Raw genomic sequence first — 57,671 nt, 5'->3', positions numbered from 1 at the left:
ACTAATCTTCTACCGTATGGGTTAAGAGCGTAATTATATAGAGTAAAGAACGAAATTATTACTATAGCATATATACCCATTGCCAGAAAACTTACTGGCCTATAGACCACTGATAAGGGCAAACTAAGTGCGCCTAAGGCTAATGGTATTAGAAATTCTCTAAATGGGAAACTAAAATTGTAAATTCTTCTACATGCTTTATAGGAAGTAAACAGCATTGAAAATGAATTAATTATTATCCCGATACTCATGAAGGCTGCTAATAAATACGGTGAGTAATAGGAGAAGAAGTAAATTAGAAAAGTTGAAATTCCTAAACCTAGCAATGAAAAAAGTAAATTGGAAGTAGTCAGCTTAAATAGGTGACCTTTGAATTCATCCTTAGATTCTACTGATAGAGTAGGATCGGCCATTGTTATACTTTGATAGAAAATGCTATATAAACCTCTTATGAAATTCGAAAAAGTAAGTATATAAAGAGAGAAAATAGCAGCTGTATACTCAGGTCTTAGTTTGTATAAAAGTCCATATCCGTCTATGTAAATAAGAATTAAAAATAGACTACCTACTATTGAGTAAAGTTTAATGGCATCACTAATTATAGATGGATTCTTATCTTCAGCCAACTTAGCCATTAGGCCAGTATATATCGTTTGTGACCAAATCTGGACATTACTAACTATAATGGCAGACTCAAAATATGCTACTACTAAATCTGATTTTACGATAGCTAGAGTAATCCATACCATTGATGCTTCTAGAATATATTGAATATAATTCGCTATATACACCACTGCTTTTCTAACAGCCGAAAAAGCTACCTTAAAGTCAATCTTGAGATTAGCTCTTATGAAGAATAAATTGAATAATATCTGAGCAAGATAGCCTATGCTATAAGCTAGGATTACTGCCAGAATCGAAAGATTAAATAGGAACATGAATACAATCCCAGAAACTAATCTCAGAACCTGAAAGATTAATGCGGAAACTCCAATTATCTTGGGTGTTCTTCCTTGAGCTATTGAATTCGTTACAGTCAGCAAGTAGGTTAAAATAATTAGCGATATTGCAGAATAGAAATAAATAGGAACATTGAGCTTAGTTAAAGAAATGTAGTATGGGACTAAAAGGGCAAAAACTAAACCTGAAATAATTCCTGCTATCAAGTTAATTATTACTATTCCACCAACATTCTTCCTTTCTGCAGAATATCTTGACGTTATTAATGAGAATAGATTTGCGGGTATTGTAAAATAGCCTATTGTGAAAACATACAAGGTTTGCCAAGTAGCAAAATATATAATACCATAGGGAGGATTCGACAGATACCTTGCAACTAATAACGTGAAGATAAATGAAATAGGCGCCCCTAAAGTCCTTGTTAGTAAGTTAATAATACCTATTCTTGTAACTCTCACACTCTCTTTTTTATCCACATTTTTACGTATTAAAAATAAAGTATTTATAGTCTATCGAGTCAAAAAGATTTGACGCGATCTTAAATCAAAAATCTCTTATTAACAAAGTTGTTAGCCTTCTAAAATATCATCTATTGCCCGCGCAATATCTCTTATAGATATTATTCCCCTTAAGTTTCCATAATGATCAATAACTGGTAAATGTCTAATATTATATGTTCTCATAAGGCTTAATGCCCCAGTTATCGGTGAATCTTCCTTGATAGTTATAAGGGAAGTAGTCATTATCTCTTCTGCTTTTGCATCTAAACTTCTACCTTTTCCAATGGCCCTAACTACATCGCGTTCCGTTATTATGCCAATAGGTTTCCCATTATCTACTACAATTACTGAGCCTACGTTATTATCTGTCATTATTCTAGTTACTTCTCTAAGCACAGTGTTTTTACTTACCGTTACTACATTACTTTTCATATATTCTCTTACAAATTCTTCTTTCATATTTACTATTGTTGATAAAAAAGATAATATAAGTTTAGGTTATGCTCTCACTAATGCCATTTGCGTGTAATGAAAAATAATATAAACTTCCCGCAAGAAAATAGCATATGAATTGGGAAGTAGTAAAATTAAGATTAAATATGGCGTTAGCAACTCTAGGAATTGTTTTATTAGGATTTGCATTAGCATTAGCAGTTGCTGATTATGCATTCGGAGCACAATTTGGTGTGGGATTAATGTTATCTATCTTAATGTTCATATTCTTCCTTAACATTATTCAGTGGCTATTTGGGCCATATATGATAAACTGGGCATACAGAACAATAGAAGTAACCCCTACTGATCCAGTTTACGGATGGTTATACAATACAGTAGCCGAAGTTGCAAAGTATAATGGATTTAGAGATGTTCCAAAAGTGTATATCGCTGATGTACCATTCCCTAATGCTTTCGCATATGGAAGTCCAATAGCCGGTAAAAGAATAGCCTTTACATTACCAATATTAAAATTACTAAATAGGGATGAAATAATGGCCGTAGCAGGGCATGAACTGGGACATCTAAAGCATAGAGATGTAGAATTGCTAATGGCTGTAGGTCTAATTCCAGCTTTAATTTATTACTTAGGTTGGTGGATATTCTGGGGAGGAATGTTCGGTGGTGGAGGAGGAAATGGCAGAGGAAATAATGGAGGATTACTTTTCTTAATAGGAATTGCAATGATGGCAGTAAGCTTCGTTTTCCAACTACTTGTATTAGCCCTAAATAGAATGAGAGAAGCCTATGCTGATGTTAATTCAGCCTTAACAGTACCAGGCGGGAAAGAAAACTTACAATTAGCCTTAGCTAAACTGACACTTTCGATGGATCCAAGCGCATTAGAGAAATTTAAGAAAAAGAGTACTACCAATCAAATGGCAAGTATGCTATTCTTCACAAACGCTATTGAAGAAGTTCCAACATGGGATGCTAGAGAGTTAGTGGAGATTTGGAAGACTACAAAGGTTCCATGGTATGCTGAAATATTTATGGATCATCCACATCCTGCAAAAAGAATTCAATTACTTGAAAAAGTTTCTAAATACTAATCACTCAAACTCGATAGTTGCAGGTGGTTTAGAAGTAACATCATAAAGTACCTCCTTTACGTTAGGTATTTTTTGTAATATTTCAGAACTAATTTTCTCTAGGACTTCTTTAGGTATTCTAGCGTAATCTGCAGTCATGAAGTCTTCCGTAATTACTGCCCTTATTGCAATGCTGTATTTCCCGTTACTCCTTTCATCCAAGGAACATAATATGTGGGTAATATCATATTTAACCAGAGTATCGACAGAGCTTTTCGCTGCATTAATATCACTACACTCAATTTTTGCTATATTGCCATAAGCCCTAACGTCACCCTTAACACCAGTTGCCCTTGCCTTATATAAAAATGCGTCAATACCGTCCAAATTTACAAAATTACCATCAGATTCAAAAGAAACCGCAAAGTATTGTGAATAATTAAAGGGATCTAAATATTTTTCAACTATATCATTAGCTTCTCTCACTACTTCTAACTTCTCCCTAGTCAGCTTTCCAATTGTCCTTACTAGGAGGCCAGGACCAGGAAACGGCTGCCTCTCTGAAATTTCCTTAGGTAATTTAAGATATCTAGCTAGTTCTCTGACCTCATTCTTATATAGGTCCGCCAACGGCTCAATTAATGTAAAGCCCCATTCTTTCTCTGTATCTATACCTATTTGAACTAAGACATTGTGTTGTGTCTTTATTCCGCCTTGTGTTTCTACCCAATCAGCTGCTATGGTTCCTTGCATTAAATACTTTGCATTGAACTTTCTCATTAATGATGAAATAGTAGAATAGAACAGTTCTCTAAATTTCTTTCTTTTAGCTTCAGCTTCTTCCATTCCCTCAATCTCAGAAATGAATGTCTCCCTCTCGTCCACTACGATAAGGTTAGGTAAGACATTACTTAAATAAGCTTTAATTTTCTCAGCTTCATTTTTCCTTAAAAATCCAGTATCTATTAAAACGGGAATTACTTTGTTACCCAACAAATTATAAGCGAGAACTGCAGCTGTAGTACTATCTACACCACCACTTACTGCAGCTAAAACTCTCTCATTACCAACCTTCTGTTTCAGCTGTGGTCCTATTTCCTCAACGAACGAAGCAGGATCAAACATTTAGTTAAGACTAAAAATTCATTGCTTATAAATTTCGGCTATTTCGTCAATATGTAAATATTTCCTTAAAAATTGCTCTACACGAATTGCCTGTTGTTGAATCTCGTCTACCATTGATTGTGAGTAAATATTAATATTAAACTCCTTCAGTAATTTTTTCATTCCTTCAGAAAATAAGCTTCCGTGTACACTTAAGCCAATAATACTATCCTTTCTTGCCCCATCCTCAACACTTACTTTTTCACCATTCCTTACGGTTATTTTAAGTAAGGGCTTTTCGTCTACGTACTTTACTACTCCCCTTCTAATTTCATAACCATCTATTTTGCCATATTCAGAAACACCAGAACTAATGGAAACTATCTTAGTCTTGCCATAATGTACGTTAACATCAAATACTCCTAAACCCTCATATTCTATAGGATATCCCGCCTCAATTCCGTAAGGATCTATAAGCTTTTTACCTAAAATTTGAAAACCACCGCAAATACCTAAAATTCCCCTAGTCTTTTGCCTTAGATATTCCACGAACCCATTCTCTACCAACCATTTTAACGATTCTAGAGTATTCCTACTACCCGGTAAAATTACCAGATCAGCCTTCGCAATTTCTTTAGGCTTTTTCACAAAGGATACATGAGCATTAGACTTAGCTAAGGCATAAAATTCATTAAAATTGCTCATATAAGGATAGGCTATTATGGCAACTTCAACATCACCTTCACCAAAATTGTAAATATTCATGGAGTCCTCTGGCATTATCGGGACTTCGCTGAGAAAAGGCAAATAACCTAAGTATTTCATCCCTGTTTTCTCTTCAAGCCATTTTATAGCATCATACAGAAACTTTTCATCTCCTCTGAATTTATTAATAATGAATCCTTTCAATTTCTCTCTGATAGATTGGGGAAGCATCATATAAGTGCCATAAGCAGACGCAAATGCACCTCCCCTATCAATATCTAATACTAAAATTGCTGGAATTCCCTTATCTTTCATTACTTTTATTGCTGTAATATCCTTATCAATAAAATTTGGTTCTCCTATGCCTCCAGCTGCTTCTATTACAACATCACTTGATAGGAATTGTGAGATTTTTTGCCATAATGTGTTGGTTGCTAAATTATAATACTCATTACCACTCATAATACCAAGTGAGTTTCCCATAAAGATTACTTCAAGGCCCTTACCCATTGGCTTGAGCAAAATTGGGTTCATATGCCTTTCTGGTCTTATTCCAGCCCCCCATGCCTGGTAAGCTTGTATGAAGGCTATTTCTCCACCATCACAAGTTGAAATGCTATTTAAAGACATATTCTGAATTTTAAGTGGTTTTGCATTTAGAATTCTAACTAGTCCAGTGGTTACAAATGACTTACCTGAATCACTCATGGTTGAGGCTACTATTATTGACACTTAATCATATCAACTTGGCCAATAAATAAATCCACATGCGATTAAAAGGAGTACTTGCACTATTCTCGTTTTTTACCGCAATACCAGTAAAGAGCAATGCGTCTTTAGAGGAAATTGCAGAATACTCCTACATATCGCCAATAATTATTGGCATATCATTGGCATTAATAGAGAGTGCAGTGTATGTTCTCTTATATAGAATTCTTGGAGCTCTTGCTGGGATAATATTGCTAGGTGTAGTAGAATTGCTTAGGGGATTTAATCATCTAGATGGTTTATTGGACTTAGGAGACGCATTGATGATAAAAGGAGATAGGAATAGGAAGATAAAGGCATTAAAGGACGTTGAAATAGGTTCTGGAGGAATAGGTTTACTTTTAGTGTACATATCAATTCAAATAGTGGCTTTATTAAAGCTAGGCTTCTCATTGTACACTATATTCTATCTGACATCATCTAACGTACTCTCGATGACAATAGGACTTTATATACTTTCAACCATTAGTCCAATTCCAGAAAGTAATCTTGGGAAAATCTTTCACAATAAATTGAAAGGAAAGTCTACGGTATTACTTTTTGAATTAATTCCGTTTATTTCATTATACAATATAATAGTTTTCCTAGTGTTCTACATGATAATGCATAAGATATGTGGATCGCTTGGAGGTTCCTCAGGTGATATAACTGGGGCTTCAATAACTCTTTCCTTTCCACTATTCCTATTAACCAATGAGATAACCAATTTAAATTACTCACTATTATCTATCCTGTGTTATTTGTTCTTGCACTTGCATTGATATGGGATCTAACAATTTCAGAACCACCTATTTACATACATCCTGTAGTTTGGACTGGAAAAATATCGGAAGCACTAATCAAACCCTACAAGGGTTATTCTTACGGAGTTCTCCTATGGATAATGTCGGTTTTACCCCCATTATTTATTTTCGTATACTTACCAGTAGAAGCACCAATTCCAATTTACCTTAAACTAATAATATTAGCGTTTTCGTTGAAAACGACATTTTCTATTAAAATGCTCTACGATATTGTAAAAAAGGGATCAAGGTTGGATGAGCAAGCTAGGTATTATGCACAACAGATTGTCAGAAGGGATTTAAGTAAAAGTGATAAAGGCCATATAGCTTCTGCATTAATCGAATCACTATTTGAGAGCACTGTTGACGGGATAGCTTCTCCAATTTTCTGGTTTCTTACCTTTGGAATTTTCGGAGCAATGTTACAAAGACTTGCAAATACAATGGACAGCATGGTAGGATATAAGACTCCGGAGCTTAGAAAAGAGGGTTGGTTCTCAGCGAAAATTGACACTATACTCAATTACATCCCAGCTAGGCTAACTGGAATGATAATGCTTACATCTGGTTTTATCTTAGGACTTAACGTGAAACAAGGATGGAAAACACTTAGGGAGGCAAAAATGGAAAGCATAAATGCTAAATACCCAATAGCTATTGCTGCAGGTTTACTAAATGTAAGTTTAGAAAAGGTTGGTCACTATAGAATAGGCAATGGAAATTTACCAGACGAAAAAGATGTTAAAAATGCGCTAAAATTATTTAAATTAAGTTTAGTCTTGTACTTTCTCCTCATCCTAACTATATATTATTACCTTTATGGCATTTCCCTCCTTAGCTACCCTTACGGCCTCATTGAACTCATCTAACGGGAATCTATGTGTTATCAGCTTAGTTACATCAATCTTCTTGTTAGCTATTATAGACAGTGCTTCCTTTGTGTCCTCCTCTACAGCAGCATTACTGGGAATTATTGAAATTTCGTTATTTAAGAGATCACTAATGTCATAATTAAGTATCGTCCCCTTATATGGTACTCCAAATAACAAAACTCTACCACCCTTTCTAGTAGCATTAAGACCAGAGATTATTGCAGAGGGAGATCCAGAGGCAATTATAGTAACATCAGCACCTCTTCCATCAGTTAATTTCTTAACTTCATCAGCTACATTAACTTTCTTCACATTAAGCGAATAATCAATACCTACCTTATATCCAAATTCGACTCTGAACTCACTTACATCTGATGCTATAACGACTCCCGCATTATTTACCTTAGCCATCATTGCGTGTAATAACCCCATAGGACCTGCTCCAACGATAAAAACTATATCATCCTTGTTAATCATTACTCTCCTTTGCGCTCTAATAACGGTAGCCAAGGGCTCTATAAATGCCCCTTCTTCAAAGCTTACATTGTCTGGTAGCTTTAATATTCCGCCTCGTACAACATTCCAGGCTGGAACTCTGAAGTACTCCGAAAATCCACCAGGATCTAAGTTGGTTTTTCTATAATATGGACACATGGTTGGACTTCCCTTTTTACAATAGTAGCATTCATAACATGGAACGTGATGGTGTGCAAAAACCCTATCTCCAGGCTTTAACAAATCAACCGTGGATTCTTGGATTATTCCAGCTGGTTCATGGCCTAATATTGGTTGCGATGCAGTGTAGTGTCCACAAATCTTCTCTATGTCAGTACCACACAATCCACAAGCCTTCATTTTAACTAATACATCACCTTGCTGTAATTTAGGTAATGGCAGCTCTCTTATTGCGACCTTTCCATTTTCCATAACTACGCTTTTCATATGTGAGAATCCCTCCACCATTTTAAAAAGGAATATATGGTAATACTTACGTTATATTAATTGTGGATTTAATTATTACTTTCGGTTTACTCACACTGGTTATTTTGCTAGAATTCGTTGTAGTACCAGCAATAGTGCTTAAAAGAGTAACAAAATTTTCCACCCTTTACGATTATCCTATATATATTGTAAACTCTAATGAAGTAAATGCGTACTCTCTGACCTCGGTTTGGGGAAAATTTATCGTTATAACTAGAGGATTGGTAAATGGAGAAGATGAGGAGCATGTTAGAGCAGCTATCATGCATGAAGTTGGACATTTAAAGTTAAATCATCACGTTAAAATGAGCCTTTATATTATTTCGATAATCATAGCCTTCACCTATATTCTTAATTTAAATTTATTTGTATTGATTCCTTTTGGATTTTTCGCCTTATTTATGCAAAGATATTTCCAGAGGAGATTTGAGTTGAGTGCGGATAAGTTTGCCTTGAGGTTTACCAATAGAAGATTATTAGAAGATTTAATAACTAAATATGATGTGAAAGAAACTACGTTTTTATCTACACATCCAAATATTCACGTAAGGCTTAAAAACATCGACCAATAGATTAATTTGTGTACGTTGGTAAACCCATCAAGCGAATTGAAGATCCTAAATTCTTAACTGGAGGCTCAACATACGTTGATGATATAGAACTTCCAGGAACGTTATTTGTGGTATTTCTTAGATCTGTTAAACCACATGCGAAAATAAAAATAAAGAAGAACCATAACGGCATATTTACCGGTGAGGATATAAATCCAGGTAGTGATTTTCCCATACCGGTTGAGGAGACTACTTACGTTGGCCAACCGCTAGCAATGGTGGTAGGAAGAGATAGATATGAGGCTTATGACTTATTAGAAAGTATAGAAATAGAGTATGAGGAATTACCTTACGTTATTGATCCACAAGAGGCTTTAAAGAATGATGTAAAAGTTTACAGTAAGAAGGAGTCTAATATTTACGAGTATAAGAAATGGGAAGCGGGAAACGTTGAACAAAGTCTTAAAGAAGCTGACCTAGTAATTAATGGAGAGTTATATAACCAAAGAGTAATAGCGAATCCCTTAGAAACTAGGGGTGTCTTAGCTTACTTTGATGGTAATAGGTTAAATGTATGGTCATCTACCCAATCGGCCCATTATCTAAGAAGAAACCTCATAAATTTTCTAGGAATTGATAACATAAGAGTGATTCAGCCTGATGTGGGAGGAGCGTTTGGGAGTAAAATTATAGCTCATCCGGAGGAATATGCCATATCTAAGCTAGCCTTAAAATTGAAGAGGCCACTAAAATGGATACCCACGCGCTCCGAGGAAATGCAGAGCGCTGGTCATGGAAGAGATAAGAGATTAAGGTTTAAGGTTGGAGTAAAGAGAGACGGTACGATACTAGGTCTAGAGGGTACTTTGATTGCTGATTTAGGTGCGCCTTATCCAGACGCAAACGATGACGAAATAGGTAATGTTCACAGTACAGTTAGAATGATGTTGGGACCTTATAGGATTCAAAACATAAGGATTGAACATTACGCAGTAAACACCAATAAGGCACCAACTCAGTCGTATAGGGGAGCTGGTAGGCCGGAAGCCACATATTTTATAGAGAGAATAATTAACATAATCTCGTTGGAACTAGGAAAGGATGAATTTGATATAAGGGAAAAGAATTTGATTCGAGAATTACCATACAAGAACGCCTTAGGTATAACCTATGATACCGGCGATTATGTGGGACTACTAAATAAAGCAAGAGAATATTATCAGAGGTTGAAAAATGAAGCTAATGTGGATGAATGCGTAGGTTCAAGCATGTATGTAGAGATAACAGCATTTGGTCCTTGGGAGACCGCTAGAGTTCTAGCTAAAAGTGATGGAAAAATTATGATAATAACTGGTAGCGGTCCACATGGACAAGGTGATGGGACTGCCTTTGCTCAAATAGTAGCTGATGTTTTAGAGGTACCAATAGAGAACATTGAGGTTAGATGGGGAGATACCGATATAATTTCAGATGGAATAGGAACTTGGGGAAGTAGAACATTAACAATTGGAGGCTCAGCGATATATAAGGCTGCCGAAGAATTAAGGAGAAGACTAATTGAGGTTAGCGCAAAAATGCTAAATGCAGATACGGAAGAAATAGAATATAAAAATGGCGTATTTTCTCATAAGAAGAGTAGTAAGAGTGTTACTATTAAGGAGGTAATACAGAACGCCTATTCAATGGGATACTCCTTAGATGTAACTTATGTCTATAACGTGGCTAAACCAGGTTACACTGTACCCTATGGGGTTCATATGGCATTAGTTAAGGTAGATAAGGAGACTGGAAGCGTAAGAGTGAAAAAATATGTCGCACTTGACGATGTGGGAAAAGTTATAAATCCATTACTTGCGGAAGGTCAGATAGTTGGCGGAGCGGTGCAAGGGATAGGGCAAGCAATATATGAAGGAGCAATATACGGCAAGGAGGGATACTTACTAAATTCAAACCTAACCGACTATGGGTTTCCGACTGCAGTAGAAGTCCCAAGGATTGAATGGCATTACATAGAAAAGGGATTCTCAAGTCACCCTACTAATTCTAAAGGGATAGGCGAGGCTGGAGCTATTGCATCAACTCCTGCAGTAATAAATGCGATAGAAAAGTGTACCGGAAAAAGAATAGTCAACATTCCTCCAAAACCAGAAGAGGTTATTTAATTCATGCAAAGACATGTTATGTCATCTAAGGATGCTAAGATTTTCATTAACAAGATAAAAGAGAAATATAATATTGACATTTCAAATGCAAAATTAGAGGTAGGCAAGGAGAAAAAGGAAACTTGGTACTATGTAAACGATATTTTAGCTTTCTTTGACGACATAATTCCCACACTTTGTGCAATAATGAAACTAAAGATCAGCCTCCCTTACGTAATTATAGATGAGGGAGCTGTAAGAGCGGTCAGTAAAGGAGCTGATCTTTTCGCCCCTGGTATAGTAGAATATGGTTGCGAATGCAAAGAGAATGATATTATTTTGGCTAAAACCAAGACAAATCTACCTGTTGCCGTACTAAGAGTTTTGATGCCAAAGGATAAGGCTCTGGTTGAAAAGAGGGGAAAATTCGCCATTAATCTCCATCATGTAGGAGATACAATATGGGAGATGTGTAATGGCTAACTTTTCTATCGTTATACCCACTTATAATGAAAGGGACAATGTCGTAAAACTAGTTGAGGAGATAAACAATATAGTACCGTATACCTCGAGAATCCTCATTGTAGACGATAATAGTCCAGATGGAACTGCATTAATACTGCAAGACTTAAACATCCATAATCTAACTGTGTTAGTAAGATATAATGAAAGGGGTCTAGGATCAGCACTAAGATATGGAATTAAAAAGGCAATAGAACTGGAATCGGACTTCATAGTTACAATGGATGCGGACTTTAGTCATGACCCAAAATATTTACCAGAAATGATGAAAATTGCCTTAAATGAAAATTGCGATCTAGTCATAGGTTCTAGATATGCAAAGGGGGGTGGGATAAAAAATTGGCCCTTTAGCAGGAGAATTATAAGTAGGGGAGCCAATTTTCTATTTAAGTTGGTATCACATTCGCCTATTAACGATAATACTTCAAATTATAGAATATACTCACGTAAAGCAGCGTTATTGGCGTTAGAATGTGATACCACAAATGGCTATGAATTTCAAATATGCTCCATATTCAAGATTATAAGAAATAATCTCACGTTTAAGGAGTATCCCATTATTTTCGTAGATAGGAAAACTGGAAAAAGTAAACTAAATTTTAGAGAAATTTTAAATTGGTTCCTTTATATAGTTAAGCTTTCCCTTTCTTCTTGAGTTTTTCTAACTCTCCTTTAATCGCTTCTATCTCCTTCTTAAGTAATGTTATCTCGTTTTCATGATTCTCCAAGGTTTTTAACAACTTCTCGCTGTCTGGATGTTCTACCTTATCTTCCTTAAGTCTTATATTACCATCTTGATCCATATCAACTAGTCCTAGTCTTTGTAGTTCTCTAGCGTAACCCTTGGCAGTCTTTGGAGATACTTTTATTTCTAGAGCGAGATCCTTTACGTTTATACTACCCTTGTTTTTTAGAATATTTACTATATCTTGAAGCCTAGGAGTAAGTTCCATATATAATAGCTAACCATAGAATCTCTTTTAAATATAAAGTCATATCAAATTAAGAGAGAATTGACACTACTACTAAAAGAGAATGATGTAATAAATTTACTGGATTACAAACAAATTTATGAGTCATTATTGAACGCATTTCTACTTTTTGATAATAAACTAGCAATAAATTTAGAAAGAAGTAGAATATCATTTCACGGAACTACTCTTACGTTTCAAGCTGCGGCTATGGAAAACTATATGGGATACAAAACTTTCATTTCAGGTAGCCATTTAACGTTCTTATATGATACCGCCGGTAATTTCCTAAGCATAATAGAGTCCGATAGGCTATCACAAGTTAGAACTGCTGTATTATCAATACTTGCAACAGATTATATATATGGAGACTTCTCCTCACTAGGAGTAATTGGTTTGGGAAAGTATGGTCTAGCAATTGTTGAGATTGCAAGTCAACTAAGGAAAGGAATTAAAATTAATATCTTTACCCCTTCCCAACAAAGAATGGAAAAAGCTTTAGCCATATTTAGGAGTGAAGGTATAGATGTTTCGCCTAAAGATTCTATTAAAAAGATTTGTGAAGAAAGTGAAGTTATAACAACGATAACTAAGGCTAAGGATCCATTTTTGAAATTAGAATACGTAAATCATAAGAGAATACACATTAATGCGATGGGTTCTAATATACCAGAAAAGATTGAGATTTTCCCAGAGGTAATAAAAGCGTCAAATTTGATTGTTGTTGAAGAATTAGAGCAGAGTTTAAAAGAATCTGGAGAGTTGGTCATTGCAAAGAAAATGGGAATGCTGGATATAAGTAAGATAACTCTCTTGTCGTCAATACTATCTAGAAGGATTAATGTAGTCAGAGAGGGAATAACAATCTTCAAATCTGTAGGTATAGGTCTTGAAGATTTAGCAGTAAGTAGACTTATCTATGAAAAAGCTTTAAGGAAGGGTTTAGGTACTGAAATAGAGGTAAAAGGAGTTTGGTATCGAGAATCGGAAAAGAAATAGAGATTTCACCAGTTGAATTAGGATCGCAAATAGCCAAAAGAGTTAAAATTAACATGGCCAGCGGAACGCCAGATCCTAGTAGAATACCCCTAAAGGAAATAGAAGAAGCGTATAACGAAGTTCTGAACGAACTAGGTTCGAAGGTATTATTTTACCCTGGAGCTGGAGGACAAGATGAACTTATAAGAGAAATAGAAGATAAATTCCTACCTCTTTTAAACTTGAGCAAAAGAAAAAGTGAAAGAATAGTTGTTACAAGCGGAGCACAACATGCAATGGAATTATTAGGCAAATACTTCCTAGAGAATGATGTCATAGCTGTTGAGAATCCAACCTTCATAGAAACTTTTAACGCGCTAAAATTGAGAAGTTCATCTGTAATTCCAATATCGTTAGATTCTTCCGGAATTAACGTTGATGAACTCGAAACCCTACTGAAAATTGTTAAAATCAAATTGTTATATGTTATTCCAAATTGTCATAACCCAGCTGGAGTTAACATGTCCGAATGTAAAAGAAAGACATTAGTAGAACTGGCGGAAAAATACGATTTCTACATTATAGAAGATGATCCATATAGGCCAATAGCTGGAGAAATTCCAAATCCAATAAAAAACTACGACAATACCGGTAGAGTAATATACGTAAGTAGTTTCAGTAAAATAATAGCACCGGGGTTAAGAGTAGGATTTCTCATAGCAAAGGAAGATATAGCTGAAAAAATTAGCTTAATGGAACAATTGGACTTCTCTACATCAACCATAAACCAATATGTAGTAGCCAGATTACTAAGAAAAGGGATTGTAACTGAGAGATCAAAGGAACTTTATGAACATTATAAGAGTAAAATGAGAGTATTAGTAGACTCCCTTATAGATAAAGGATTAGACAAGTTTAACGAGCCTAAATGTGGTTTCTTTCTTCTCTTGGATGCAGGTAAAGATAGTTGGAACGTTTTCCATAAGGCTGTAGAGAAAGGTCTAAGTTTTGTTCCAGCAAAGCCTTTCTTTTTAAGGGGAGGGGATACAATGACTAGACTAAGTGTTTCAGTGGTAACGAAGGAAGAAATAATTGAGGGAGTCAGAATCCTTAATGAAGTCATAAGGAACGGTTAACCAAAGACCACTTCTTCTACCTTAGAAATGAAATCCTTTACTTGATTCTCATAAAACGGAATGTCGTCTTGATCCACATTCCCACTTAAATAGCAATCATAATGTAATGTCAACCCTAAGCTCCAATAATATTCTACCCAATCTCCTAATATGTTAGATAATTCCTTTACAACCTCATTTCTTGGTTTATATTGTAAAGAGAAGTAATAAGTAAGGAGTTTTATTCCAGCATTTATTGCCTCATACAACATTTCGCATACTACTATTGGAGAATTAACTGTACTACTGAGATCATAATAGAATTTTGATGTTGAAATGAAATATGTGTAAAACTCCTTTTTAGGCTCATTTACTGTTTCCACGATATTATACTTGTACTGTATTATTTTAAAAAGTAAGCGTCGCGCTACTACACTTTAATAACAGGGAGTAAGGAAAAATATATGAAATAAATGAAGTTAATTTACTTTTCACTTATCTTGACTGCAGTATCTCTATTGGTAGGAAGTATAATGCTATTGAATTTTGTACCGCGAATTTTCACAGTTGGTACATTAGTTATTGTGGTATTTCTAATTATATCTTTATTTTTAATTAATAAATATAATTTCTTAAAATATATATTACTCATTTTAGCAATATTAGCTATTATTATCTCATCTTCTTCTGGAGCACATATACAAGCTTTTAGAGAGTTTGGCCAATCTTTATACATCACAACACTAGATGTTTTAATGATCCTGGGTTTCTATGTAGGGCCCATCTTATATATAATAGCACTCCTTAGAGATAATTTAAAAAGGTAAGATTACTATAATTAAACTCTGTGGAAGTTATAGATCCGCATGCGAGAGTAGCAGATTTGGTAGGACTCTTGTACTCTTTGGAAAACACGTTCAATGGAAAGACAGACCTATATATGTTAGAAAAGGAGATGGAAGTAGATTTGGACGATCTAATGCCAATAGTATATACAGCAAATTCCTTAGGTTTCATAACAGTAGGTGAGGGAGACATAATAATAACTGATAAAGGTATGGAATTCCTTAAGTCAAATCTCAAAAGAAGGAAGGAAATCATCAGAGATTCCATAAAGAAAATTGAACCCTTTAAAACTACTTTAGAATTGAAGTATTTTACAATAGAGGAATTGAAATATATTCTTGAAAAGAAAGGAATCCAAGTTTATAATAGCCCAGAGGGTCTTTACGATTTACAAATAACTTTAGTGGAATGGGGGGTCTATTCAGGATTACTGAAAAAGGAAGGAGACAAGTTTATTGTAGTTACGACTTAGCGTAATGCTAGAGAAGTATATAAATATATTAAACAAGAAGAGTCTTATGAAACAAGAAAAGGGAGAGGAACTCGTTCATTATATTCATGAAGCTGACACTTTTAGGACTAAAGTCTTTGGTATACAAGATGGTCTAATAGGAGTAGGTGCAATAGTGTTAGGTGCTGCCGGATTCTCACACGACGCAATTGCAGTATTGGTAGCTGGTTTAATTGCAACGATTGGTCAAGCGTTTTCCATGGGTATTGGAGAGTATATAAGCACAAGAGTTAGAATGCAAGTAATTCAGAACGAGATAAGAAAGGAAAAATACCAGTTGAGAAAGTTCCCAGATAAGGAAAAACAAGAGTTGGTTGAATTTTATATTAAGAAGGGCTTCAATAAGGAGGTTTCAGAAAAAATAGCAGATTACTTACTAAAAAATGAGGATGTAGCCTTAGAAGAGATGTTAATGCATGAACTTAAAGTATTTCCAGAAGAGTTTGAAAGCCCAGTTAAGCTTGGCTTCCTCATGTCCTTTTATTTGATAATAGGAGGACTCATACCAATATTATCATTTGCAATAAGCGCCTACTTTAGGCAATTCGAGTTCAACTTTGCGTTAATCACATCAATATTACTGGTGATTATAACTCTTGGAATATTTGGTGTATTAGGAACTAAGTACACTGGATTAAGCAAACATAGAGGAGCCCTAGAGCAAATAGGTACTGGACTAATCGCACTTATGGGAAGCTATGTAGCTGGAATGGTATTAGCACACTTTATACCGGTTTCATATTTACCTTAACCCTCACCTGCATTTAATAAATTAGCTAATCCTCTAGGTATCCTGGCTGGCCTATTATCCTCCTTAAATAACTCTTTTCTCCTTGCTTCCAATATTAATGGCTCCAAATTTAAATACTCAGCAGCAGTAGTCACTCTTACGCCTAAGTCCTTAGCGATATCATAAACTGGTTTTAAAACTTCAGCGTAGTTAATGTCCCTTAGGACGTGATGATCAATAATTACTGTTTCAAGTCCATTCTTGACTATTTCCTCCATATTCCTAATTGACTTTTCTAGTTCTTCTTCTTTTAACGCCCTACCTAAAAGATAACTTAGAGGGCCATCAATTATAATAGTTTTTGGCATCTTTTCCTTTGTGAACTTTAAATGTACATCTTTTGGGGCACCTTCTATATCAGAAGTGAATATTACTGTCGAGTCCTTATCACTTATCGCAACTTGAATCACATAGCCTAATCTTTCATCGGCACCATGTGGAACTGCTGGAGAAAAGGAGATAGTAGTATGACCAAGCTCGAATGTCTTACCATCTGCTATTTCTATTTTACTTGGTTTGTCTTTTATAGATCGCAGGAACCTAGGAGCCCTCCTATATTTTTGGCTATTATTTATCATATTTTGAGGATCTTTTATAAATACTAACTTATTCTTGTAGATATCCGTTGGTATAACGTATCCAGGGTCATGATGATCATAATGATAATGAGACACTACTATTACATCAACATCTTTTGCAACATCTACTAAAACCTTAGCCAATTCCGTTAGTCTATCCACTTCTCTCTGATGAGGTGGAAGATTATATCTTCTTGGGGCTAAGGAAATGGCAGGGTCTACTAGAACTCTAAGGTCTTTAGTTTCTACTAAGGTTGCTTGAGATCTTACACCTAAACTTTCAAACGCTATTGGTGTAATTTTCATTTAAAAATACCTTATATCTTATGCGATTAAAATCTAATAGTAGAAATGTCTAGTGTAATTTCCCTTAAATCTTTCCTTACGTTTTCTATGTCTATTTTAGCCATCCTGATTCCGTAGTTGGTCCTTTTCTTTTCTATATATTTACCTAACCCATATATCGTAAACCCAGATATGGTAGTTATGTGAAATGGATCGTCTAGGCCAAGAGCTATAAATCTTCCTACTCCTTGAATTACTTTACCCCGTGGCTCATAATCACCCAATAACTCCTTGAACATATATACATTATTGGCTTCTAAGATTAAAAGAGATTAGGATATCAGAAGAGTATGACGATAAACAAAAAATATATTATTAGACATGGGTATGAAAAATAATGCTGGAAATTCTACTAATAACGTTAAGTGGTATAGTATCTTCATGGACTGTGTATAATAGTATACTATCAATAGTTGGCGTAACATGGAAACCATTTGAAAGTAAAAATCATAGTGGAATAACCTTTAGTCTGATAGTTCCGGTTAAAAATGAGGAAAGAGTACTTCCTAGGTTATTAGATCGGCTTGTAAATCTAGAATATGATAAATCTAAATACGAAATAATTGTAGTGGAAGATGGATCAACTGATAGAACTGTCCAAATCTGTAAAGAATATGAGGCAAAGTATAACAACCTTGTAAGATGTTATAGTCTTCCAAGAGCTAATATACCAAATGGGAAAAGTAGAGCATTAAACTTTGCCTTAAGTATCAGTAAGGGAGAAATTATCGGTATATTCGATGGAGATACAGTACCAAGATTAGATATTTTAGAGTATGTTGAACCGAAATTTGAGGATAGTAATGTTGGTGCTGTTCAAGGAAAGTTAATTCCAATAAATGTAAGGGAAAGTGTAACCAGTAGATTAGCTGCTATCGAGGAATTGATATATGAATATTCAATAGCTGGAAGAGCAAAGGTGGGTCTCTTTGTTCCAATAGAAGGAACTTGTTCTTTCATAAGGAAAAGTTTAATAATGGAATTGGGAGGATGGAATGAACACTCTTTAACTGAAGATTTAGATATTAGCCTTAAAATTATAAATAAGGGTTATAGGATTATCTACTCCCCAACCGCTATTAGTTGGAGGGAAGTTCCAGTTAGTTTGAGAGTTTTAATTAGACAAAGGTTAAGATGGTATAGAGGACATCTGGAAGTGCCTTTGGGCAAGCTTAGGAAAATCGATCTAAGAGTAATAGATGGAATGCTAATAGTACTTACCCCATTTTTCATGGTCTTAAATCTTGTGAACTATTCTCTGGTATTAGTATACTCTTCATCCCTATACATTGTCGCAGCCAGTTTAGTTTCTTTGGCCTCTCTGCTTTCGTTAATACTTATAATCTTAATAGCAAGAAGACACATGATAGAGTATTTCTATATGATTCCTTCGTTCGTTTATATGAACTTTATTGTAGCGCTAAACTTCACTGCAATATTTTTAGAGTTAATAAGAGCGCCTAGAGTGTGGATAAAGACTGAAAGGAGTGCCAAGGTTACGGGGGAGGTTATAGGATGATAACTGAGTTTCTACTAAAAAAGAAATTAGAAGAACAGTTAAGCCATGTAAAGGAAGAGAATACTATATATGTAACAGATTTGGTAAAATGCCCCAGAAAAGTAAAATATGAGAGCGAATACAAAGAGCTCGCAATTTCTCAAGTTTATACACCTTCAGCTATTTTAGGAGACATATTACATCTTGGCCTCGAAAATTTATTAAAGGAAAACTTTAGTGCAGAAGCTGAAGTTGAGACTCAGAGAGAAATTCAAGTCGAAGGTAGAGTTTACAAAATTAAGGGAAAGGCTGATGCAATAATCAAAAATAATAGCGGTGAAATTATAATTATTGAGATAAAAACTTCTAGGAGCGATAAAGGATTACCTTTAATTCACCACAGGATGCAACTACAAATATATTTATGGTTATTTAATACAAAAAAGGGGATACTAATCTACATAACTCCAGATAGGATTGCGGAATATGAAATAAATGAACCTTTAGATGAAGCAACAATAGTAAGACTTGCAGAGGATACAATAACGTTAAGGAACTCGCCTAGATTCAATTGGGAGTGCAAATATTGTATATTTTCAGTCATTTGTCCAGCCAAACTAACCTAAAATTAATATTTTTTATCGGTATAGTTAAATTGTGCACACTAGACCAGTAGTAGCCACAATAGCTGGTAGTGACAGCGGAGGAGGTGCTGGATTACAAGCAGATCTAAAGACGTTTACTGCATTAGGAGTTTTTGGTACAACAATAATAACCGGTTTAACTGCGCAGAATACAAAAGCAGTAACAAAAGTATTAGAGATACCACCAGATTTCATTGAAGCTCAGTTTGATGCAGTTTGTCAAGATTTACGACCATCTCATGCAAAAACAGGTATGCTGGCTTCAAGTAAAATAATAGAACTTGTGCTAAGAAAGATTAAGGAATATCAAATAAAACTAGTTTTAGATCCCGTAATGGTTGCGAAATCTGGATCACTATTAATAACGGAGGACATCTCAGAACAAATAAGAAAAGCGATGAGAGATGCTGTAGTTTCTACTCCCAATAGATATGAAGCTGAGATAATAGCCAATGCCAAGATTAATAGTCAAGATGATGTTATAAAAACTGCAAGAGAAATATATTCTAAATACGGAAACGTGGTTGTTAAGGGATTTAATGGAGTAGATTATGCTATAATTGACGGAGAGGAAATAGAGTTAAAGGGAGATTACATTGGCACTAAAAACACGCATGGTAGTGGAGACGTATTTTCTGCCTCCATAACTGCATATCTCGCCTTAGGATACAAACTTAGGGATGCAGTAATTAGAGCTAAAAGATTTGCTTCGTTAGCAATCAAATACGGTTTAGACTTAGGAGGAGGATATGGACCAGTTGACCCGTTTGCTCCTGTAGAGTCTATAGTAAAGAGAGAAGAAGGAAGAAATGAGCTAGAAAACTTACTTTGGTTCTTAGAGTCTAATCTCAACATTACACTTAAGCTAATTAACGATACTTCTAAAGTAAATGTGGCATATATGACAAAGTATAGTGACGTGCTAAGTTTAGCTGGGGGGTTAATAAAATATTTAGATAAAATAAAGATTGACGGACCAATACTTAATAACGTAAGTAATGAGATAACTAAAATCATGAGAGAAACATCTAGTGAAAAAATAGGGATATTATTACCGTTAACTGATAAAATACTAGATGCAGCGGAAAAAGGTAAAATAAAATTGAGTAAAAGTGGTATTAATGGTGACGCGATATTACGGGATAATATGGTATTAGTCGTGGGTAAGGATAAGGATGATTTAATAAGAAAACTAAAAGAGGTAGTCCTAGGTTGATAGCTGTAGTAGGAAGTTATAACGTTGATGTAATATTGAGAGTAAGTAAAATACCGGAAATTGGAGAAACGGTAATAGCTGATGAGGTATACATAACTCATGGAGGGAAGGGCTCAAACCAAGCAGTATCAGCTTCAAGATTAGGAAGTCATGTTAAAATAATCGCTGCAGTGGGAGATGATAAGCACGGAACGAATGCAATTGAATTCTGGAAATCGGAAAATATTGACGTATCTAAAGTTAAGATAAAGAATGGTATAAACACTGGCGCTGCATACATATTCGTTGACAAGAAAGGAAGAAATATCATTGTCGTAAACAGGGGCGCTAACTACTACTTGTCAGAAGACGATTTAAATAATAGTCTTGAGGGGGATATATTGTTAATGCAATTGGAAATAAGAGAAAGCGTAGTTAAAAAGGCTGCAAAGGAGTTTAACGGAATAAAAATACTTAATCCCGCACCAGCAAACCTTAAAAATACTGAAATCTTGTCATTAGTTGATATTATAACACCTAATGAAATAGAGTTTAAAGAGTTAGTAAATACTGATGATTTTGAGTACGGCTTAAATGTATTACTAAAGAAAGTAAAAAAGGCAGTTATAGTTACGTTAGGGGAAAGAGGAGCTTTATTAGCAACTAGGGATGGAAAAAAGGTACTTATACCATCTCCTAAAGTAAACGTTATAGATGAAACGGGAGCTGGAGATGTATTTAACGCAGCACTTTCCGTCTATTTAGAAAAGGGATTCGATCTTGAGACCGCAGTTGAATATGCAAATAAGGTTGCAGCACTTTCCGTAACTAAGATAGGAGCTTTAGGACCAAAATTAGATGAGGTGAGGAAATTCCTTGAGGAAATCGATAACGAGTAAAAGAAAAAGTAATAGAAAAGGGAAGGAGGAACATTGCACTACAGGTTTTTGTGATTTGGATTTTGTAGATGTAACGGAGCGTGACGACATGTGAAAATAACTTTTATTGGAACAAGTGCTGGTTCTAGCTTAGGATTAAAAAGGGTTAAATCCAGTATACTAATCAACGATAAAGTACTTCTAGATTTAGGCCCTGGGGCTGAGTTAAGACTGGAAGATATGAGTACACATCCAAAGGCCCTCTTTATTACTCATCTGCACGTCGATCATTTTAATGGAGTTTTCGATTATTTAGTCCAAAGGAAAATAAGGCAAATTCCGGATTTGGAAATCTACTCTACTAAAGGTTTCTTAGAAGTGCTAAACTCATACATTAGAGTAGGAAATAATATTTCAGCTAAAGTATACGAAAGCGATTTACCCAGAGGTAAAATTGACGATATGGAAATATATTCGATTCAAGCTTGTCACTCGATATATGCCGTTAGTTATATTATAAGTGATGGTAATACCAAGGTATTATATACTGGAGACACTAAAGAGCCTTGTAATACCATTCTAGAAAACATAAAAGATGTAGATTTGATTATTCATGAAACGACTTGTGTGAATAACTGTAGTGCTTGGGGGCACACTTCAATCAAACAAATATTTGAATTGTTTAGTAATAAGAGAATTATTGCCACTCATATTCCAGTTGAAATTGAAGAAAAAATAATAAGCTTCGCTAATAATAAAATACTTATTGCTTCTGATGGGTTGTCGTTAAATGTGTAGAATTCTGGCTTTTCACACTAAGGCCGAAATTTCAAAAAAATATGTTAACGCATTAATAAAGGCGAGTAGAAATGATATTTTCTCTAAGTATGGTAGCCATCCTGATGGATGGGGTCTAAGTGTTTTTCTCAAGAAAAATGATAAGTGGAAGGTAATTTATTATAGATCAGAAGATCCAATATTTGAAGATCCTAACGTTAATTATTTAATTGATATTGCCAAGGGAGAAGAGATAATTGGAATTATTCATGCAAGAAAAGCTGGTAGAAAATTTCTTACTGGAGTATCTCATGCTCATCCCTATTATGTAAGGGCAAACATCTATGATCTCTACTTTGCTCATAATGGTTCAGTTAGTAGAACGAGCTTTAAGGATAATAATAGGCCATTTACTGATAGTTATCTAATTCTGGAGGAGATAAAGACATTGATAGAAAACAATATGTCTCCATTCGAGGCGTACGTAAATACTCTAGATAAACTAAAGGATTACTCTACGAGCTTAAATTCCGGTTTAATTTATTACAATAAGAAAGAAGGGCCATCTCTTTTAATTGGATATTATTACAATAAGAATAGATTATCAAAAGAGACAAATGAGGAGTATTATAAGCTCTATACAGACAATGAAAGATACGTATTTTCGTCTACAATAAAATACTATCTAGGAGTAGATGCAGAAGAACTTATGATGGGAAGTATTATGCATCTTTGAGAAGTATAAATTCTTAAGCATGAAGATTATAATATTAATTTATGAAGGAAAGTCTCATAGAAGCAAAAGTTATAGATTATGGTAAACTAAAGGATATTCAAAAAGAAATTGTATATTACAAGCTCTATGTTGACGCATTAAGAAAGAAAGGGATTAAGGAAAAGGTAGATCCACCTCCTACCTTACCCAAATCTATTGTAACTTCAATACTTACTGGAGGAATTCCTAGAGATGGCCCACTTCAGATAGAATTAGTTAGCAATGATATAATAAAAATAAAAGAGTATAATACTTTAGTTAAAATACAAAGTGATTCTAGGCCACCGTTATACGCCATAGTGGAGTATAAGGATACCGATATAAGAGTGTATTTAGCTTATCAAGAGAACCCTAGTATAGTTGGAGTAGACCTAGGTTTACGTCACCTAATAACAATTGTTGCATTAAAGGATAACAAACCATGGAAAGTGAGATTCTTTAACGAACCTAAACTTATGGAGCAGTTTGCAAATTTCTTAAGTGAAAATCAAGGAATTATTAAGTTAGAGGAAATGAAGACTAATGCTAGAAAAATCATTTACGAAGCTGTAAGCTTTATTGAAGAATTGGAACCAAAAATAGTCGCAATGGAGAATTTGGAATATTTTGAGACGAAAACGGGTAAAGGATTACGAGCTTTACAGAATATGCTAGAAAACGAGATACGAAAGAAAGGTATTAGATATAGAAAAATAGACCCGTACAATACATCAAGGGTGTGTGCAAAATGTGGATATAAGAAAGGTGAAATACTAGGTTCGCTATTTGTATGTCCAGCTTGTGGATATAAAGCAGATAGAGATTATAATGCTGCCTATAATATAGCACTAAAATGCTACTACACTTGCTAATACTAGATACTCCAATAATTCCTCAAAATGTTTTTCTCTTCACTTAGATAGTTCATAAACCTAGACTTAACTGCATCACTTGATTTATATTTCTTATATTCTATTTTCAAGTTTGTAAATCCTTCTAAAAATGCCTTTAAACCTTTTATTAAACCTTTATCATAACCTCCCTCTAAAACTGCATATTTTCTAGTAAATTTGTTGCTAATCCTACCAAAATTATAAAACGTATACTCAGAAGCGTTAACTGAAGCCAGACCATCACCAACATAAGAGTCAAAACCAGCAGAGTACGCAACAACCACTGGCTTGAAATCGTCTAGAATAGCTTGAATAATTGGAATTAATTCCTCATATAAATCATCACTACCTAAAGGAGGTATCAGTAAGTTGATCTTAGTCCCCTCAGCGTCTTTTCCACCTATCATATCCGCAAAGCCGGTCCCCGGATAGATGGTCCTAGGATCTTGATGTACATCAATATGCAGAATATCTGGATCATCATAAAAGATTTCTTGCGTCCCATTACCATAATGTACATCAAAATCAATAATCGCCACTCTTTTTAAATTATACCTCTTAATAGGATATGCTGCGCTGTTGAAAATACAGAAACCTAAAGTAGGAGCTCCTAAAGCTCTTCCATTGACTCCAGCGTGATGACCAGGAGGTCTCACTAATGCAAATCCGTTAGTCTCAAAAGCCTTTAATGCACCACCCATCGCGTAAAGTGCGGATTCGTAGGTGTACTTGTTAGTATAAGTATCCGCATCTAAGTTCTCTTCTAATTTAGAGTGCTTTTCAACTAATTTAATATAATCTTCTGAATGTACTATTTGAGGATCATCAACCCTAACTGGTTTCACAAACTTAACCTCAAGTTGATTAATTGCAGATAATGCCTTGTCTATCCTACTAGGGTTCTCTACGTGATACTTTTTTGGAGCGTGATACTTGTATATATCGTCATAAACAATAGTTATCATTTAGCCTATCTTTTTATAACACGTCTATTTAAGTTTAGAACATGGATCGAATACAGAGATTACAAAAGGAATTGGAGAAGACTGATACAGATTATCTGATAATTGGAACTACTAGCAACATGTTCTATTTAGTAGGATTTTCGGAGGAACAGATGGAAAGGCCGCTTTTACTTTTCGTCACTAAAGACGATTATTTCATGCTCGTGCCAAAACTCTATGAGGAGCAATTAAAGCAATTACCACTTATCGTTTATAGAGATGGGGAGGATCCCTACTCCAAACTAAATTTAAAGGAAAATTCCAATATTTTAATTGACGATACGACCTTCTCAATATTCACTATAGAAATACTAAATAGGTTCAAGCCTAGAAGAATAGGTAAAGCTTCAGCTATATTGCGAAAGCTTAGACAAGTAAAGGATGATGAGGAAATAGAAAAAATGGAGAAAGGTGTTAAGAAAGCAGAAGAACTTCTTTTAGAATTTGTACCGAATATAAAGGAAAATATGACGGAGTGCGAAATAGAGAGAAAACTAAAGAGCTTCTTGATTGGAGAAGCTGGTTATATCTCATTTGATCCAATAGTGACCTCTGGTCCTAACTCTTCTATGCCCCACTTGAGATGCAGTGATAAAAAGGTAAAAGGAGGTGAGGTAATAGTTATAGATTACGGAATAAAGTATGAGGGCTATTCTACAGATACTACAAGAGTGTTTTCATTAGGTAGACCTAACTACACTTTAGCTTTAGAAATTGTAGAAATCGTCAAAAGTGCGAATGAAGAGGCTGAAAAACACGTAAGAGAGGGTATGAGGGCTAAGGAGATTGACGATATTGCTCGAAAAGTTATAACTGATAAGGGATATGGGGTTTACTTTATTCATAGGACTGGACACGGTATAGGAATCGACGTTCATGAAGATCCATACATTTCTCCAGATAACGATGATGTAATAGAGCAAAATATGGTGTTTACTATAGAACCTGGAATTTATCTACCAGGCAAATTTGGTATAAGAATAGAAGACGAAGTAGTAGTAAAAAAAGGATATGGGAAAGTACTAAACACGTTGCAAAAAGAATTATACATTCTATGAATACAATAATAATTTTTTAATTTCAGAATTTCTCTTTAAGTGGTAATATAGCATCTATGATCATTCTTCGTGCTATTAAGAACGAAAGAAGGAAAACACTTAAAAGTATTTAGATATATCTTTTTGAAGGTGATTTTGATGAGAAGGAGTTTAATAATATTACTTTTTGTAATATTATCTCCTCTAACATATTTAGCACTACCAATATCCTCACAATCCACGCCGATTCAAGGATATGCAACAAGCAGCGAACTAATAACACCTGGCGAAATTGAGGTACCAATAACCTTCCATCTGATTAACCTAGGCCAAACCTTAACTGATGTAACAATAATTCCTGTAGATACTTATCCGTTTTACCTTTACCCCTATAATAATGGAACTGAACTTACGCATATTCCCTTGTGGAATCAAGGACAAACAGTAAATGTTACTTACCTATTTGATATAGCCAGTACTGCTAAGACTGGTACATACACTGATGTAGTAATAGTCCAAGGTGTCACTACCTCGGGTACCCAGGTAACTTATGACGTTTTAGTACCAATAGTAATAGCTGGCTATGTTAATTTCTCTGCATCCTCAGTATGGGGAACAACATCAAACCCAATGGTAGTAGGACCAGGAGAAAACAACATACCACTAACAATAATACTACAAAACTTAGGTAATTCATTAGTTACCAATATAACATTGGAACTAAACTCACAGTTTCCAGTTAAATTCCTACAAAATAATGCCACAATTTCCGCAATACCGGCAGGATATTATGGAGAAGCAACTGTAATGGCTTCAGTGTATCCTAACGTAACTCAAGGTTTGTATTATATCAAGTTAAATATAATATACTATCATAATGCAACTACAACAGTATTAGTACCCATTGATATTGGCTCATCTAATCAAGTATCATTAGAAGATGCGTGGGGTACACCATCAGACCCCACAGTGGCTGCCCCTGGTGAAACATTACTTCCCCTCACTATTTATGTAAAGAACCTTGGAGAAAACCTATTATCCAATGTCATGTTAATATTACAGTCTCATTATCCGATACAATTCCTCCAAAATTATACAATGATAGGTTTCGTACCAGCTGGAGGCTATAATTACGTAACAGTAGTAGCAAACGTCTATAAGAACGTAACACCTGGAGTATATTACGTACCGATAACGTTAGTTGCATATGATGGAGGATTCATGCAAACTTTTGAAATGCCAGTTTACATTTTAGGCTATGTTAATTTCTCTGCATCCTCAGTATGGGGAACAACATCAAACCCAATGGTAGTAGGACCAGGAGAAAACAACATACCACTAACAATAATACTACAAAACACTGGAATAGCTTCTATAACGAATGCAACCTTGTTCTTACAATCGCAATATCCAGTAGAGTTCCTACAGAACAATGTAACCATAGGAAACGTTCCCGCGGGCTATCCTATACCAGTAACAGTACTTGCAAATGTTTATCCCAATGTAACAAATACTGGTGTTTACTACATAACCGCAAAAGTAATGTACTACGATGGTGTGATACAATATGTAAAAGTTCCAATATATATACAGTCATTGAATCAAGTTTCGGTAGAGGGTGTATGGGGTTCTTTATCTAATCCGATACTAGTAGCGCCGGGAGAGAATAACGTACCGTTAACGATAGTAATAAAGAATCTTGGAGAAAACCTAATGACAAATGTGAGCCTAATATTACAATCTCATTATCCGATACAGTTCCTCCAGCAAAACGCCTCCGTTGGTTTCGTTCCCGCAGGTAGCTATAATTACGTAACAGTTACAGCTAACGTGTTTCCAAATGCTACACCAGGAGTATACTACATACCAGCAACCTTAGTGGCTTATGGTGGATTTAAAGAAAACATAATGATAACGGTTGATATCCTAGGATATATTACAATACAAGCTCAAAGTTTGTGGGGAGGAGTAACGTCCCCAATAACAGTTTCTTCAGGTGAGAACGATGTACCTTTAACAGTTTTACTCAAAAACACTGGTGACGTTAATATTCTCAATGCTACCCTAGTTTTCCAGAACGTAGAGTATCCATTAATCTTCCATCAGACTAATGCACAAATTGGTATTGTGCCAGCTGGGCAAGAAAATTATGCTACGGTAACTGTAAGTGTGTTTCCAAATGCTACACCAGGAGTATACTACATACCAGCAACTCTGTATTACTTCAATCACAAAACTACAATAACGATCCCAATAACAATTTATTCACCAAATATTTCAGTAAATTTGGTAACAATTCCACCTCAAGTATTTCCTAGCTATTACGACGTTAGATTATTGGTAATTTTAACAAACTTTGGAGGTGGCATAGCAGAAAACGCCAATGTGAGCATTCAATCACCATTCCAAGTTATATCTTCTAATCCACTACATTTAGGAGCACTACCAGTAGGAGCACCAGTTAATGCCACATTCCTCATAAATGTTCCAAATGATACTATACCTAAAACCTATATTATAAACGTTACCATTACCTATGATGGTGGGAAAGAAACTTATCAATACCCATTACAAATATATCCCAAGGCTAATCTGATCGTAGTAGGAGTATCTTACCCTTCACTAAGTGCAGGAGATAGTAACGTACCAATCACAATAACTCTTAAAAACACTGGAAATTCGACAGCTAAGAACGTTATAGTTAGGCTAGGTACTTCTAATCTAATATATCCTCATGTAAGTTCATCAAACCCATTACAAGCACTGACAGCATCTGAGGTATTCGCTGGAGATATTGCTCCTGGACAAACAATAAATGTAACTTTTGTAGTTGATGTGAGCAGTGGAGCATCCTCTGGAACCTACCCATTGGCAATAGCTTTAATATGGAATCAGACTGGTGCGTTATTCCCATTTGAGCAGTCTGATACATTCTATGTGACAATATCTCCTCCATTCTATGAACAGTTCTTCAAATCTCCTATTGGCATTATAGCAATTATAGTGATAATAATAATAGTTGTAGTGATTGCTACAGTACTTCTAAGAGTAAGAAATAAAAGAAAATGAGACATCTTTAAAGTAATGATAAGAGCTGTTATAATTTTAACGTTGTTTTTTAGACCAATTTATTCGGAATTAGCCTTATTCATTTCTTTACTATTGGTACTTTTAATGCTTCTTCTCTCGTCTTTATCCGTTTTGATAAAAATCTTAAGATTAATTAAAAATATACACTAAACTAAAATCTCAAAAATAAAAACACGTAGTACAAAGAAGTAATCTACGATTTCGTGGGACTATTAATTGCACATACGTTGGAAATAGTTTAGTTAAAAAATCTTCTCGTTAGAATTTGATATGATCTCTCAACATAGCAAGAATTGAAATTAAAAAAGCCTTTTATTAACTAATCCTTCTAAAAACGATTTTCTATTAATTTAATATTAATCGATCTCTCTACATAGAATGCGAATTTTTTAATTTTTAATAAAAAGAACAAATATAACTTGAAGATAAAAACTAGTTACAAGGGCAAGCTTATGATAGTCTATGAGAAAAAGTTATAGGTTGTGAAGAATTTCTTTGACAATGTATATGATCTTGGAATTACTTAACGTAGTAGGAATAATCGCATTTACAATCTCTGGATCTCTTAAGGGAACTAATAAAGGGTTAGATCTTTTTGGCGTAATAATCGTGGGAGTGGTAACTAGCTATGCTGGAGGTATAATCGCAGATATTTTACTAGGCATATATCCACCACAGATACTTAAGGAATGGAATTATCTACTACTAAGCGTAGGTATTTCCATTTTCGTATTTTATTTCTATAAATGGTTAGAGGCTAATCCAATAAAAATCATAATTGCAATAAGCGATGCCATAGGTCTTTCAACCTTTGCAACATTAGGTGCGTCGTTGGCTTATTCTTATGGATTAAATCCAATATCAGTTGGATTAATTGCAACCATTGTTGGTACTGGAGGGGGTGTAATAAGGGATCTTCTTGTAAACGAAACACCTATGATACTCACTAAGGAAATATATGCTACCGCAGCTCTTCTTGGTGGGATAATATACTATTTCACTATTCCTTACTTGCATCACGGTAGTTTATTTGTAAGTTTTCTAAGCACATTTTTACTGAGAATTTTTGCAATAAAATACAATTTTAATTTACCTAGACGGGAATCTAATAAAAGTTAGCTCTTGCTTACCTCTTTACGTAATAGAAATATCTTCCTCTTCTCCCAACCTTATTTTCCTTAATAAGTTGAGATAATGCGTTATAAACTTCTGGAGCTGGATACGGTACATATTTTAATAGGTCATTAAATGTTATCCACTCCCGATCCTTTATTATTTTTTCTACAGACTGTTTAACATCTTCCATTATATTATAATATAACTATATGTAAAATAAGTTTGTGTTAAAAAGGTCTGTAGATATGTTATAAGATAATTTTATATTTATGGCCAAACTTTTACCACTGCATTGTTATTATACTTTAAGCCTACAAAAAAAGAGAGAGATATAAACGTCGCTTTGGAAATCGTATCTGAATTATTCGCTTCGAGAGTAGGTAAACTATTAGATTTGCCTATACCAGAAGTATTCTTAGTGAAATATGGAGAAGAAACGGGGCTTCTAATGGAGTACTTACCGGATAAAGCTTCAAATGAAAACATAAGTAATTTAGATGAAATCAAGATGAGTTTAGCATTTGAAGAGTGGATTTTGAACATAGATTTAAAAGAAGATCATGTACTGTCAAAGAATGGAAAGGGATTTATCATTGATCACGGGCACTCGCTATCTGCTTGGAAACCGTTATATTACATAATACAAATAATCGATAAAAAGGTGAGTAGGTTTAATTTGTGGGCTAATGAGGATGATTTTAAAGATGGAATAGATCTGTTATCATCAATTGATTATAATACCATATCGAACATTCTCAAGGAAAGCTTCTCTGAGGTGGCTGAGAGTAATTTCTGCAAGTTGCTTACTAAGCAAATTATAGATGAGCAAATGGAATTAAATCTTAAGATTTTAGAAAAAAGAATGGAATATTTGAAAGATGGTAAAATATTACTTACTTATGAGTATAGGTAATATGAATATTGCAAACATTAGATTGAAAAATACAATTACAGTTATTATTGTATATAATTTATTTCTCTCAGAAGCGAATTGTGCTATTCCTAACAATACTCTAAGTACTGGAGTAGCTATTAGAACCATTAGTCCTAAGTATATATAATCTAGGCCGTATAGCTTAGGTAATCCACTAAATATTTCAGAAGGTTTAAAAATTGAACTGTTAACAATTGAGTTTGAACTTGATATCTGAGTAATAGTAAACCCGTTGGAACCATTGTATACAAATAATAGAGCCACTCCGAAAATAATTATTATCGCACTAATAATTACGCCTATTCTTAATGTATTGCCTATAATATTGTTAAAGTCCATATCCCAGACCCCTTAATATCATTTGAATTCCCAAGAAGACGAGAATCACAGTAAAAATATACCTTATAGTTTTATTTGTAACTCTCAGTAATATTTTAGTTCCAATAAATGCCCCAATCAAAACTCCTAATGCAGTACCCGCAGCTAAAAATGGTTGTATATATCCCAATATCCAGTAAATTGAACTTCCAGTTGCAGCTGTAACACCAATCATGAAATTACTTGTAGTAGTACTAACTTTCATTGGTAGGTTCATCGCCCAATCCATACCTAAAACCTTTAATGCTCCTGAACCTATTCCCAACAAGCCTGAAATGAAACCAGCAAAAAACATTATTATTTCGCCAAGCCACCACCTAACACCGTGGTATTCAACCTCTTGTTTTAACACCGTATCATAATATTTTCCATAAAGCTCAAAAACTCTAGTTGTCCAATCTGGTTTAATGGGTTTAGGAAGCTCAAATTTAGACTTGGCAAGTTGCACATAAACTTGAGAAAGGAGAACAATCCCAAAAACAATATACACTATAAATTCTAAATGATGAGCATAGATGTATGCTACTGTCAAGGCTCCAGCTATAGACCCTGTTGTAGTAGCTATCTCAAGCCCCATCCCTATTTTCACATTAGTTATTCTATCCCTAATATATGCACTAGCTGCACCGCTAGAAGTAGCTATAGTTGAAATTAGACTAGCTCCAGAAGCATATGCAATAGGTACGTTTAGATATAATGTATAAATTGGTACTAAAAACGTGGCCCCACCTAAACCAGTCAGAGCGCCTAGTATACCTGAAAGAGCACTAACTAGCACAACTGTAACAAAAAATTCTATTGGAGAAAGCATAAAAAATAGTACTATCCAAATGGTTATTAAAGTATTCGATCATTCTTCAGCATACTCCACTGGATCTCTAAGTCCATTAATCTTAAACGCCACCCTCCTCATATAGCAAGGTCCACATTTCCCACAATGTTTTTGCCCTCCTTCATAACAGCTCCATGTTAAATGTAATGGAGCACCAATTTCGTATCCCAGCTTTACTATTTCATGCTTCACTAAATTACCAACTGGCATCAATACATCCACTTTCTTATTTGGGCCAGTCGCATAGGGGCTTAACTTACTTAACATCCTTATGAACTCCATCTCGTTATCTGGATAAGCTCCAGCTTCCTCTAAATTTATCCCAGAGGCTATTGCGTCGTATCCATAAGCTTCGGCAATTGCTAATGCCGCTGAAAAGAAAATTAGGTTTCTTGCAGGAACCCATTCGTGCGCAAACTCTGCCCCTTCTTCTCCTTTCCTATCCTTAACTATCTCTCCCCCTCCCTTTATTAGTGTAGCGTGGCCTATCATTTTAAATAAATCTGTATTTATTTCAATTAGAGGAACTTGCAAATACTCAGCAATCTTCCTCACTGCCTCTCTTTCCCTTTCCTCAGCTTTATGATGGTAATTAAAGTGTATTAGTGTAACTTCGTGACCTTCCCTTAAAAGTTTAGTAGCCGCAACAGTTGAATCTAGCCCACCACTTGCCACAACGAGTACCTTATGTTTTTTTCTTTTCTCTATGATCGGTAACGTAGTTATTTGCTTATTTAAACTCACCATTACTACAGAATAAGGTTCTAGTTTAGTTACGTTTACTGGGTCAAATGGCTTTACGTCAAAATATTCATCAAGAGACGTAAAGAATATTGACTCCAACGAGTAGTCATAAGCCATATATAATGGCTTAAAGTTCTGAGCTAGAAATATTCTATCAGGATTTCTCTTATCACCTATAACTAAAGCAAAGCTTCCTCTTATTTGTTCTAAAATTCCCTTTAATGTTCCAAGATTACCATCCCATGTTTTATCTAAAAGTGATGGAAGAATTGCACTATCGATCTTAGTTTTTCTTTTAAGCTCATATTTTTTCTCTAATTCTAAATCATTCGCTATTATTCCATTATGGGTTACAATATATCTATCTCCGATAAAGGGTTGAATATCCTCTTCAGTCTTCTGTCTAACATATTCAGTCGTAGGCTCTGCCCTATTATTAGCTATTACTACTCTAGAGTCTTCATCTAAAATTCCATACAGTAATTCCTCTTTTTCTGAAGGCTTCCCTATGGATTTTCTCACTTTCACCGTACCGTCCTTTTGAATTACAACAATTCCAAAACTATCCCTGCCTCTATCCTCTGCCCTTTTGAGAATATCAGCTAATTTTCGCTCAACTTTGTCAAAATTTTTAGGGTTTAATATAAGGACTCCAGATACACTACACACTTGTTTATACCTTTATAGCTTACCTAAAAATCTGTCTAAACTCTAATTTTATCATAATTAGATCTCCTTCTAAATTTTCACCATCAGTCATGGAGAATCCATATTTTGACGCTATAAAGGGAATATCTTCTAATGTGTTTTCAGTTATTACAATCGTGATAACATCTCCTAATTTACATTTCTCTCTCTGTTTAGACAGAAATACCTCAACATCTTTTTTGCTATTAAGGACATCCACCATGCTTTTAACCTACATGAAATAGTTAATAAAATTGTGGAAATTCTTAGTGAAATAAATGATAAGCTAAAAACGTTCAATGCTAGGATAGCGCACGTTCATACGGAAACTTTTCTTGAACCCGAATTAGGACCATCCATAAATGAAATGGATATTGACGATAAGTTAAAGAAAACTATTACAGAATATGGAATTGAACGACTATATAAATATCAATATGAAGCATATAGAAAAATAAAAAATAAGGAAAACGTAATGATAATATCGGGAACTGGAACCGGTAAAACTGAAGCATTTTTGATACCAATTCTAGACCTAGCGCTAAGGGGTGAAAGAAGCATTCTAATATATCCCACAAAAGCTCTGGCAAGAGACCAACTTACTAGAGTTTACAAATTAGCGGGAGAGTTGCAATTGAATATTGGGATTTTCGATGGAGATACACCCGAAAAAGAAAGAGAAAGATTGTATAGAAACCCTCCTCATATATTAATAACTAATCCAGATATGATACATTTAGGTTTAGCACTAAGTAACAGATTTAGATTCTTATTAAGGACAGCTGATCATTTTATATTTGATGAAGTTCACGTATATGAGGGCGTTTTAGGTGCGCACATTAGAAATCTAGCCGATAGAATCAAGGAGTTCAAAAACGATATTCACATAGTGGCCTCAAGTGCGACTATAGGCGCTACTAAATACTTATTTGGGGAGTTGTTCGGAGTTGAGGGGGAAATTATAGAAGGTACAAGAAGAAGAAAAGGAATTGCACTACATGGTCTAATAGATAGTGGTAATTCTAGTAGGTGGACATTAGCAGCTTATTTGGCTGCAGTTCTAGTTAAAAAAGGGTTGAAAGTACTTGTGTTTACCGATTCTCAACAGATGACAGAATTAGTAGCTAAAATAGCTGATAGATTTAGAGTGAATCTGGAAGTACATAGGGCAGGTTTAAATGCCGAAGAGAGGATAAAAGTAGAGGAAAAATTAAGAAATGGAGAACTGGACGGAGTAGTTGCTACACCTACATTGGAATTAGGAATAGACATAGGAAGTATAGATGCAGTGATAATGGCAGAAAATCCACCAAGTTATACTAAATATATTCAGAGGGCTGGTAGAGCGGGAAGGAGGAATAATGCCGGATTAATATTTACAATTTTAGGAGATGATCCTATAGATAGCTACTATCTTAGGCATCCAGAGGAGTTCTTCAACAGAAAAATTCAACCGCTAACATTTGATCCTTCAAACATGGAAGTAATTAAGATTCACGCTTTAGCATATTTGGCTGAAAAATATAGAATAAGATTAGATAATTTACCTCCTCTCTGGAAAAAAGCATATGAAATATTAAATATTGAAGGAAAAGCCAAAATTATAGGCAGCAACGTTTTGGCAGTTTCAGAAACTAAAAAGTACCTTGCCTCCACATCTCTTAGAAGTGTAGGTCCTATTGTAAGAATATACGAAGATAAGAAGAAAATTGGTGAAAGAGAACTTCCAGCAGCACTACATGATTTATATCCAAACGCAGTGTACTTAATTTCAAAAAAGACCTACGTTATAGAAGAGCTTGATATTGACAGATTAATAGCAAAAGCAAGAAAAGTTAATAGTGAATTGTCATATTATACTAAACCCCTCTATTCGATGGATTTGTTGGAGTTTAATAAGAAGGATGAGAGGGAAGTGTACGGAGAAAAGGTAGAGTATGGAGAAATGAAACTACTCATGAGAGTAGAGGGTTATGTAACTTATGACGTATATTCAAAAGGTAAAGGTGGGAGGAATGAATACTTCTATGAGAACCCCATTTCGTTTACATATAACACAAAGGGACTGCTGATATATCATCCTTTAATAGATGACTTCACTCTAATAGACCATATGGAGGCTTACCATGCAACCGAACATGTATTAATATCTGCAGCAAGAGTTGCCGCAGGAGCTTCTTTAACTGATTTAGGTGGAATAAGCTATCCTAGTGGACATGTCGTAATATATGACTCTTCCATAGGTGGAAGTGGTGTCGCCAAATTGCTATTTGAAAGATTAGACCAAGCTTATGAAGTTGCCTTAGATATAGTTAAGAATTGTAATTGTGAGGATGGATGTCCTAATTGCGTATATAGCCCATATTGTGGTAATAATAATAAATATTTATCAAGGAAAAAATCATTAAGATTAATAGATGGGTTAATAAGAGGTTCAATCGGGGGAGGAAGTAAGGATAGGGAGGGAAGTCCAATTGCATAATAGGTTTTACAGAATACTCAAGCCAACAAAAATAGGTAACGTTGAGGTAAAAAACGTAATAAAGTACTCAGAAGGTTCGTCAATGTTGCCAAATGCTGTACCTAGATATGAATACTTTAGGGGGTCAGAGGGTGAGAATGTAGTAGATTTCATTGATTATAGGGGGATAGATGACTTAGGTGACAAACTAAAAATAAAGGCTGGTACTATGTGGAGGGAAGTTCTTGAAAAATATAAGGTAGAATTCTGGTCTAATATGGACTTTACAGTTGGAGGGTCTGTGTATTTTAATGACCCAATTACAGGCTTTAATGAATTTGGCAAGATAAATGGGAGGGTCGAAGTCGATGCTTACCTAGACGGTAAATATTACTCTGGACGATATAAGGGTGGAATTGTAATAAACGTTTATCTGAAAAAAGAGGACAAGGAAATTGTTTATAAAAGATTAGATGGGGAATTATCTGAATTAATTCCTATCATAAAGAGTTGGTACGCTTCGAGAATACCCGTATTTAGGGAAGTCAGCCTTGTAAAGAAAGGGATGGAAAGCTACATACTAATACCATATCCCAAAATAAGAGAAGTGCTGTTACAGAAATTATTAAATGGATTCTATGACGAGATCTCACCAGTAGTTGAGCAGTTAGAATATGAGTATTGGTATCTAGGGTACTCATCTCTAAGTGATCTTGAAAATATAATTAATCTTATGAAAGAATCCCAGCTTTCAGTAATAAGGTTTAGAAAGGATGAAATTGCTTTTTCCATATACTCCAATAGACGACTGGAATCTATAGGAAATACTCTAGAGTATTCTACTACAGAAGGAGAAGGTTTATTTAATGGATGCATTCTGTGTGGTAAGTGTATTAGTGTTTGCCCATACGGTGAACAAACTAATGATGTATTTCACACTCCTCTAGGCTTCTATTCGATTTCGTATTTCGAGAAAGAGAACGATCTAGCTAATTGCCATATGTGTGGGCTTTGTGAACAAGTCTGTCCCGTAAGATTAGACATCACTAAGGAACTAAGAAAAGTGACAAAAATTAATCAAATACCACCTAAGAATCTACTTAGAAGTATTAAGAGTGATCTAAATAGTGTACTAATAATAACATCTCTATCAGAGGAACTTGAAGATCAAATAATTAAATCTCTTATTTATCTACTTAAAAAAGGAAAAAGATTAGGTATATTTTACCTAACCGAAGACTTCTCAAAAATAATTAAGGATGAATCTAGTTTAGAAGAATTGTTAAAGTTTAAGGAAATTTATACGATAACACCTGAAGAGTATTTTTATTTACAGAGATTAAAGAAAAAGACTGTAGTGGATATCTACAATTTACAGTTATTGGCAATGAATGACTTAAAAATCAATAAAGATAATCTTCACATACCATGCTTGCTAAGAAGTGAATTAAACGAGTCAAATTTTACTTGTAGTAGTGTATTTCTTAATATTCTCAATAATAAAGATAATATCAATAGGACAATAGAGAAAAAAATTACATTATGTCCATTAACTGCAAGGGAATTAAATATTAAAACACCAATAGATCTACTTGAAATAAATCTAGATCAAAACTACATTAATAACTTTTTCAAAAAGTTAGAAATTGCCACGAAAGATTTAAGAGAAGATATTGAAGAAGACTTAGGCTGGTACAAGGATATTGACGATAGAATAGTAGATGAAGTATACTCTACATTAATAGATGGAATAATTAAAGGCGAGAACATAGAGAACATAGTTCTACTATACTTCAAACTAAATAGTATGAACTTAACTGAAAACATTAAAGGGATTTTAATGGATAAGCTAACTAAAATTATTTTCTCCTAACAATATAGAGCAAATGGCCAACTTCTGGTAATATTAGCTCCCTCATGGCTAATTTTACAGCGTCTGGCGAACCTGGCAGTAAGAAAATTACCTTGCCGTTTACTATTCCAGCAGTTGCTTTAGTCAAATATGATGCAGATCTTACTTCAGGGTCATTATAACTCACTAGTCTAAATACATCCGAAAAACCCTCAATTTCTCTATCGAATATTCTTCTTATAGTCTCTGCTGTAACATCACTCTGTGTATAACCAGTACCGCCTGTTGATATAATTACGTCAGTCTGGGAATTATCTAAGGCATTTGCAAACGCTTTAAGTATCTTTACTTTTTCATCTGGCACCAAATCATAGCCTACTACATTATAATTCGATTGTATAATTAGCTGTTTTATAATATCCCCAGACTCGTCTATTACTGGCTCTTTTTTCATCATCTTTTCATATCTAGAAGTGCTAATTGTAATTACGTAAAAATTTATATTAGTAGGCGCATGTTGCCTATGTTGCTTATGTGATGACATAAGATTAATCAGTATTCAAGACGTTTTTAACTTTACTACCTCCGCTATATCTAAGTCCAGGTCATCGAACTTCTCTCTAACCAGAATCTTTCCCTTTATATACATGATAGTATTAGGAGATAATTCTGTAAATCTAATTCGAAAGCTAGTTAAAATATACTCATTACCGCTATCGTCAATAGCAAGGTACTTTACTGGGATTGTAAATGGCTTAATTAGTTTGGCGATTCTTATATGGCCATCAAATTCCTTTATATCCCTGACTTGGCCAAATTCTTCGCATTGGACAATTTTAAATGTATATCCTTGTCCTTCAAAAGTACCTTCTAGAACTCTTTTACTTTTCAAAAGTTTGAACGAAGAATAATCTAGAGTCTCTATTTCAGAGTCTTCGACAGTAAGTAATGGCCTAGTAATCCCTTTTTTTCTTAACTCCTCTAACATGTGATAATGTTCTGGTTTAAAGCTCAGTAAATCCATGTCATTACCTTTACCTAAATATAAATAGCTTCCCGTGATTCCTACCTCTCTATCAAAAAAGCTCATGAATTCTCTTAGCTTATTATCAAATATTTTAAAGTTAAACGGATCTAGGATTTCACTTTCATTTAGGGGAACTAAAGGCACACTAAAGCCTATCTCATCAACATATTTTAATAAATTGCTGAATTTACTTCTAATTATTTCTAGTGCATCGTAAAGTCTCTTGATCTTTATACCATCAACTAGTCTAGGTAGTGCAACAGCATACCCATCTGGATGATAACAACCTTTAACACTCCATATGACATTTTTATATTTTAGGAAATAACCCTCAACTACTTTATTCATTAGTTAACTTTTTAATAATCATGGCTTATCAACATTACGATTTGAAGATCACCATAGTGGGAGGAGGAATAGTAGGTAGTTCTATTTATAGAATGCTAAAGAAAAATGGAGTTGAAGTACGATTAATTGATCCTAAGGTAAAAAGGCCATTTCCAAGCCTGATTCACTCATTGTTGCTAAAGGGAAAAGATATTGAGTTAGCCAAATTATCTTTAAATTTTTATAAAAAATTCAACATTCCCTATTATCCTTTTAAATCTTATACTTTAGGTAAAATCAACCCCTCTATAGTAGATTCATGGATCTCTGCAGGCGTTAATATTAACGTAAAATACGTGAATTGGATAAATGATGAAACTGTTGAGGCTATAGGTGGAGATGGATTAGTATCTGTTGGAAGTTTAATCAACTATACAGAAAAGATTACATATCGCGCTAATATTTTCGTTAACGAAGGTAAAGGTTTCATTAAGATTAATGATAAATTATACCAAAGCGACATGATAATTCTCTCAGCTGGTGCGTGGAGTAAATATTTAATTAACGTTAAACTTCCCGTAAAGACTTACTATTGTTGGGCTTCATTATTTCTAAGTAGAAAAAAAGAAGTGGGATTTAATATAATATATGATTATGTTAATAATTTCTATTCGAGGCCCGTTATAGGACTTGGATTACCCTTTGCTATCATGGGAGATGGGAAAGTTATAGAAGCTACTCCCTTTCAGCAAAATATCTGCATAGAAGATAAGAATGAGGTTTCATCCAGAATTTCTAGGAGGTTAGGAGAAGTTAAGGAATTATATACTTCTGGTAATTTCTGTGAGGCTACACCAGACATGAGACCCGCATACGGGAAAATAGCTGAGAATGTGTATTACATTGGTGGATTCAACGGTTATGGTGCTGAAGTAGGACCAGGGTTAGCTAACATCCTTGTAGAAGAGATCTTATCTAAAAAAGAGGACACTTATTTTAAAGAATATAAAGTGGAGAGATTTAATGAATATAACGACGATTTCGAAATAGGACAAGAACCTCATGAATTATAGATTTTTAAATGGGCTTCTATTATTTCGTCCTCGCTCGCCGCCAACTTACTAATTTCTAAGTGAGCCCTCTGTTTCTCTCTGCATTTAGTGCAATCATATAATATCCACGCCCCCAAAAACTCATCGCCATAATAATATTTAATTCCCCTCCATCCTTTTTTAGCAATCAAATGATTGGCTACTTTTTCGCTCATGGTTTGAAATGCTACCATTTTCTCTAATTTTATATAATATGGAGAATAATACTTGAAGTACTTTGCGTGTATAAGTACCGAAAAAGGCGTATAAAATTCGTCTATATCACTAACCTTAACTGTTTGCACAATGTTTTTATTATCAACGTATACTGCTACGTTTCTATAATCTTGAAATAGATCTTCTAAATATGACCAAGGAGGAGCTTGTGATCCTAATAACAATGATATCATATTTAGCAGAGTTTTTAACTTGAAATAAAAAATTACTTCATAAGTGATGAAGTGACGGTTTTCTGAGTCGTGAAGAGCATTCCCCTCACTGAGGCAGATATTATATGAGATCGAAATTAATGTTTATTAACGATATAGAAAAATTAGCCAAAAGAGTAGAAGAATCGTTTGGAGGAGTAGAACTAGATGATATAATACAAAGATTAATAAATTTTTATGAATTAGGATTTACAAATATTAACCACTCTAGTATTCAGCTAATATTGTCTGCTTACTTCAAGAGTCTAGGCTATAGAGTATTCATAGAATATGAGAGGAAGGGAAGACTATTCGATCTTTACGTTAGTGATGAAGATATGGGAATTGAAGTAGAATATGGATATATACCTAATTCAAATGCCATAGATGCTGAGGAGTACCTAAAAAGTAGAATTTCGTTGAAAATTTTGAGGTATAGTACTCTATCCTCAAAATTCTATATTGCAGTGCCATCCTTTTATATACCCCCCATCCCTGATGAATTAATAGTTGATATAAAAGATAAGACAAAACTAAGGAGAATACTTGAACTAATTAGAAAATTTCATAAGACTAATGATATAATGTTGAATGATGCCAAGTTGGCTAAAATTAATGGTATAATATCTGTAGATGTTAGCAACTTAAGTATAAGTATAATCGATATTAGTAAGTACAAACAGCTAAAAGACTTTTATAAATAGATAAAGAACTAGGAACGATAAAAATGGCACCGAAATATTGTCGTCAATATACGGTAAGACTTCAGCAATTGTGGCAATAATCCCAGCTATTAAACCGGGTATATTCAGTAGATAATAACCAACCACTGTGCAGAATATTAACATCCCTAATGATCCCCAAAATCCCTTAACTCTTCTCTTATACACAAAATTTCTTATTATTCCGGTTATGCCATCCCCGAAAGACATGAAAATTAAGGGGAGAATAGCAACGTAAATCAGACTTGCATTAGTCCAATAATTATGATCTAACAAGAACATCAACAAAAGAATTGTTCCGAAGGAGAATGCAAAGAATACCTCACCTAGATTTTCCCTATCCATAAACCAACTCATCTCCTTTCTTAGTACTCTTATGACTATTAAGTACACCATAAGGAGATAAGATGTGATTATTGGTACTAATGGAGAGTTAAAAACGTATGGAGATAGTACTGCAACAATGCCTCCTCCTAACATATGTATCGCCTTTCTGCTTACATAGGCTCCGAATCTTTGTGAAATCAGTTTAGAGATATACAGAACAACAATAACTACCCAGAGACTTAATACTATTCCCCAAATGACATCATTAATAGTAAATAACATCCATCATAATAGACAATAAAACCTTATAAAAATTAATCCATTATAATCAAATTATGCAATTATACAGATACTCGTTTAAGGACGGATATTTAGTTCCAGATGAAAATGGCGATGTTACAGTATTCGTGGAAGGAAATTTAATCTCAATAGTTGATAAAAACAGCAATAAGATAGAAGGTGTTAGATTTAAGTATTTGGGTAACGAATCTGTCCTCCTGGAGAAACTTCGGTATTTGGCTAACTTTGTTAACATAGAGGTAAACGAAGATGTTCTTATGGCTTACCCTACACTGAGACTAAGAACTCTTGCCATAAACAAGCTTATGGGCGAAATATTTGAAGTGTTCATCCATAATCTCTTAACAGCTAAAAATTATAGGGTAAAAAGACAGAACGAAATCTATCCTTCACTCCATAATTTCACCCTTACTAGATGGCATAATAGGCCAGATTTTATAGTAGAAGATAAAGTTGTGATTGAGGCTAAGATACGCAAAAATGATTATCTCCAGACTCTAGAATATTCTAAATATTTCAAGTATGGCATGGTGGTATTTCCATTTACTGGAGAGTGTAGAGTACCTAAAGGTTGGATTTGTGTATTTCATACGATAAAGGATCAGTCTAGATTCTACTCTCTTCTTGAAGATTTATTATCTAGAGTTAAGTAGTTGGTATATGGAAATTGGGACTCCCTTATTTGAGGGTTCAAAGAAGATTCTTCTACTTGGGAGTGGAGAGTTAGGAAAGGAAATGGCTATTGAGGCCCAAAGAATGGGGTTAGAAGTTATTGCTGTGGATAGATATGATTTAGCTCCTGCAATGCATGTCGCACATAGAAAGTACGTAATAGATATGATGAATCCAAACGCTGTTAAGGCAGTTGTGAAAAGGGAAAATCCTGATGCAATTATAGCCGAAATAGAGGCAATTAATACTGATGCACTAGTTGATCTTGAAAGCAATGGTTTTAGAGTAATTCCTAATGCAAATGCAGTGAAGGCATGCATGAATAGAATTGAATTGAGGAGGTTTGCTGCGGAAAAACTAGCCCTTCCAACTACAAAGTACGCATTTGCAGAAAATGAAGAAGAAGCAAAAAATGCTTGCAAGGATATAGGTTTTCCTTGCTTAATTAAACCAGAGATGAGCTCTAGTGGTCATGGCCATATACTAGTTAATAAGATTGATAACGTGGAAGAAGCTTATAGGGAGTCAGTATCTCATGCTAGAGGTAAGAGTAGAAGAGTTATAGTAGAAGAGTTCGTAAAGATAGATACTGAGTTAACAGTATTAACGTATAGATACTATTCGAATTCCGGTAGCATAATAACTAAGACTATAGAACCGATAGAACATAAAAGGCCAAGTTACTATTATGTTGAATCTTGGCACCCTTCTACAGTAAGTCGAGAAGTGAAAGAGACTGCTAGGGGAATTGCGCAAAAAGTTGTAGAGGAATTAGGAGGTTTAGGAATATATGGTGTTGAAATAATAGTAAGCGGAAATAGAATTCTCTTTAGCGAAGTAGCACCTAGACCGCATGATACTGGACTAGTTACATTAGCTAGTAGTGATATAAACGAATTTCAAATTCATGTTAGAAGCGCAATAGGTCTACCAATTCCAGAAGTTAAGTTAGTCTCTCCAGCGGCTTCTCATGTAATTTTAGCACAAACTGAAAATGTTTGGGGACCTAAATTTATTAACGTGGAGAAGGCAATGGAGATCCCAGGAGTACAAGTTAGGTTGTTCGGAAAACCTGTTACATATGAAAAGAGAAGGATGGGTATAGTGCTGGCAACTGGAAATAGCGTAGAAGAAGCGATAGAAAAGGTCAGAAAGGCGTCATCAATAATATTAGTTAAGTGAATGTATCTTCTTTATTCGATCGATAGTGCTTCTTATTTTCTCCATAACAAACTTTGATGATTTAGTAGAGAAAGGATCATGGAGAGTTTCATATTCTAAGTCGTATATTCCCGCAATCTCAGCTATTGAAATTGTCCAAATTCTAGCAGTCGCATCATAGTTATATCCGCCTCCTCCCAACATTATAAGCCTACCACTGGAGTACTTGTGGGCTAGATGATGGACCTTTGCTACCACATCTAAATAACCATGGGTGGATAATTTTAACTCAACTAAAGGATCGTTAAAATGTGAATCACCGCCCGTTATGAGGATAATAAGCTCTGGTTTATATCTTTCTATAACGGGGATTACTATCTCGTCAAATGCTAAAAGATAACCATCATCTCCAGTACCAGGTGGTAGAGGAATATTAATAGTATACCCTTCTCCTTTTCCTACTCCAATCTCGTTGACATCCCCGCTACCCGGGAAGAAGTTAGGATGAAACATATGCAGGGAAATTTTCAAAACCTTATCATCATCAATTAATAGTTCTTGTGTACCATCAGCATGATGACCATCTATATCAACTATTGCTATTTTTGAAAAGGAATTCTCACCTAATTTTGCTATGAGAGCAATATCGTTAAATACACAGAAACCAGCAGCTCTATTTCTCTTTGCGTGATGAAAACCCCCACCAATATTGATCGCGTGGTTAAACTCCCCACCCTTTATTAATTCTAATGCCTTTACACTACCACTTATCCTTATTAATGCAGCATCATATATACCCTTAAATGCAGGAGTATCTCCATCATCTAAATATCCTTGACCTTCCTTGCTCTTATATTTTACAAATTCTATATATTCTTTGGAGTGGACTAACTGAAGAACCTCTTCTGATATCGGCTTAGGTTCAATTAATGTGATGAAATGAAATGCACTTCTTTCTTCCAGCAATCTCTTAGTCATACTTTCTCTTAATGATTTAAATGGATGATAGTCTGGAAACGAGTAGTTATAATATTCATCTGTCCATATAAAAGCCGTTTTATGCAAAGTATATCACTACTTTTTTATTTTTCAATTTAAAATACTTATCTAGTATGATAGATAACACACTCATCACAAAGCCTCAATATATTGCACATAGTATGGATAAATTGAGTGATATTATTTCTAAGATGAAAGAGAACAAAATGTGGACCGTACCCGTTATTAAGGATAGAAAATTATTAGGTTTAATCTCTTATAAGGATCTTCTTTCTAGAAGGGTGAGTTTAGAGACTAAAGCGATAAATGTTATGAATCCTAGTGTTACCGTACAAATTGATGAGGATATTAATAGATTAATTGCAAAATTTTACACTACCAAGGCAAGAGTGATACCAGTAGTAAATGAGAAGAAGGAATTTATTGGTTTTGTAACAAGAGAGACATTACTCTCATACTTATTGAAAGCTGATGAAATCCCAGAAAATAAAACCGCAAGGGAATACATGACCTCTCCAGCCACAACTATAGATGAAAATGACTCTATAGCTAGGGCTAGATGGGTAATGATAAGAGATAATATAAGCAGATTACCAGCGACTAAAGAGTATAGACTAACTGGAATCATAAGTGCAAGAGATATAGTTGATGCTTTGTATAGCGTAAGTGGAAGGAAAAGAGAATCGATAATGAAAGATGAGGAAAGAGTTATGGCAATGCCAGTTAAAGAAATTATGAAGTACCCAGTCATAACAGCTAATGGAAAGGAACCGTTAACAGATGTAGTAGAAAAATTACTTAAATTTAGAATTTCTGGAATGCCTGTTATGGAAGGTGATAGGTTAAGTGGCGTAATAAGTGGGCTAGATATTATTAAGGCAGTAGCTGAAAAAATGCAACTATCAATACCAATTGAAGCTAAAATACCTCAAGAGCTAAAATCGAACCTCGATTTTAAGGCAAACATAGATGATATACTTGAAAGATATTTGAGCAAAATAGAAAGACTAACAGAAGTTATAAACTTTAAAGTATCGTTTAAGGAAGAAATGAGGAGTAGCGTAGGAAATAAAAAACTATATACTGCAATGGTAAGAGTAACTACTAAAATAGGTGATTATGTAGCTAAAGATACAGATTGGGAACCCATAGTTGCGTTAAAGAACGCTGTGGAAAAGATAGAGGAAAGAATATTAAGAAAACTAAGAAAAATAGAAGAGAGTAACAAAAAAGGAATTAAGGCAGAAGAGGCTTGAAAATTGGAGTGATACAACCCTTAGAAGTCAAGTCAGCAATTTTATTAGTTGAAAAAGCACTAAAGGAGGGAGCAGAGCTAGTATTATTACCAGAAAAATGGACAAAAAATATAGAGGACGTACCATTAGTTGAATTTCAGAAATTAGCTAAAAGATACACTGCTTATATTTTACCTGGAGCATTTGAAGATGGAGTATCAGTAATCACTCCAATAATTGATGATAGTGGGAACCTAAAAGGAATAGCAAAGAAGATTCATCTATTTAATGAAGAAAAATTGAGACTTATTCCAGGTAATGAAGCCGTTCTCTTTACTTATAGAGGGATAAGGTTCGGAATCTTAATATGTTATGATATAGACTTTCCTGAAGTAGCCAGAGAATTGTTTTCTAAAGGAGTCGAGATAATTTTGGTACCCTCCAAAGTAAGAGGCAATGGTCTAGATATTTGGAATGAATTCCTTAGAATAAGAGTCTTAGAAAATAGGATAGGAATAGTAAACGCAAATGTCTATAGTCCACCAGATTTCCCTGGAAGGAGCGTAGCAATTATTCCAGAACAGAGACAAGACGGGATTGTGATACCCAAAGTAGTAGGAGAATTAGGAAGTGAAGAAGGCTATATGATAGTTGATATAGATCCCTTAAAATATATGTATCTAAGAGGAGATAGGCTGAAGGAATATGTTAAATTTACGGTTAAAGAGCTATGAGGGAATTTTATAAGCTAAACCTCTTGCCATGTCCTCCTTTAAAATCCTTTTGGATTTATAATCGTAGTATAGCTCAAGCTTAAATCTGGGATGTAAAGTCTCTCCCATAACCACTTTATCATTAGAAGCCTTTCCATTAAGTATCCTAAAATCTAGACTTTCCCCTTCCCTAGTTATTAATACTTCATTTCCATAAGGAAAAACATTCATAGATATAAGAGAGGGAATTAGATAATAGCTGTCTGGTAATGTCAAATTTAATATTACTTCCTTATTAGATGATAGTATTTTACTTACAACATTAGCATCAGTAAATATATTCCTTTTTCTGCTATGTGACTTGATTTTACCGTTTTCAAATTCTATAACAATATCTTCTTCTTCTCTAGAGGCTATACGATAATCCAACTCTTGAAAACTCTTATATGCCATGAATGTAAATCTTACAACTCCCTTTGTTATTAAAGCCTTAGGGGGTATAGTGGAATTATCAACAAATTTAACTTTTGTCTCTTGGCTAATTGGAATTGCGTAATATGGATAATATACAAAATCATCTTCTTTAATGCCTAATGTCTTAGCTGCATTCTTTACAAAAAGGGTTCTATCAAACTTGTATTCTTCATATATATTCTTGACTTTAGACTCCAGACTTCTTACTACATTAGAAATTATATCGTTTTCAAAATATGCATGAATTGCAAAAACCAAATCTAACTTGTTTGAATACTCTTTAGTTAACTCCAAAATTTTTGTAAGATTGTTGTACTTTGATAAAAGTTTAAGTGAATCCATCATCAATACTACTTTCTATAACCTAAAATACTTAACGAGATCCAGAAAGCGTTAAAAATCTTGAGAATAGGAGATTTTTGGAAAATCTAAGCTTTCAGCATACTTAGTTAAAACATTATAGTGATGAACGCGCCCTTACCGGATCTTATGAAGAATACCACCGGCACTGATTCTTTCCAAGATTTCTTTCTTAGCATTTAATCTCATCTTATCCACATCAAAAGTCTTCTCTATAATCCTCATACTCTTCTCTCTAAAGTTCTCACTTACGAATACTCTACTCTCTAGACTCTTAGACTCTATCAAGTCTCCTGGATCATAACCGCTGCTACGAATTCTCAAAATTATTTTACCTCCATTGCAATCAATACAGACTCCATTAATTCCATATCTCGAAATCGGATACAATTTATGTTTTGATGAATAGACTTTACCAGAGGGCGTTACGTTGTAAATGGCGTCTAATCCCATTCTTAAGAATCCCGCACACAAATTCTTACCAATTATTGGAAGATCCTCGTAAAGGAATGCTATATATGCTGATGCTACTTCTAGATCATCCACGCCCTTTCCTAATAGTATTTTTTTAAATTCGTCAGAATAAATTATCGCACTATAGAGTTTCTCAAACATACTTATACTTTTTAAAAAAACTAGCCTATAAATATTATCATTATAATATGGTGGACTAGCAAGTATTATTGCGCAAAGCTCCTTTTTAAACGTTATAGATAGAAGAGTCTAGACATGATAGTCACAGTTATAAATCAGAAAGGAGGAGTAGGGAAAACAACTACTTCAGTAAATTTGTCTTACTATTTAAGCAAGGAAAAGAAGACGGGATTACTAGATTTGGATCCGGAAGGAGGCGCCACCATATCTTATGGAATGAAAAGAGAACTTAAAGAGCTCCCATTGGGTGAAAAAAGTGTTAATATTTTTAATGTAGAAGTATTTCCAGCACATATAGGGCTACTGAAGTTAGAACTAAATGGAGATGTGGAAGAGATTAGTAACAAAATTAAGGAAATAGGAAAACAGTTCGATTTTCTCGTAATAGACACACCACCCAATCTGGGTACTCTAGCCATATCAGCGATGTTGGTTGCCGATAGGATAGTTTCACCAGTTACTCCTCAACCTTTAGCGCTAGAAGCAATAAAGAATCTTGACTCTAGATTGAAGAGTATAGGGAAAAATGCATACTCTTTTACGAATTTTTCAAAGAAGGTAGTTAAGCTCGACAATCTATCATCGGTGAAATTTACGGAGATTACAATACCGCCCTCTAGATTATTCATTGAAGCTTCTAGACTTGGAGTTCCTGCGTTAAGATATGAGGAAGTTAGATTAAGGAAACCTAAGCTAGCTATCTATTATCAGCAATTGGCGAAGGTGATTAGTGAATGAGCGAGCTGGATTTTCTCTTAAAGAAGAAGAAAAAAAGTGAAGATGAAGAAAAAAGTGCCAACAACAGCGAGAGCGTAAAAAAGGAGGAAAGTTTACACGAAGAGGAGAAAATCAAGAACGAGATGTTAAAGTTTATTGAAAGGGATCCTAAAATAGGTGTATGGAGTTATCCCGCATTTTTAGTCCTTCAGTACTTGTATCATACCGTGCCTGGATTTAAAATGAGCAGAACTGCTAAGGAAGCACTAGAAAAAGGATTAAAGGAAATGTACCCTATCCTCTTTGATGTTGCAGAAAAAATTGCAAAAGAGAAATTTAAAGAGTAGTCCACAGTAATATTTCTAGGAAGTATAACCAATCAGGTTTAAATGCTAGAGATGTATCTTTTTGTAACAGTTAAGGTGATTAAATGGATATCTGTTTAAAGGCTAGGAATGACGAAGAAGTTTCAAGAGCTCTTAAATTAAATTATAATTGTGTTGTATATACCAAGCCTTTAAATAATGTACTAACTTTTATACCAGACCAATATATATATCCGATACTGATATATTCAGTGAAAATACTATTATAGTTACTAATGATATGCAATTAATTAACAAATTAAAAAATAGAAATATGAAAATTGGATATAGAGTTGATAAACCATCTATGAATATTTTAGAATATAGTTATTTTGTAATAGAATTTATACCAAAGAATATTAGAGATCTGAGATTCTACAAAGGTAAAATTTATATAGATAATATTGATAATTTGGATACCTATAGTAAATTGGAAAATCTAAAGATAACTGGAATATTTACTAATAACTTAGATTTTATAGTTGACGTAAAAAAATTATCTCTATATAGAAAATAAAATTGTATAAAGACTGCGAACTTTTAAGAATAGAAAGGGTAGTTATGGGTTGAAGAAAGATGAGTATAGAGTGAAGAGACCAGATAATTGCATTCAGTTGCAATTTAAGATAGCGAAAAATAATATTTAGCGCTGAATAAAATTATTCTCCCTTGAGGTTAAGGAGTATCGAGGTGTCTCTACGAGGAGGAGAAGTAATGTAATTAAAAAATTTACCTAAATATATTACGTGAATGTATTTAGAGATAGCCTTTTCTATGAAATTAGCAGCAATCAAGTAGGGACTAGAATATCTAGAATATGTTAGAATTTTAGATTCACAGAATTTAACTAATCACTTAGAGATGGGAGACTCTTATCATAACTGGAACAGCTACATTGAGATTAGTGCATATAAAATGTTACAAGGTATAGTAAACTATGCAATAAGAAAAAGACAAATTTTATTCACATTAAATCCGCATCGGTAGTTTCAAAATAGACTCTCCTCTCTTAAAAACTAATTTTTAACATGAAAAAGGGGATATCGTCGATACTGGGTGCTATTATAATTATACAAATAGTAGTGTTGTCTGTGGGATTAATTCTTTACCTAACTTCATTAAACGCTAAAATGTCTAGTATAGCATACTCGCAAATACATGAAGAACTTCAAAACACACCTATATCCGTAATTCCTACTTACCAAGGACCGATGATACTATCAACTAGCGCTTCACATCTAGCTATAAAGTATATAATATATCCTAATGGTCAGATTATTCCAGTTAATATTCCTATAACGCAAAATGGCGTATATATTAATTTCGATAATTTCCCTTGGGCTGTAATAATACTTAATGATGGAAATTGGTATAACATTTCCAGTAAAGATGAACTACAGTATCCTAATATGACATTATTCGGTGGAATTGAAGCTTACAACCCTAATGGTAATCCTAATATTACCCCAGCGGGTTATGGTTATAGTATAAGCCTTAATAATTGGAACTTATTTCCTGCGAGTCCCAATTCATATACTCCTTATGGCATACGAAACGCTATCATTTACACGCCATCCAATGGAACAATACCACTCTTAGTAAATCTAACCGCGAACCAACAGAACTACTTTGATATAATAATACCCTATGAAGACCAGTTGCCCATAGCTGACCCTCAATACTCCTACTATCTGCCCTTAGAATTCACTATCTCTTATAATACTTACTATTTAATACCAGTATATAATGTAACTTTTAAAGTGGTATCTCCACATCAATATGGATATTTTGAATATTATTACGTGACACTAAGTTATGTAACTTACAACATGATTTATTTCATGAATTTGAATAATGATTCTATCCATTCCTACTGGCTCGATATTCAATTAGTAGACTATAAATTCTTAGGTTATCTCGTTACAAAGAACATAGATTTCGGGTACGTAGAACTAGGAGTTTGGACGCCATTAGTATCACCATACGTAGTTGGCGTACCAATACCGGGATATAATAATTATACTCTATCAGATAACGCATTCCTTAACGCCAATTATAACGTGTTAAATTTCTCTTCAATTTATGGTGGTGCACCAATTATAGAACCGATATCATATGACAAGTATAACCCCGCAGGACCCCAATATTTCAACACCATAGATATGACTGAAAATAGGACTCTAGCAGTCGTAATGACAATAGACGGAGGTAATGTCGATTACAATTTAAACTGGACTCCAATAATTAATATAATGAATTACACTTACTTCTGGTACTTCTTAAATCCTCAAATAAACCCCGATAAAGTTAACTTAATTGTCTCTATTACACCCAATTCACAAATAACTATAGCTCTAAGAGATAATGGAGAACTTATATATCCGAACTTTGCATATATTGCATACACTTTGGCTGAAAAATACTCAGTTACACACAATTATGTAGGATTAAATGGTGGTCCCCCACTTACTATAGTTAAGGATTACGCAACTGGGACTTTAATTAATGCAAGTAACGAAGGATACTTACCATTGGGATATCCAGTAGTTAGCGCTAATTATCAATCCATAGTAATTCCACAAAATTATTATCAATACACTGAGACTGCAACATATCAATACTTCAGAACTATTAACTCACAAATTGAATATAATTTACCATTTATTATAATGATCCCAGATAACGTCTATTATCCTTACCTTGTCTAGTGCAATTAAATATTAATTTTTTGTTTCAATATTTTTACATGTGATCTCAAAGTTTGGCTTTCAAAGGCTAAAAAAGGGTGCCTTGAAATACCTAGTATTGGAGTGCCTAAATGAGAGACCTATGAGAACATACGAGATTATAAAAAGTATAGAGAAGAAATTCGAAGGTTCTTATAGGCCTAGTACTGGATCTATATATCCAGTCTTAAAGAGCTTAGTTGAAAAAGATTTAGTAGAAGTTAAAGTTGAAAATGGAAAGAAGATCTACATCATAACAGATGAAGGTAAGAAGGAACTGGAAGAGATTAAGAATAAATCACTTAAACTTCTTGGTGATAATGCCAAATTTTCCAGACAAATATTACAAGAATTATTGCAAATAGCATTTTACTTATATGATAATAGATCAAAAATAGATGAAAATAATATACAAAAGATAATAGAGTACTTAAGGAATTGTAGAAATCAACTAAGGGATTTCTTCTGAAATATATTTCAATAGCTCTAGAGATTTATTTACTATAATAACAGGATCTTGATCTAGAATGAAGAATGAAGGCTCTTTACCAAAGTCGCCTAGATCCACGATGTAAGTAGGTACCTTGGACAATTTACGAAAACAAGACTCGACCATGAAGTTCATAGTGCTGTGTTCCCTATATTTTACCTCTTTAGGCTCAGAAGATCTGTCAAATATACAAAGATCTTGAGATTGAAGCTTCTCAATAACTTCTGTATAGTACTTTAAATTTATTGCACTTCTAAGATTCTTATCATATTTCATTACGGTGAGGATTACCCTTGCAACATGGTCAGATGCTCCAAAAGCTGGTAGCATACAGTATATTACCCTTTTAAAAGCCACAGTTAATCTGCCTGGAATTGCCGCAACATCATTAACATTAGCTGCATTAGATACCGCATAACCAATGTTAGTTCTAATTTCGGGAATAAGGAGATGAGCCCTTTCATTAGATACAAAAATATCTACTGCCTCCTTAAGTCGTTTTAAAACATATTCTCTTTCACTTTCATCTTGCATAGGAAATTAATAGTATTTTGGCATATAACGTTTTTATCAATTATCCCCTTCCTTCCTTCCCTTATTAACTTACGTATTAAAAATAACTCCTCTCCTTAAGACACATTATTTTAATTTCCCGATTTAACGAGGAGTGCATAATTATCCTATCTAACCTTATCCTACCTATGAGGTTCCTTTGATGAATCGTGGGTTCCTCCCATTGATTCTGATTTACTTAAGGGACAGACGGAGTGTCCAGAGATCCACCATCTTACACATGCTAATGTTTTCTCACTTACCAACATTTCCCTAGTCGCCTAAAGGCGAGGCTTTCAGTTGTAAAATTAATGTTTATCTTTACGGTATTAGCTTAAGTTGCTTCTTTTTTCATATAATATAGAATAAGCTAAATTAACCTAATAAACTGAAAGAGTTACAAACATTGTTAAAATAACCCGATAAAGAGTTTATAAGAAAAATATTTAAGTTAATAAGAACCTTTTAATAGTTGGAGTTGAGTGATATGGGATTAAAGGATGTTATTGTAGATCTTTTCCAACTTGACAAAGATTGGACTACAAGAATTGTCATGGGAATGTTAGTTTTAGGTATTATATGGGGTTTATTAGGTGTTATTGATTCCTTAATGGTTAGATTAGTTGAAGCATCTTGGGGCCTTTCGGCTGTCTTACCTCTAACACCTCAAGAATATTTTGCAGGTATAACATTACATGCTGAAAGGGATCTATTTGGTTTTGCCCAACAGGTCATTTATGCAATATTTATCTATTTTACGATAAAACTACTAAATATAGAGCCTAGAGCTAAGTGGATGCTTAACCTTGGGTTTATTGCAGTTAACCTCTCAATGATGTTTATGGAAGGGCCTATTCTAATTGTACCGGCAGCGGGTTTTGATAATTACTTCTCAGCTACAATATGGTACTACATATCACCTTTAGGAATTCCAGGTTATTCTCAGTATGTGGTAAGTCCATTATTCTTCTGGGGCTGGATATTACTGGATGCCTTCACTTATATAGGAGGTTTCTGGATAGTTTATCACTACTATTTAGCTAGTAAAAATATGAAAGAAAAACTTCCAGTTCCTCTAGTTTACTTCCTAATGGTTACCTTAATGTTCATGATAGGGTATTCTGGTGTTACTGCAGCTGATGTATGGGATGTTTTGGCATTTTATCACATAGTAGGATTAGATCCAATAGCGAATCAGATAGCATTTTGGATATTTGGCCACGCCGTAGTGTATATGGCCTGGGTTCCGGCTGTTGGTGCCCTTTATCTACTGATACCTATGTTAGCTAATAGACCATTATATAGCGAAAGAATGGGAAGAATATCTGCCCTACTATATTTAATATTCTCTAACAACGTTCCTATTCATCACTTATACATGGTTAATTTACCTATAGAACTAAAGTTCCTCCAAGAAGTTCTAACATATTCTGTAGTTATACCATCTATGATGACGTTCTTTAACCTATGGGCTACTGCTAAAGGCGCAAACGTAAATTGGAACATTATAACCGCTTGGACTGTAACCTCGTTTGCTGGTGCAATAGCTGCTGGTGTTACTGGTATATCTAATGCGACTATAAGTTTTGACGCAATAGTTCATAACACGGACTGGATTGTTGGACATTTCCACGCGATGATATTATTCTCTATAGTGCCTGCAGCGTGGGCAGTATTATATATTATGATAACCATGATGAGTGGAAGAATGTGGTTTTCAAAGGTAATGGCATGGGTTCATTACATTGGTTATATGATAGGGACTACTCTCCTAATTGTAGGTTTTGAGCTAGTAGGATTCTATGGTATAGTTAGGAGAGCTGAGGTTTATCCTAGAGTGCCTGGACTCATAGATGCTGAGGTTATTGCAACTGTTGGTGCCATCATAGCTGATTTAGCTACTTTAGTTTGGTTCTTAAATCTGGTGTTAACGTTAGTTAAAGGAAGACTAGTTAGGCTGGAAGGACTATCATTACCTCAAGTTGCTGGTGCTATAGCTATGAGTTTAGAGTGGCCATCATCAGTTTCCTTCACTCCTATATTACAGTTCATAAAAGCTCATAATGCTAGTAAAAAAGGTCTAGGATCAATGATAGCATTGGCAGTTGTAGGCGCAATATTGATAATAATTAGTGCTTTTATACTAGCTTTTGCGGGTGATGCGTATACTACGCAAACCTGGATTTGGATTACCATTTTAACAATTGGAATTGTTTTTTCAGCTATTGGTTCTCTTAAAGGTATGAAGTCAATATGAGGTGGTTTAAGTGGATAAGAAGGAGAAATTCGAACTCTATTGGGTTATATATGTAATTGTATTATTCGCAATAGTGATAGGCGCTACTGCACCTGCAGTATATACTATTGGAGGTGATTCGACTTCTGTTCAAGCTGGTGTCGTAATTCCTACCAGTGCAGTCAATGAAGGTAAGATCATACAAGGTACTTTGTACGCCTACCAGTACTATTTTGCAATAAAAGAGAATGATGGTGGTATTACCTCTAACGAATTAGGAAGTCCGTTTTATTACAACATAATGGTGGCTCACCCTGGACAATATATTAACTTGACTATGTACGCTGCACCACATATGGTCACTACTGATTTCTATTTTCCAGATTACGCCACACATGTCGATGATGTCCAAGTAGTCCCTGGCATAGTTCAATACGCGCCAGTAGTAGTTCCTAATATTACTGGTGCTTTCGCTTTCTTAAACGGTGAATATAATGGCCCTTGGTTTAGCTATCAAGACGGACTGTTACTAGTACTACCTTACCAAGGATATATGAACCCAACTGATATCAATAAATACATTACACAAACTCATTTAGCACAGACAAGTACATTAGTTGGCGATCCCTACAATCCTCCTATAATTGTATATAATACTACAACGAGTCCAACTATATCTCTTGTTGCCGATAACTACACAATGTTCAATGACTCTGTTCCAGGCCCGACGGCTATAGTATTAGCTAGTTCCAATGTTACTGTAAACATGTACATACCAACCCCTAATAATGATCATAACTTCTTGTACAATTATTCAACCACTGGTACTCCATACCCAGTTACTGACGTTTATGTGGGAATATATGCTGTTTGGTGGAATGGAAGTATAACCCTGGTTAAAGAGGTACCAATACAATACGATAAGACCATTACTTTCACCTTTACTGCTACTGCACCAGCATATCTATATGGTCTAATAACACCGGTTTACTATAATTACAACTTTATGAAAATGTCAAACACATTAACTGGGGAACAAACTGGATATGTAATGGGATTATGGGGTGCAATACTAGTTGAACAGGGGTGAGGATCGTGGTAAGTTTCTTTAAATTATTAGGTATAGGCTATATTTTGGCTATAGCGTTACTAGTTTGGGAATTAACCATGGAGACTCTACATGCAGCTGCTGTCAGCTATATTTTACCATTCACGATCGGTGCGTTCATAGGGTTCATATCATTCTTCTTGTTTGTCTATTTTGCACCAGAAGATGAACATAAGTAAGTGAAGGTAATTTCTTTTTTTAATTATTTTTGATTTTTCTCATATAGAGTAAAACTTTTTAAGCTAAATTAAGTTAGTATTTATTAGTGAGATGTAATGGAAAGAATAGATAAACCAATGGCAATAAGTGGAATTTTAATATTAGGTCTTTCACTTACAATGTTGTTAATGGCAATATTCTCATCCTCGATGTTGGCATGGCTTGCACCAGAACCCAGATACTACATCCCAACACTAGGTTTTATAATATCCATGTTCTTGCTAGCCTGTTGCAAGACGACTAGAAACTAAAGCGAGGAAATTCTTGTATATTTTTTCCTCAACTTCATCTTCTTCTACTCTTTTTAATTGACTAATTTGTTTTATAGCAAACTTTACATTACAAGGTTTATTTCTACTCATTTTTTCTGGTCCCATAAACGGTGAATCAGTTTCTGTAAGAATAGAATCTAAAGGTATCTCCTTAACCACTCTCTGTCTATCCTTAT

At 34.4% G+C, this 57,671-nt stretch carries 63 protein-coding genes and 1 pseudogene (2 of these 64 only partly in view); 40 read left to right on the top strand and 24 right to left on the bottom strand.

Annotated features, from left to right (window positions below; all coding sequences use genetic code 11):
* Both J5U23_RS01600 and J5U23_RS01595 read right to left on the bottom strand, forming a co-directional pair.
* A protein-coding gene (locus J5U23_RS01600) for an MATE family efflux transporter (protein ID WP_218266713.1) crosses the window boundary here: on the bottom strand, positions 1-1,436 show its 5' portion. It extends 37 nt beyond the left edge of the window; 1,436 of the gene's 1,473 nt are visible here — the first part of the coding sequence; it begins with the start codon at positions 1,434-1,436; the stop codon falls past the left edge of the window.
* A 93-nt stretch (positions 1,437-1,529) separates the two neighbouring features.
* Positions 1,530-1,919, bottom strand: coding sequence for a CBS domain-containing protein (locus J5U23_RS01595; protein ID WP_218259150.1), 390 nt, complete (start codon positions 1,917-1,919; stop codon positions 1,530-1,532).
* A gap of 107 nt (positions 1,920-2,026) precedes the next feature.
* On the opposite strand from J5U23_RS01595, the gene htpX reads away from it, so the two are divergent.
* Positions 2,027-3,007 carry a zinc metalloprotease HtpX gene (gene htpX, locus J5U23_RS01590; protein WP_218266712.1) on the top strand — a complete coding sequence of 327 codons (981 nt, stop codon included), beginning with the start codon at positions 2,027-2,029 and terminating at the stop codon, positions 3,005-3,007.
* Here htpX and J5U23_RS01585 read toward each other — a convergent pair whose 3' ends face one another.
* Positions 3,008-4,111 carry a GMP synthase (glutamine-hydrolyzing) gene (locus J5U23_RS01585; RefSeq protein WP_218266711.1) on the bottom strand — a complete coding sequence of 368 codons (1,104 nt, stop codon included), beginning with the start codon at positions 4,109-4,111 and terminating at the stop codon, positions 3,008-3,010.
* 18 nt (positions 4,112-4,129) lie between these two features.
* Positions 4,130-5,527: a cobyric acid synthase gene (locus tag J5U23_RS01580; RefSeq protein ID WP_218266710.1), complete on the bottom strand. Its 1,398-nt coding sequence runs from the start codon at positions 5,525-5,527 to the stop codon at positions 4,130-4,132.
* 35 nt (positions 5,528-5,562) lie between these two features.
* Here J5U23_RS01580 and cobS point away from each other — a divergent pair, with 35 nt between their 5' ends.
* Both cobS and J5U23_RS01570 read left to right on the top strand, forming a co-directional pair.
* Positions 5,563-6,324, top strand: a complete 762-nt coding sequence (cobS, locus tag J5U23_RS01575) for an adenosylcobinamide-GDP ribazoletransferase (RefSeq protein WP_218266709.1) — start codon at positions 5,563-5,565, stop codon at positions 6,322-6,324.
* Positions 6,297-7,214 (top strand): cobalamin biosynthesis protein, encoded by a 918-nt coding sequence (locus tag J5U23_RS01570; protein WP_218266708.1) that lies wholly within the window; start codon positions 6,297-6,299, stop codon positions 7,212-7,214. The genes cobS and J5U23_RS01570 overlap by 28 nt, the downstream gene beginning before the upstream one ends.
* Here J5U23_RS01570 and J5U23_RS01565 read toward each other — a convergent pair.
* Positions 7,143-8,180, bottom strand: a complete 1,038-nt coding sequence (locus J5U23_RS01565) for a zinc-dependent dehydrogenase (RefSeq protein ID WP_218266707.1) — start codon at positions 8,178-8,180, stop codon at positions 7,143-7,145. The genes J5U23_RS01570 and J5U23_RS01565 overlap by 72 nt on opposite strands.
* A 41-nt stretch (positions 8,181-8,221) precedes the next feature.
* Here J5U23_RS01565 and J5U23_RS01560 point away from each other — a divergent pair, with 41 nt between their 5' ends.
* From J5U23_RS01560 to J5U23_RS01545, 4 genes are read left to right on the top strand one after another with little or no spacing between them, the layout of a single operon-like run.
* Positions 8,222-8,770, top strand: a complete 549-nt coding sequence (locus J5U23_RS01560; protein ID WP_218266706.1) for a M48 family metalloprotease — start codon at positions 8,222-8,224, stop codon at positions 8,768-8,770.
* A gap of 8 nt (positions 8,771-8,778) precedes the next feature.
* Positions 8,779-10,911 (top strand): glyceraldehyde dehydrogenase subunit alpha, encoded by a 2,133-nt coding sequence (gene cutA, locus J5U23_RS01555; RefSeq protein WP_218266705.1) that lies wholly within the window; start codon positions 8,779-8,781, stop codon positions 10,909-10,911.
* Positions 10,912-10,914: 3 nt separating this feature from the next.
* Positions 10,915-11,373, top strand: coding sequence for an RNA-binding protein (locus tag J5U23_RS01550; protein ID WP_218259141.1), 459 nt, complete (start codon positions 10,915-10,917; stop codon positions 11,371-11,373).
* Positions 11,366-12,067: a polyprenol monophosphomannose synthase gene (locus J5U23_RS01545; RefSeq protein ID WP_218266704.1), complete on the top strand. Its 702-nt coding sequence runs from the start codon at positions 11,366-11,368 to the stop codon at positions 12,065-12,067. The genes J5U23_RS01550 and J5U23_RS01545 overlap by 8 nt, the downstream gene beginning before the upstream one ends.
* On the opposite strand, the gene J5U23_RS01540 is transcribed toward J5U23_RS01545, so the two are convergent.
* Positions 12,045-12,365 carry a winged helix-turn-helix transcriptional regulator gene (locus tag J5U23_RS01540; protein WP_218266703.1) on the bottom strand — a complete coding sequence of 107 codons (321 nt, stop codon included), beginning with the start codon at positions 12,363-12,365 and terminating at the stop codon, positions 12,045-12,047. The genes J5U23_RS01545 and J5U23_RS01540 overlap by 23 nt on opposite strands.
* 60 nt (positions 12,366-12,425) lie before the next feature.
* Here J5U23_RS01540 and J5U23_RS01535 point away from each other — a divergent pair, with 60 nt between their 5' ends.
* Both J5U23_RS01535 and J5U23_RS01530 read left to right on the top strand, forming a co-directional pair.
* Positions 12,426-13,382 (top strand): ornithine cyclodeaminase family protein, encoded by a 957-nt coding sequence (locus J5U23_RS01535; RefSeq protein WP_218266702.1) that lies wholly within the window; start codon positions 12,426-12,428, stop codon positions 13,380-13,382.
* A complete protein-coding gene (locus J5U23_RS01530) occupies positions 13,355-14,497 on the top strand; it encodes an aminotransferase-like domain-containing protein (RefSeq protein ID WP_218266701.1) in 1,143 nt (380 codons plus the stop codon). The genes J5U23_RS01535 and J5U23_RS01530 overlap by 28 nt, the downstream gene beginning before the upstream one ends.
* Here the strand turns inward: J5U23_RS01530 and J5U23_RS01525 are convergent.
* The gene (locus J5U23_RS01525; RefSeq protein ID WP_012712086.1) at positions 14,494-14,859 is read right to left on the bottom strand and encodes a hypothetical protein; all 366 of its coding nucleotides are present in this window, start codon (positions 14,857-14,859) and stop codon (positions 14,494-14,496) included. The genes J5U23_RS01530 and J5U23_RS01525 overlap by 4 nt on opposite strands.
* Positions 14,860-14,949: 90 nt before the next feature.
* Here J5U23_RS01525 and J5U23_RS16050 point away from each other — a divergent pair, with 90 nt between their 5' ends.
* Genes J5U23_RS16050 through J5U23_RS01510 form a run of 3 tightly spaced genes read left to right on the top strand, consistent with a single transcriptional unit; the run spans position 14,950 to position 16,584 of the window.
* On the top strand, positions 14,950-15,303 hold the full coding sequence (locus J5U23_RS16050) for a hypothetical protein (RefSeq protein WP_314823915.1): 354 nt from the start codon (positions 14,950-14,952) through the stop codon (positions 15,301-15,303).
* A gap of 20 nt (positions 15,304-15,323) precedes the next feature.
* On the top strand, positions 15,324-15,794 hold the full coding sequence (locus J5U23_RS01515; protein WP_218259134.1) for an AAA-associated domain-containing protein: 471 nt from the start codon (positions 15,324-15,326) through the stop codon (positions 15,792-15,794).
* 4 nt (positions 15,795-15,798) lie between these two features.
* A complete protein-coding gene (locus tag J5U23_RS01510; RefSeq protein WP_218259133.1) occupies positions 15,799-16,584 on the top strand; it encodes a VIT1/CCC1 transporter family protein in 786 nt (261 codons plus the stop codon).
* On the opposite strand, the gene J5U23_RS01505 is transcribed toward J5U23_RS01510, so the two are convergent.
* Entirely contained in the window at positions 16,581-17,507 is a 927-nt protein-coding gene (locus J5U23_RS01505) for an MBL fold metallo-hydrolase (RefSeq protein ID WP_218266700.1), read from the bottom strand. The genes J5U23_RS01510 and J5U23_RS01505 overlap by 4 nt on opposite strands.
* A 26-nt stretch (positions 17,508-17,533) precedes the next feature.
* Positions 17,534-17,785 carry a hypothetical protein gene (locus J5U23_RS01500; RefSeq protein WP_218259131.1) on the bottom strand — a complete coding sequence of 84 codons (252 nt, stop codon included), beginning with the start codon at positions 17,783-17,785 and terminating at the stop codon, positions 17,534-17,536.
* 98 nt (positions 17,786-17,883) lie between these two features.
* On the opposite strand from J5U23_RS01500, the gene J5U23_RS01495 reads away from it, so the two are divergent.
* The 7 genes from J5U23_RS01495 (at position 17,884) to J5U23_RS01465 (ending at position 24,164) form a co-directional block, all read left to right on the top strand.
* A complete protein-coding gene (locus tag J5U23_RS01495) occupies positions 17,884-19,065 on the top strand; it encodes a glycosyltransferase (RefSeq protein WP_218259130.1) in 1,182 nt (393 codons plus the stop codon).
* Positions 19,062-19,670, top strand: a complete 609-nt coding sequence (cas4, locus tag J5U23_RS01490) for a CRISPR-associated protein Cas4 (RefSeq protein WP_218266699.1) — start codon at positions 19,062-19,064, stop codon at positions 19,668-19,670. The genes J5U23_RS01495 and cas4 overlap by 4 nt, the downstream gene beginning before the upstream one ends.
* A gap of 31 nt (positions 19,671-19,701) precedes the next feature.
* Positions 19,702-20,904: a bifunctional hydroxymethylpyrimidine kinase/phosphomethylpyrimidine kinase gene (thiD, locus tag J5U23_RS01485; protein ID WP_218266698.1), complete on the top strand. Its 1,203-nt coding sequence runs from the start codon at positions 19,702-19,704 to the stop codon at positions 20,902-20,904.
* Positions 20,901-21,782 carry a ribokinase gene (gene rbsK, locus J5U23_RS01480; protein ID WP_218266697.1) on the top strand — a complete coding sequence of 294 codons (882 nt, stop codon included), beginning with the start codon at positions 20,901-20,903 and terminating at the stop codon, positions 21,780-21,782. Before thiD ends, rbsK begins: the two co-directional genes overlap by 4 nt.
* Before the next feature lie 90 nt (positions 21,783-21,872).
* Entirely contained in the window at positions 21,873-22,559 is a 687-nt protein-coding gene (locus J5U23_RS01475) for an MBL fold metallo-hydrolase (RefSeq protein ID WP_218266696.1), read from the top strand.
* The gene (locus J5U23_RS01470; RefSeq protein ID WP_218259125.1) at positions 22,552-23,274 is read left to right on the top strand and encodes a class II glutamine amidotransferase; all 723 of its coding nucleotides are present in this window, start codon (positions 22,552-22,554) and stop codon (positions 23,272-23,274) included. The genes J5U23_RS01475 and J5U23_RS01470 overlap by 8 nt, the downstream gene beginning before the upstream one ends.
* A 41-nt stretch (positions 23,275-23,315) precedes the next feature.
* A complete protein-coding gene (locus J5U23_RS01465) occupies positions 23,316-24,164 on the top strand; it encodes a zinc ribbon domain-containing protein (RefSeq protein WP_218266695.1) in 849 nt (282 codons plus the stop codon).
* A gap of 2 nt (positions 24,165-24,166) precedes the next feature.
* Here J5U23_RS01465 and J5U23_RS01460 read toward each other — a convergent pair whose 3' ends face one another.
* The gene (locus J5U23_RS01460) at positions 24,167-25,150 is read right to left on the bottom strand and encodes a histone deacetylase family protein (protein WP_218266694.1); all 984 of its coding nucleotides are present in this window, start codon (positions 25,148-25,150) and stop codon (positions 24,167-24,169) included.
* Positions 25,151-25,191: 41 nt separating this feature from the next.
* On the opposite strand from J5U23_RS01460, the gene J5U23_RS01455 reads away from it, so the two are divergent.
* The 3 genes from J5U23_RS01455 (at position 25,192) to J5U23_RS01445 (ending at position 30,435) form a co-directional block, all read left to right on the top strand.
* The gene (locus tag J5U23_RS01455) at positions 25,192-26,247 is read left to right on the top strand and encodes a M24 family metallopeptidase (RefSeq protein ID WP_218266693.1); all 1,056 of its coding nucleotides are present in this window, start codon (positions 25,192-25,194) and stop codon (positions 26,245-26,247) included.
* 69 nt (positions 26,248-26,316) lie between these two features.
* Positions 26,317-29,295, top strand: a complete 2,979-nt coding sequence (locus J5U23_RS01450) for a COG1361 S-layer family protein (protein WP_218266692.1) — start codon at positions 26,317-26,319, stop codon at positions 29,293-29,295.
* 522 nt (positions 29,296-29,817) lie between these two features.
* Complete coding sequence (locus J5U23_RS01445) at positions 29,818-30,435, top strand: trimeric intracellular cation channel family protein (RefSeq protein WP_218266691.1); 618 nt, start codon at positions 29,818-29,820, stop codon at positions 30,433-30,435.
* A gap of 7 nt (positions 30,436-30,442) precedes the next feature.
* Here the strand turns inward: J5U23_RS01445 and sul7s are convergent, their stop codons facing one another.
* Positions 30,443-30,622 (bottom strand): winged-helix single-stranded DNA-binding protein Sul7s, encoded by a 180-nt coding sequence (gene sul7s, locus J5U23_RS01440; RefSeq protein ID WP_218259119.1) that lies wholly within the window; start codon positions 30,620-30,622, stop codon positions 30,443-30,445.
* Positions 30,623-30,724: 102 nt separating this feature from the next.
* Here sul7s and J5U23_RS01435 point away from each other — a divergent pair, with 102 nt between their 5' ends.
* Positions 30,725-31,345, top strand: coding sequence for a hypothetical protein (locus tag J5U23_RS01435; RefSeq protein WP_218266690.1), 621 nt, complete (start codon positions 30,725-30,727; stop codon positions 31,343-31,345).
* On the opposite strand, the gene J5U23_RS01430 is transcribed toward J5U23_RS01435, so the two are convergent.
* Genes J5U23_RS01430 through J5U23_RS01415 form a run of 4 tightly spaced genes read right to left on the bottom strand, consistent with a single transcriptional unit; the run spans position 31,322 to position 34,230 of the window.
* Complete coding sequence (locus J5U23_RS01430; protein ID WP_218266689.1) at positions 31,322-31,705, bottom strand: DUF1634 domain-containing protein; 384 nt, start codon at positions 31,703-31,705, stop codon at positions 31,322-31,324. The two genes, J5U23_RS01435 and J5U23_RS01430, sit on opposite strands and share 24 nt — an antisense overlap.
* Entirely contained in the window at positions 31,695-32,555 is an 861-nt protein-coding gene (locus J5U23_RS01425; RefSeq protein ID WP_218266688.1) for a sulfite exporter TauE/SafE family protein, read from the bottom strand. The genes J5U23_RS01430 and J5U23_RS01425 overlap by 11 nt, the downstream gene beginning before the upstream one ends.
* A gap of 39 nt (positions 32,556-32,594) precedes the next feature.
* Entirely contained in the window at positions 32,595-33,989 is a 1,395-nt protein-coding gene (gene queC / locus J5U23_RS01420; protein WP_218266687.1) for a 7-cyano-7-deazaguanine synthase QueC, read from the bottom strand.
* Positions 33,990-34,008: 19 nt separating this feature from the next.
* The gene (locus J5U23_RS01415) at positions 34,009-34,230 is read right to left on the bottom strand and encodes a hypothetical protein (RefSeq protein WP_218266686.1); all 222 of its coding nucleotides are present in this window, start codon (positions 34,228-34,230) and stop codon (positions 34,009-34,011) included.
* A 33-nt stretch (positions 34,231-34,263) separates the two neighbouring features.
* Here J5U23_RS01415 and J5U23_RS01410 point away from each other — a divergent pair, with 33 nt between their 5' ends.
* Together J5U23_RS01410 and J5U23_RS01405 are read left to right on the top strand one after the other, a co-directional pair.
* Positions 34,264-36,489, top strand: coding sequence for a DEAD/DEAH box helicase (locus J5U23_RS01410; protein WP_218266685.1), 2,226 nt, complete (start codon positions 34,264-34,266; stop codon positions 36,487-36,489).
* A complete protein-coding gene (locus J5U23_RS01405) occupies positions 36,482-38,341 on the top strand; it encodes a 4Fe-4S dicluster domain-containing protein (RefSeq protein ID WP_218266684.1) in 1,860 nt (619 codons plus the stop codon). Before J5U23_RS01410 ends, J5U23_RS01405 begins: the two co-directional genes overlap by 8 nt.
* Here the strand turns inward: J5U23_RS01405 and J5U23_RS01400 are convergent.
* Together J5U23_RS01400 and J5U23_RS01395 are read right to left on the bottom strand one after the other, a co-directional pair.
* The gene (locus tag J5U23_RS01400) at positions 38,328-38,864 is read right to left on the bottom strand and encodes a MogA/MoaB family molybdenum cofactor biosynthesis protein (RefSeq protein WP_218266683.1); all 537 of its coding nucleotides are present in this window, start codon (positions 38,862-38,864) and stop codon (positions 38,328-38,330) included. The genes J5U23_RS01405 and J5U23_RS01400 overlap by 14 nt on opposite strands.
* Positions 38,865-38,879: 15 nt before the next feature.
* Positions 38,880-39,695, bottom strand: a complete 816-nt coding sequence (locus J5U23_RS01395; RefSeq protein ID WP_218266682.1) for a hypothetical protein — start codon at positions 39,693-39,695, stop codon at positions 38,880-38,882.
* A 20-nt stretch (positions 39,696-39,715) separates the two neighbouring features.
* On the opposite strand from J5U23_RS01395, the gene J5U23_RS01390 reads away from it, so the two are divergent.
* Entirely contained in the window at positions 39,716-40,747 is a 1,032-nt protein-coding gene (locus tag J5U23_RS01390) for an FAD-dependent oxidoreductase (protein WP_218266681.1), read from the top strand.
* On the opposite strand, the gene J5U23_RS01385 is transcribed toward J5U23_RS01390, so the two are convergent.
* Positions 40,735-41,175, bottom strand: coding sequence for a hypothetical protein (locus tag J5U23_RS01385; protein ID WP_218259110.1), 441 nt, complete (start codon positions 41,173-41,175; stop codon positions 40,735-40,737). The two genes, J5U23_RS01390 and J5U23_RS01385, sit on opposite strands and share 13 nt — an antisense overlap.
* Before the next feature lie 104 nt (positions 41,176-41,279).
* Here J5U23_RS01385 and J5U23_RS01380 point away from each other — a divergent pair, with 104 nt between their 5' ends.
* Positions 41,280-41,897: a hypothetical protein gene (locus J5U23_RS01380; RefSeq protein ID WP_218266680.1), complete on the top strand. Its 618-nt coding sequence runs from the start codon at positions 41,280-41,282 to the stop codon at positions 41,895-41,897.
* Here the strand turns inward: J5U23_RS01380 and J5U23_RS01375 are convergent.
* Positions 41,877-42,524 carry a phosphatidate cytidylyltransferase gene (locus J5U23_RS01375; RefSeq protein WP_218259108.1) on the bottom strand — a complete coding sequence of 216 codons (648 nt, stop codon included), beginning with the start codon at positions 42,522-42,524 and terminating at the stop codon, positions 41,877-41,879. The genes J5U23_RS01380 and J5U23_RS01375 overlap by 21 nt on opposite strands.
* Positions 42,525-42,577: 53 nt before the next feature.
* Here J5U23_RS01375 and J5U23_RS01370 point away from each other — a divergent pair, with 53 nt between their 5' ends.
* Both J5U23_RS01370 and purT read left to right on the top strand, forming a co-directional pair.
* Positions 42,578-43,195 carry a hypothetical protein gene (locus J5U23_RS01370; protein WP_218259107.1) on the top strand — a complete coding sequence of 206 codons (618 nt, stop codon included), beginning with the start codon at positions 42,578-42,580 and terminating at the stop codon, positions 43,193-43,195.
* 7 nt (positions 43,196-43,202) lie between these two features.
* Positions 43,203-44,396: a formate-dependent phosphoribosylglycinamide formyltransferase gene (gene purT, locus J5U23_RS01365; protein ID WP_218259106.1), complete on the top strand. Its 1,194-nt coding sequence runs from the start codon at positions 43,203-43,205 to the stop codon at positions 44,394-44,396.
* Here purT and J5U23_RS01360 read toward each other — a convergent pair.
* Positions 44,385-45,440 (bottom strand): acetoin utilization protein AcuC, encoded by a 1,056-nt coding sequence (locus J5U23_RS01360; protein ID WP_218266679.1) that lies wholly within the window; start codon positions 45,438-45,440, stop codon positions 44,385-44,387. The two genes, purT and J5U23_RS01360, sit on opposite strands and share 12 nt — an antisense overlap.
* Positions 45,441-45,487: 47 nt before the next feature.
* On the opposite strand from J5U23_RS01360, the gene J5U23_RS01355 reads away from it, so the two are divergent.
* Both J5U23_RS01355 and J5U23_RS01350 read left to right on the top strand, forming a co-directional pair.
* Positions 45,488-46,630 (top strand): CBS domain-containing protein, encoded by a 1,143-nt coding sequence (locus J5U23_RS01355; RefSeq protein WP_218266678.1) that lies wholly within the window; start codon positions 45,488-45,490, stop codon positions 46,628-46,630.
* Positions 46,627-47,343 carry a carbon-nitrogen hydrolase family protein gene (locus J5U23_RS01350; RefSeq protein WP_218266677.1) on the top strand — a complete coding sequence of 239 codons (717 nt, stop codon included), beginning with the start codon at positions 46,627-46,629 and terminating at the stop codon, positions 47,341-47,343. Before J5U23_RS01355 ends, J5U23_RS01350 begins: the two co-directional genes overlap by 4 nt.
* On the opposite strand, the gene J5U23_RS01345 is transcribed toward J5U23_RS01350, so the two are convergent.
* The gene (locus J5U23_RS01345; RefSeq protein WP_218267470.1) at positions 47,338-48,138 is read right to left on the bottom strand and encodes a hypothetical protein; all 801 of its coding nucleotides are present in this window, start codon (positions 48,136-48,138) and stop codon (positions 47,338-47,340) included. The two genes, J5U23_RS01350 and J5U23_RS01345, sit on opposite strands and share 6 nt — an antisense overlap.
* Positions 48,139-48,273: 135 nt before the next feature.
* Positions 48,274-48,771, bottom strand: coding sequence for a SegC family DNA-binding protein (gene segC, locus J5U23_RS01340; RefSeq protein ID WP_218266676.1), 498 nt, complete (start codon positions 48,769-48,771; stop codon positions 48,274-48,276).
* 114 nt (positions 48,772-48,885) lie between these two features.
* Here segC and J5U23_RS01335 point away from each other — a divergent pair, with 114 nt between their 5' ends.
* From J5U23_RS01335 to J5U23_RS01320, 5 genes and pseudogenes are all read left to right on the top strand, one after another.
* Positions 48,886-49,548: a ParA family protein gene (locus tag J5U23_RS01335; protein WP_218259101.1), complete on the top strand. Its 663-nt coding sequence runs from the start codon at positions 48,886-48,888 to the stop codon at positions 49,546-49,548.
* Positions 49,545-49,874, top strand: coding sequence for a hypothetical protein (locus tag J5U23_RS01330; RefSeq protein ID WP_218259100.1), 330 nt, complete (start codon positions 49,545-49,547; stop codon positions 49,872-49,874). Before J5U23_RS01335 ends, J5U23_RS01330 begins: the two co-directional genes overlap by 4 nt.
* Before the next feature lie 83 nt (positions 49,875-49,957).
* A pseudogene (locus tag J5U23_RS15620) lies at positions 49,958-50,409 on the top strand (hypothetical protein).
* Positions 50,410-50,920: 511 nt separating this feature from the next.
* Positions 50,921-52,600, top strand: coding sequence for an archaellin/type IV pilin N-terminal domain-containing protein (locus J5U23_RS01325; RefSeq protein WP_218266675.1), 1,680 nt, complete (start codon positions 50,921-50,923; stop codon positions 52,598-52,600).
* Positions 52,601-52,640: 40 nt separating this feature from the next.
* Complete coding sequence (locus J5U23_RS01320) at positions 52,641-53,087, top strand: PadR family transcriptional regulator (protein WP_218266674.1); 447 nt, start codon at positions 52,641-52,643, stop codon at positions 53,085-53,087.
* Here the strand turns inward: J5U23_RS01320 and J5U23_RS01315 are convergent.
* The gene (locus tag J5U23_RS01315; protein WP_218259096.1) at positions 53,070-53,642 is read right to left on the bottom strand and encodes a thiamine-phosphate synthase family protein; all 573 of its coding nucleotides are present in this window, start codon (positions 53,640-53,642) and stop codon (positions 53,070-53,072) included. The genes J5U23_RS01320 and J5U23_RS01315 overlap by 18 nt on opposite strands.
* 505 nt (positions 53,643-54,147) lie before the next feature.
* Between J5U23_RS01315 and J5U23_RS01310 the strand changes: the two genes are divergently transcribed.
* The 4 genes from J5U23_RS01310 (at position 54,148) to J5U23_RS01295 (ending at position 57,474) form a co-directional block, all read left to right on the top strand.
* Positions 54,148-55,917: a cbb3-type cytochrome c oxidase subunit I gene (locus J5U23_RS01310; protein ID WP_218260192.1), complete on the top strand. Its 1,770-nt coding sequence runs from the start codon at positions 54,148-54,150 to the stop codon at positions 55,915-55,917.
* Positions 55,918-55,927: 10 nt separating this feature from the next.
* Positions 55,928-56,986, top strand: a complete 1,059-nt coding sequence (locus J5U23_RS01305) for an oxidase (protein ID WP_218259095.1) — start codon at positions 55,928-55,930, stop codon at positions 56,984-56,986.
* A 5-nt stretch (positions 56,987-56,991) separates the two neighbouring features.
* Entirely contained in the window at positions 56,992-57,183 is a 192-nt protein-coding gene (locus J5U23_RS01300) for a hypothetical protein (RefSeq protein ID WP_218259094.1), read from the top strand.
* A gap of 96 nt (positions 57,184-57,279) precedes the next feature.
* The gene (locus J5U23_RS01295; protein ID WP_012716502.1) at positions 57,280-57,474 is read left to right on the top strand and encodes a hypothetical protein; all 195 of its coding nucleotides are present in this window, start codon (positions 57,280-57,282) and stop codon (positions 57,472-57,474) included.
* On the opposite strand, the gene J5U23_RS01290 is transcribed toward J5U23_RS01295, so the two are convergent.
* Positions 57,445-57,671, bottom strand: the end of a protein-coding gene (locus J5U23_RS01290) for a TatD family hydrolase (protein ID WP_218259093.1). 520 nt of this gene lie beyond the right edge of the window; 227 of the gene's 747 nt are visible here — the last part of the coding sequence; its start codon lies beyond the right edge, outside the window; its stop codon occupies positions 57,445-57,447. The genes J5U23_RS01295 and J5U23_RS01290 overlap by 30 nt on opposite strands.

This window comes from Saccharolobus shibatae B12 (assembly GCF_019175345.1).
GTDB classification, from domain to species: Archaea; Thermoproteota; Thermoprotei_A; order Sulfolobales; family Sulfolobaceae; genus Saccharolobus; species Saccharolobus shibatae.
This window is presented reverse-complemented; position numbering and strand designations above follow the sequence as displayed.

Coding starts and splice junctions, on each gene's coding strand:
- J5U23_RS01390 (WP_218266681.1), top strand. CDS start 39,716: ATGGCTTATCAACATTACGATTTGAAGATCACCATAGTGGGAGGAGGA.
- htpX (WP_218266712.1), top strand. CDS start 2,027: ATGAATTGGGAAGTAGTAAAATTAAGATTAAATATGGCGTTAGCAACT.
- cobS (WP_218266709.1), top strand. CDS start 5,563: ATGCGATTAAAAGGAGTACTTGCACTATTCTCGTTTTTTACCGCAATA.
- J5U23_RS01425 (WP_218266688.1), bottom strand. CDS start 32,555: ATGCTTTCTCCAATAGAATTTTTTGTTACAGTTGTGCTAGTTAGTGCT.
- J5U23_RS01460 (WP_218266694.1), bottom strand. CDS start 25,150: ATGATAACTATTGTTTATGACGATATATACAAGTATCACGCTCCAAAA.
- J5U23_RS01335 (WP_218259101.1), top strand. CDS start 48,886: ATGATAGTCACAGTTATAAATCAGAAAGGAGGAGTAGGGAAAACAACT.
- cas4 (WP_218266699.1), top strand. CDS start 19,062: ATGATAACTGAGTTTCTACTAAAAAAGAAATTAGAAGAACAGTTAAGC.
- J5U23_RS01415 (WP_218266686.1), bottom strand. CDS start 34,230: ATGGTGGATGTCCTTAATAGCAAAAAAGATGTTGAGGTATTTCTGTCT.
- J5U23_RS01370 (WP_218259107.1), top strand. CDS start 42,578: ATGCAATTATACAGATACTCGTTTAAGGACGGATATTTAGTTCCAGAT.
- J5U23_RS01400 (WP_218266683.1), bottom strand. CDS start 38,864: ATGTCATCACATAAGCAACATAGGCAACATGCGCCTACTAATATAAAT.
- J5U23_RS01430 (WP_218266689.1), bottom strand. CDS start 31,705: ATGGACTTTAACAATATTATAGGCAATACATTAAGAATAGGCGTAATT.
- J5U23_RS01295 (WP_012716502.1), top strand. CDS start 57,280: ATGGAAAGAATAGATAAACCAATGGCAATAAGTGGAATTTTAATATTA.
- J5U23_RS01500 (WP_218259131.1), bottom strand. CDS start 17,785: ATGTTCAAGGAGTTATTGGGTGATTATGAGCCACGGGGTAAAGTAATT.
- J5U23_RS01550 (WP_218259141.1), top strand. CDS start 10,915: ATGCAAAGACATGTTATGTCATCTAAGGATGCTAAGATTTTCATTAAC.
- J5U23_RS01380 (WP_218266680.1), top strand. CDS start 41,280: ATGAGATCGAAATTAATGTTTATTAACGATATAGAAAAATTAGCCAAA.
- J5U23_RS01455 (WP_218266693.1), top strand. CDS start 25,192: ATGGATCGAATACAGAGATTACAAAAGGAATTGGAGAAGACTGATACA.
- J5U23_RS01565 (WP_218266707.1), bottom strand. CDS start 8,180: ATGGTGGAGGGATTCTCACATATGAAAAGCGTAGTTATGGAAAATGGA.
- J5U23_RS01375 (WP_218259108.1), bottom strand. CDS start 42,524: ATGTTATTTACTATTAATGATGTCATTTGGGGAATAGTATTAAGTCTC.
- segC (WP_218266676.1), bottom strand. CDS start 48,771: ATGTTTGAGAAACTCTATAGTGCGATAATTTATTCTGACGAATTTAAA.
- J5U23_RS01595 (WP_218259150.1), bottom strand. CDS start 1,919: ATGAAAGAAGAATTTGTAAGAGAATATATGAAAAGTAATGTAGTAACG.
- J5U23_RS01315 (WP_218259096.1), bottom strand. CDS start 53,642: ATGCAAGATGAAAGTGAAAGAGAATATGTTTTAAAACGACTTAAGGAG.
- J5U23_RS01465 (WP_218266695.1), top strand. CDS start 23,316: ATGAAGGAAAGTCTCATAGAAGCAAAAGTTATAGATTATGGTAAACTA.
- J5U23_RS01495 (WP_218259130.1), top strand. CDS start 17,884: ATGCTGGAAATTCTACTAATAACGTTAAGTGGTATAGTATCTTCATGG.
- J5U23_RS01355 (WP_218266678.1), top strand. CDS start 45,488: ATGATAGATAACACACTCATCACAAAGCCTCAATATATTGCACATAGT.
- J5U23_RS01585 (WP_218266711.1), bottom strand. CDS start 4,111: ATGTTTGATCCTGCTTCGTTCGTTGAGGAAATAGGACCACAGCTGAAA.
- J5U23_RS01345 (WP_218267470.1), bottom strand. CDS start 48,138: ATGGATTCACTTAAACTTTTATCAAAGTACAACAATCTTACAAAAATT.
- J5U23_RS01545 (WP_218266704.1), top strand. CDS start 11,366: ATGGCTAACTTTTCTATCGTTATACCCACTTATAATGAAAGGGACAAT.
- J5U23_RS01510 (WP_218259133.1), top strand. CDS start 15,799: ATGCTAGAGAAGTATATAAATATATTAAACAAGAAGAGTCTTATGAAA.
- J5U23_RS16050 (WP_314823915.1), top strand. CDS start 14,950: ATGAAGTTAATTTACTTTTCACTTATCTTGACTGCAGTATCTCTATTG.
- J5U23_RS01540 (WP_218266703.1), bottom strand. CDS start 12,365: ATGGAACTTACTCCTAGGCTTCAAGATATAGTAAATATTCTAAAAAAC.
- J5U23_RS01445 (WP_218266691.1), top strand. CDS start 29,818: ATGTATATGATCTTGGAATTACTTAACGTAGTAGGAATAATCGCATTT.
- purT (WP_218259106.1), top strand. CDS start 43,203: ATGGAAATTGGGACTCCCTTATTTGAGGGTTCAAAGAAGATTCTTCTA.
- J5U23_RS01385 (WP_218259110.1), bottom strand. CDS start 41,175: ATGATATCATTGTTATTAGGATCACAAGCTCCTCCTTGGTCATATTTA.
- J5U23_RS01505 (WP_218266700.1), bottom strand. CDS start 17,507: ATGAAAATTACACCAATAGCGTTTGAAAGTTTAGGTGTAAGATCTCAA.
- J5U23_RS01310 (WP_218260192.1), top strand. CDS start 54,148: ATGGGATTAAAGGATGTTATTGTAGATCTTTTCCAACTTGACAAAGAT.
- J5U23_RS01395 (WP_218266682.1), bottom strand. CDS start 39,695: ATGAATAAAGTAGTTGAGGGTTATTTCCTAAAATATAAAAATGTCATA.
- J5U23_RS01330 (WP_218259100.1), top strand. CDS start 49,545: ATGAGCGAGCTGGATTTTCTCTTAAAGAAGAAGAAAAAAAGTGAAGAT.
- J5U23_RS01470 (WP_218259125.1), top strand. CDS start 22,552: ATGTGTAGAATTCTGGCTTTTCACACTAAGGCCGAAATTTCAAAAAAA.
- J5U23_RS01325 (WP_218266675.1), top strand. CDS start 50,921: ATGAAAAAGGGGATATCGTCGATACTGGGTGCTATTATAATTATACAA.
- sul7s (WP_218259119.1), bottom strand. CDS start 30,622: ATGGAAGATGTTAAACAGTCTGTAGAAAAAATAATAAAGGATCGGGAG.